Origin of the sequence: Hyphomonas sp. NPDC076881, from assembly GCF_050269995.1 — a bacterium.
In the GTDB taxonomy this organism is placed as follows: Bacteria; Pseudomonadota; Alphaproteobacteria; order Caulobacterales; family Hyphomonadaceae; genus Hyphomonas.
In genome coordinates this window covers 1-55,379 of record NZ_JBNNJJ010000002.1, presented here as the reverse complement: position 1 = coordinate 55,379, position 55,379 = coordinate 1, and the positions used below count along the sequence as shown (strand labels likewise).

The following is a 55,379-nucleotide window of genomic DNA, read 5'->3' as shown; positions in this document are numbered from 1 at the left end:
TGTTGGCCAGCCCCCTGGAAAGTTTGCGCGGACTTCCGCCCTCCAGACCGCTTGACGTCCCCAGCGGAAGGGCGCCAGCTTCACCTCAAAGTTCCGGAGGAAGCCAAGATGAAAGACCGCGTTTCGATTACCCTGCTGGATGACGGCGTTGCCGATGTGCGCCTGACCCGCACTGACAAGATGAATGCCCTCGACAGCGCGATGTTTGCCGGCATTGCCGAAGCCATCGACACGCTGAAGGCCACCAAGGGCCTGCGTGTGGTGGTGCTTTCCGGCGAGGGCCGTGCCTTCTGTGCTGGTCTCGACCTTTCGAACTTCGCCGCGAGCGAAGACAAGAAACCGGGGCAGGGGAATGTGACCTCCAATCTGGGCGATCGCAGCCATGGCATTGCCAACCTTGCCCAATACGTGGCCTGGGGCTGGCGCGAGCTGCCCGTGCCGGTGATTGCGGCGGCCCATGGCGTGGCCTTTGGCGGCGGCTTCCAGATTCTCTCCGGCGCAGATGTTCGCATCATTCATCCCGACACGCGCTGCGCGATCATGGAAATGAAATGGGGCCTCGTGCCGGACATGGCGGGCTTCCCGCTATGGCGCGGCAATGTGCGCGACGATGTGCTCCGTGAGCTGACTTACACCAACCGCGAGTTCAAGGGCACCGAGGCCCATGCGCTGGGCTTTGCCACCAAGGTTTCCGAGACGCCGCTGGAAGATGCACTGTGGCTCGCCAAGCTGATGGCGAGCAAGAACCCCGCCGCGATGCAGGCCGCCAAACGCCTGCTGAACGCGATGGCCGACAGCACCGATGCCGAGCTGCTGCAAATGGAAAGCGACGAGCAGAAGAAGGTGATCCGTACACCCAATCAGATGGAAGCGGTGATGGCGGAAATGCAGAAGCGCAAGCCGGTGTTTACGGAGTAACGTTTCAAGCCCCTTCTCCTTCGGAAGAAGGGGTTGGGGATGAGGGGGAGCGGAACTCTAAAGTTTGTGCAGAGGGGGTGGGGCGGGATGCCCTCACCCCAACCCCTCTCCCACGGGAGAGGGGCTTAGACCACCCGCACCGGCGCGCCCGCTTCGGCCAGGGCGGCGCGCGCCTCTGCCAAAGTCGCTTCGCCGAAATGGAAGATGGAGGCGGCCAGAACGGCGCTGGCGCCGCCTTCGATCACGGCGGGGGCGAAGTCCCTCACGCTGCCCGCCCCGCCACTGGCGATGACGGGGATGGTGACGGCGGAGGAGACCGCTTTCAGGAGCGGAATGTCATAGCCTGATTTCGTCCCGTCCCGGTCCATCGAGGTGAGCAGGATTTCGCCGGCGCCGCGCTTGGCCGCCTCGCGGGCAAACTCGACCGCGTTGATACCGGTGGGCTTGCGCCCGCCATGGGTGAAGATTTCCCAATGGCCGTCCACCGCGCGCGCATCGATGGCCACGACGACGCATTGGCGGCCGGCCTTGGCGGCGCAGGCGGAAATCAGCGCTGGATCTGCCACAGCGGCCGAATTGATGGCCACCTTGTCTGCGCCCGCGCGCAGGAGGGCGACCATATCCTCCACCGAGCGCACGCCGCCGCCCACGGTGAGCGGCATGAAGCAGGCCTCGGCCGTGCGGCTGACGGTTTCCAGCAGCGTGCCGCGGCCTTCATGGCTGGCGGTGATGTCGAGGAAGCAGAGCTCGTCGGCGCCGGCGGCGTCATAGGCGCGGGCGAGGGCGACGGGGTCGCCAGCGTCTTTCAGGTCCACGAAGTTGACGCCCTTCACGGTGCGCCCGTCTTTCACATCGAGGCAGGGGATGATGCGCGTTTTCAGCATGGGCGCTCCTTTGCCGCCAAAGCCGGGCGAATGCAAACAATCCTTAAGGTTGTGCGGGGTGGGAAGGGGCGGCGCGCTGGCCTATATTGACGCCACGGGAGGCTGATCTCGACCGAGCGAACTGACGAAGTAAGCACCAGGAGACAGACATGGACATGAAACAGACAGAGCGGAAAACCGCCGCGAGACTACAGAATGACGAGGCCGAAACGCTGGCGCGGCTGGCGGCGGGATTGTCCCGGCTGGATGTGGGCAGCGCGCCCGGCGGCGGGGAAAGCGATCTGGCCCATGCCTTGCGCACGCGGCGGCGGTTGCGGCGGCCGCTTTCATCGGCGCGCTGAAGGAAGACTTTCAGGCGCTCAGCCGATGGCGTCAACGATGGTGAGGGGCAGGCCGCCGGAGCCTTCTTCCAGAGAGTCCGGCGTGATCAGGATGGTGGTGCCCGGCAACAGCAGGGGCGCCAGAAGCTCTGCAAAGGCGGGCGGCAGCAGCGCCTGATCGGCAAGCTCATCGGGCGCGGCAGGGGGGAGCGACGCGACCGGCGCGCCGGGCGTGCCTTCGGGCAGTTCCAGCTGGATCCAGTGGAGTGCTCCGTCCACAGAGGGGCTGAGCATCAGCACGCGCGTGGCGGTTTCGCCTTCCGGCACATAGAGGCGGGCGCGGCCTATTTCGGCGGCCCCGCGCAGGGCCACCAGGGTTTGATCGCGGCGCGAGATGACGAGGGTGAGCGGGCCTTCGGGCGCGCCGTCCGGCATCCAGCGGTAAAGCTCATCCCCTGCCAGCGGGGCATGGTCCAGCGGCACGCCGCCGGGGCCTTCGGCGGCCAAGAGGCCGGGGGCGGGCGTGATCGCGGGCTCTCCCGCCACGCCGGAGACGATCACGGTGCCGCCCATCTCTGTGACGGCGAAGAGGCGTTTGGCAAATTCCAGCGGCAGGCGGATGCAGCCATGGCTCTGCGGATAGCCGGGCAGGGCGCCGGCATGCAGGGCGATGCCATCCCAGGTGAGGCGCTGCTGATAGGGCATGGGGGCGTTGTCATAGAGGTTTGACCGGTGATCGGCATCCTTCTGCAGGATGACGAAAACGCCCGTGGGCGTTTCATGGCCGGGCTTGCCGGAAGAGATGGTGGAGATGCCGATGCGCACGCCATTGCGATAGACGGTGGCGGTTTGCCGGGTCAGGTCCACAAACAGGGTGACGGGGCCCGCGGGGGAGAGTGCGGGCGCCCACACCCAGTCTCCGGGCTGGAGCGTCTCTGCCTGCGCGGTGAGCTCAGCCGCTGTGGCGACCAGCGCGCCCTGCGCCCCGGCGGGGACGGGCAGCGCCGCCAGCAGCGCAGCAGCAGCAAGAAGGGCGGGCAAGCGTTTCACGCCGGGCCTTTGGAGTTGCTGGCGGGGGATTCCGGCCAGGGTTGTGGGGCGGCCTCAAGGGCACCAGAAAAGGGCGCGCCTGGCAAGCCGGCGTGGGGGCGCGGGTCTATTCGGAAAGGCTGGTGGAGAGCGACACTCTGTTGGCATCGAAGTCAGCACGCATCAAAGCAGTTTCCACCCTTCTCGCCTCATGAGCGTTTGAAAGTCGATATGTTCTACGCCAATTTCGGCGCATACAAACGGAATATTCGGATTATAGAGACTGCCATTCGAGGGTCTCTCCGCTGATACGACACACCAACTTGTTCCCCAGACGTGCGCCCGTCCAACAACAAACGGATCTGCCCCGTTGATCCCTTTATTTTTCTTTTTTGGCGGGTTCTGGTACTTTAGAAGTAAGTCTTTGACGACCTTTTGAACCGCAGCATCGTCTTCTTCGTAAAAGTTTGGTTGGCTTCGACACCACCGCGCCAGATCCAGTGGTTCGTCCTTTGGGCCCTCTTTGATTTCATCTTTTACTGAACGAGAAGCCCGAAGACGTCCTTCCTGAACCAACTTTGCCATTCGTTCCGGAATCGATTGGAAGATATCAGGCCCATAAGAGTCGGCCCACCACTCAATTAAGGCGCTAGTGTCGATACAATATTTGGAAGCTAACGGGTTCAACCAGCTGCCCTCGTCAGCTTAACCTCGACTTCCTTTACTCTTTCCGGGCGAACGTCCAAAAGGTTGGAGGCGTCAAGCAAAGTCAACTGGCGCGAATGATAGCCTTGGAGGACCGACCTAATGAAGGAATGGTCTAGATTGTGGACGGCTCGGTCAGAATAGCTGCGGCGAAATTCTTTATCGGCGTTTTTCTCGCGCTGAGCAGCTTTAAGGCTCTTATATTCAGCCGTGTACTGAGCCTGCTTTTGCGCATAAAAATCCCTAGTAGTTAAGTTTAGCGTCAGTAGGCGGCGGACAAGCGCAAAGCGACTTACACCAAAATCGCGAGCGGCTTCCGAAATCTCTGTGTCTGACCAGTTTGATCGTTGTCTGTGGTTTCTAACAACTGAGTGGTTTAGAAAATCAGATTTTGGCATCAAAGCCGCTGCGGCGCTCGCATTGCAAAACACCTCTACAGCCATCTCTGTTGGGTTGCGGGGTTGGAAATCATCTATGTCGCACACTGAGCTTTCTTGCATCAGCACATGCACAAACTCGTGGAGTATCGTAAATGTTCTGCGGTTCTCTGTTTGTTTGACGCTTACTCCAACTACAGGCAGGGGTCGGTCGGAAAGTGAGAACCCCAAGACCTCATCTTCCGGAACAGTGTCGAATTGGAATACAAGAACGCCCGCGTTTCTGATGAGCGCGCGCCATGCTTTGTAAGCGCCAGCACCATCGCCCCAAGTAAGCTGATCCGAGATTGATACCTTTAATACCCTGCGTATTAATTCGCCCGCCGACTCTGGATCGGCTCCACTGTTAAGCTTTGCCGTCAAGGATGGAACGGTTTGATCCATGCTGTTGAAAAGATCGAGCGCAACATCCCGCCTGTCTCGCGCAGTTTTAAGTTCTCGAATTAGTTTGGGCGAATAGGTACCGGCCACCTCGCCTGGCAGCCTCCGAAAATCATGAGGGAGAGCTGATTCCTTCGGAGGCGTCGGGAGGAAGAAGTCCGATAACGCCCGTTTGTATAAATCGGCCAGGTCTCGTACTTGTCCTATAGTCAGACTGACCTCGCCGCGTTCGGAAGCGAATATAAACTCCTTATCTTTCTTCAGACGATGTGCGACCTGATCAACTGTGAAGCCAGCTGATTTGCGCAACCATCCGAGAATTAATGGATCTACAAGGGCTTCTGTTCCTGCAGACAACAAGTTCTCCAAAGCGCGGTGATGCCGAGTTAACTAAACCTGTAATATAATCCTATTGCGCCTAAAATGTGCAAGTCTAGTAAATGCAATTGAACTTAGAGTTGTCTGCCGTGAGGGTTTCAGCCTAACCAGCAGAGGCTGGAATTTGGGATCAACTGCGGCCATTGGCCAGCTCATACCCCTACATTGCGACCCGCCACCCCAATCGCCTCGCTCGCCACAATATCCCCGTCATAGAGCGCGCGGCCCAGGATTGTGCCGGCGATGGGGGCGCCGCTGGCCTTCAGGGCACGGATGTCGTCTACGCTTTTGACGCCGCCGGAGGCGATGATGGGGATGGAGACGGCGTTGGCCAGCTCTGCCGTGAACGGAACATTGACGCCGGTTTTGAGGCCGTCGCGGCCGATGTCTGTCGCCACGATGGCGGCGACGCCGCAGCCTTCGAAGGCCTTGGCGAGCTCTGTGGCGCGCATGTCGCTGGTTTCGGCCCAGCCTTCCACGGCGACCATGCCGTCCTTCGCGTCGATGCCGACGACGATGCGGCCGGGCAGGGCGCGGGCGGCGTCTTTCACCAGCTGAGGATCGCGCAGCGCAATGGTGCCGAGGATGACGCGGGAGATGCCGGCCTCCAGCCAGGCATCAATCTGCGCGCGCGTGCGGATGCCGCCGCCGAGCTGAACCGGGGCGGGGGTGGATTTGAGGATGCTTTCCACGGCGGCCTTATTCACCGGCGCGCCCGCGAAGGCGCCGTTCAGGTCCACCACATGCAGATGGGTGAAGCCCATCTCATGGAAAGCGCGGGCCTGGGCGCCGGGATCGGTGTTGAACACGGTGGCCGCGTCCATCTCCCCGCGCAGCAGGCGCACGCAGGCGCCGTCTTTCAGGTCAATGGCGGGGTAGAGGGTGAAGGTCATGGTGTCGTCTTTTGCTTGAACCCCTCTCCCTCGGGAGAGGGGCAGGGGTGAGGGGGTGGTACAGTCTGGCCGGGGGCGCGGGGAGGCGTTGCGCTCCCTCACCCCCAACCCCCTCTCCCAGGGGAGAGGGGGCTAGAAGGTCATGGGGTCCACTCCAGGAAGTTGGCGAGCAGGGTGAGGCCGAGGCGCTGGCTTTTTTCGGGGTGAAATTGCGTGCCGAAGAGGTTGTCGCGGGCGATGGCGGCGGCGAGCGGGGCGCCATAGTCGGTCCAGGCGGCGACCTCTCCCTGGTTTTCCGGGCGGAAGGCGTAGGAATGGGTGAAATAGGCGTGGGGCTTGTCGCCCAGGCCCGCCAGAACGGGATGGGGCGCGGGGATCATCAGCTCGTTCCAGCCGACATGGGGCACGGGCAGGCCGGGGGCGGGGACGAGCGCTTCGACGATGCCATGCACCCAGCCAAGGCCGGGGGTTTCGCCGTCCTCCAGGCCGATGTCTGCCATCAGCTGCATGCCCACGCAGATGCCGAGGAACGGCCGGCCCTTGCGCAGCACGGCCTCTTCCAGGGCCTCCACCATGCCGGGAATGGCGCGCAGGGCGCCGGCGCAGTCGGCAAAGTGGCCCACGCCCGGCAGCACGATGCGCCCGGCCGCGAGGATGTCTTCAGGGCGCGCGGTGACGTGGATGGCGGCGGCGTCCCCTGCCGCGGCGGCGAGGGCGCGCGCGCAGGAATGCAGGTTGCCGGAACCGTAATCGATGAGGGCCACGCGGGTCATGGCCGCGCTCTTAGCGGGGGCGCGCGGCCATGGCAATCAAGCGCGTTTGCGACACAGGCGCCGGGCGCCGTCAGCCAAGTGGCACCCAGTTGCCATGGAAGCCGGGCGGAATCCGGTGGGGCAGGGCGATGCTGGCCACCGGCGGGCCGGTGAAATCCTGCGCATTGAGGATCACGAGGCCGGTGGTGTCGGAGGCTGTGTCGATGACATAGCCGATCAGCCAGCCTTCATCCTCGGCGGCGGTTTCATGGGCCGCCACGAAGACGAACTCGCCGGGCATGCGGCCGGGGCCGAAATCGTGCACCTCGCGCGTGCCGGCGCCGAGGTCATGCTTGAAGAGGCGCGGGTCGCCCATGAAGCTCGGGTCTCCCTGCGCGGGCAGGGCGACGGTGTAGGCATAGCGGTAGGGCTGGCCGATGCGGCGTTCGTCCGGGCGCGGAAATTCCTGCGGGGCGTCGTCGATGATGCGCCGGGTTACGGCGCGGGCGGCGGGGTCTATCTCCAGGCTCTCAAAGGCGCAGATGCTGCCATTGGGGCCCGTGTTTCCGTCCACGAACATATCCTGATGCACGCAGGCATCCATGATCACCTTGCCGTCTTCGGTTTCATAGGCGTTGGCCGGGTGGAAGATGTAACAGGGCTCAACATCGCACCAGAGGATGTCGCTGCCCTTGCCCTCACGGGGGAGGAGGCCGATGCGGGCGGTGTGTTTCGGGTTCCAGCGATAGGGGAAGGACGCCCCGCCAATCAGCGCCGCCATGGAGAAGGTGACCGGCAGATCCATCACGATCACATAATTGCGGGTGATCATGCAGTCATGGATGGAGGGGCCGTTCTGCACGGCGATGGGCTCGTGGCGGCGCACGGCGCCCTCGGCGGTGATCACGGTGTGCCAGATGGTGGTCTGGTTCTGGCCGGTATAACAGATGGCATGGGTCTCGCCGGTCAGCGGATCAAGGTGGGGGTGCGCGGTGTAGCCCTGGCGCAGGAGGCCGCCGAAATCGCTGCGGGCGCGGGTTTCCAGCGTATCGGACACTTCCACCGGCAGGCCGCCCGCCTCAACCAGCGCCCAGATGCGCCCGGCCATGGCGACAACATTCGTGTTCGGACTTTCAGACCCGGCCGGTGTGCGCGGGCCGGGGGCGGGAGGCTCGCCAAGGGCCTGGCTGATCTGGGGCGAGCGGACCCAGCGGTTGCGATACCAGAGCGCCTTGCCGCCCTCCAGGCGCACGCCATGCAGCATCCCGTCGCCGACGAACCAGTGATGGGTGGCGGGGTTGGGCGGGCTGAAAGGGTTGGGGCCGTTGCGCAGGTAGAGACCATTCAGCGCAGGCGGGATGGTGCCGGTCACTTTGAGGTCCGTCAGGGTGTATTCAGCTTCCATCGGCTGATGGATGCCGGTGAGGTAAGGATTGGGCGCGCTGGACTTGCGGTGCGCGCGGTTGAAGCCCGCCACGCCCATGATGCCTTTGGTAACAACGCTGCGAATGGCAGTTTCGACGGGGCTGGGCATGGTGGGCTCCTTTGAAGCAGCCAGGTTGCGGACGCTGGGAACAATGTTTACGGTGACAACATGATCGAGAATGATAACACTGTCAACATAGGCGGGGAGAAAAACCGCTATCATCATGGCGACCTGCGCGCGGCGCTGATCGCGGAGGGGCTGAAGCTGATTGGTTCAGGCCCGGCGGAGACGCTGAGCCTGCGAGAGATTGCGCGTAATGCCGGGGTGTCGGCCACGGCGGTCTACCGCCACTTTCCGGACAAGGCGGCGCTGCTCAGCGCGCTGTGCACCGAAGGCCACGCCATGATGGCGGCTGCTTTCGAAAAGGCGATGGCGGGGAAGGGGGACCGCATGGCTGCCTTTATCTCCATGGGCCGGGCCTATGTTCAGTTTGCCCTCGCCCATCCGGCCCTGTTCCGGCTGATGATGGCGCAGCCGGGCGCAGGCCCTGCCCGCGCGCCGCAGCCTTGCGCCGAAGACAGGCCGGAGGATGGCATGACCCTGCTGGTGCGGGCGCTGGATGATCTTTATGGGCGGGACATGCCTGCCGGGCTGCGGGAGGCGCGGCGGCTGAAATCCTGGGCGCTGGTGCATGGCCTCGCCATGCTGATGCTGGACGGGCAGGTGCCCGCTGAGCCTGCGCTGATCGATGCGGTGATCGACGCCCACGCCATTTAGGCGCGGGCTTTGCGCCGGATCAGAGGCTGCCCTTGGTGCTGGCCGGTTTGCCGCCGAGGCGCGGGTCTACCGTGATGGCTGTGCGCAGGGCGCGGGCGGTGGCCTTGAAACAGCTTTCGGCGATGTGGTGGTTGTTCTCGCCATAGATGTTCTCGACATGCAGGCACATGCCGCCATTACCTGCGAGGGCATGGAAGAACTCCTTGAAGAGTTCGGTGTCCATCTCGCCGATCTTGTCGCGCCGGAACTCCACCTTCCAGATCAGATAGGGGCGCTTGCAGAGATCGATGGAGGCGCGGGTCAGCGTTTCGTCCATCGGGATATAGGCATGGCCAAAGCGCGTGATGCCGCCAAAATCGCCCAGCGCCTGAGCAATTGCCTGGCCGATCACGATGCCGGTGTCCTCCACCGAATGGTGGAAGTCGATATGGGTGTCGCCCTGGCAGTGCACTTTCAGGTCGATCAGCGAATGGCGGGCCAGGCTGTCCAGCATGTGATCGAAAAAGCCGATTCCCGTCTCGATCTCGGCTTTGCCGGTGCCATCAAGGTTAACGGAAACCGAAATATCGGTTTCCTTTGTCTTACGGGTGACGTCTGCAGTGCGGTTCTTTGTCATGAGAGGCCATATAAACTGCCGGAGGCGCAACAGCTAGCGCATCTGTGTTCACGGATTCCTAAACATCTATAGGGCAGTTTCTGCGGGAATTACTTAGTTGGGCACCCGTGGCGGGCAATGGATTGAAACAGGGAAGCCTCATCGGCCGTCTGACCGGCAGCCTCACCATTCCGGCATTTGCCGGGATCGCAGGCGGGCTTTTATCGATTTTCCTGTTTGCCCTGATCGTTGCCGCCGAGGTGATTTTCCGCACCAACAGCCAGAATGCGCCGATCGGGTTTTCCGTTCCCCTGCCGGTGATCGTGGGTATGTTGCTGTTCACGATCGTCACCTCCGCCACCGTCTGCTACTTGCTGGCGCGCCCGCTGCAGGACGTGTTCCTGCGGTTTACCACGTACATGATGTCGACCCGCGGGGACGTGGACGCGGACCTCTACTCCCTGCAGTTTCCAGAACTGCGGCGCCTGCGCGTGGCCACCACGCGCACCGTGCGAAAGCTGAAGCGGGAGAATGATCACCTCCGCAAGATCGCCTATCGCGACAGCCGCACCGGCCTGCCCAATGCCATCGCCGCCGAGAAGCGCATCTTCGAGATCCTTCCCAGCGCCAGTTTCGAGCGTCCCGCCGCCTTTATCCTGCTGGACATTGACCGGTTTGCGCATCTGGTTGAGCAGGTGGGGGCAGGGCATGGCGATATGATGATCCATGCTGCTGCCCAGCGGATTTCAAAAGCGCTGAGCGATGTGCCCGACCCCTCGGCTTCAGCCTTGCGCGGTTCCATGCTGGCAGCGTTGACGGCCGACCAGTTCACGCTGTTCATGCCGAACGCGGGAAGCCGCGAACATGTGATCGCGATTGCCCGGGCGATCCGTAACGCTTTCAACGAGCCGTTCACCATCCTCGGCCGCCCAGTGACGATATCGCTGTCGGGCGGCATCGTGATGGCGCCGGAAGACGCCGATTCGCCGCAGAAGCTGATGCAGAATGCCAAGCTGGCCCTGCGCCTTGTGCGCAACGAATCTCAATCCGGTTTCCGCTTCTTCACCCCGCGCCTGACGCGCATCGTGCAGGGGCGCTACCGGTTTGAGGCAGAGCTGCGCGACGCGGTGGAGAACCGCGAATTCAAGGCCGTGTTCCAGCCGAAGATCGATTTTGCCACGGGCCGTATCGTCGGCGCCGAGGCGCTGGCGCGTTGGCGCCGCTCGAATGGCAAGCTGATTTCACCGGCCGCTTTTATTCCGGTGGCGGAGGAAGCCGGCCTGATCGAGGAGATTGGCAAGCAGATCCTGGAAGCGGCCTGTGAAGCCGCGCGCACCTGGGAACTTGAAGGCCATGACGTAACCGTTGCCGTCAACGTCTCCCCCAGCCAGTTCCAGCGCAATGACCTGACCGAAACCGTGATGGGCGCGCTGCGCCGCTCAGGGCTCCACCCCCGGCGGCTGGAGCTGGAGATCACCGAAAGCATGGCGGTGTCGGATCCGGGCCGCGTGGCCGAGTTCATCTCGCCGCTGCGGGCGATGGGCACCAAGCTTGCCATCGACGATTTCGGCACGGGCCATTCAAACCTTGCGACCCTCACCCAGCTGCCCTTCGATGTGTTCAAGATTGACCGGCAATTTGTTTCTGCGCTGGAGACGGATCGTCAGGCGCCGGCCATTGTCGAGATGATCCTCGCCATGGCCGAAACCCTGGGCTTGAAGACGGTTGCCGAAGGCGTGGAGACGACCAAGCAGGCAGATTTCCTGCGCCGCCGCGGATGCACCATGGCGCAGGGTTTCCTCTATAGCCCCGGCTTGCCGGATCAGGCTTTCCTGGAACTTCTGCGCGCGTGGAAGCCTCTGGGCGCCAATGACGAGACGGGCAGCCCGGAAGCCTATCAGGCGCCGCGCCGGTAGGTGTAGACGGTCACGCCGCCCAGCAGTGTTTCGCCGGTATGACTGTAGCCGAGCTTTTCGGCGACGCGCCGTGATCCGGAATTGTCCGGCTCGATCACGCAGCAGCTGCTGGCGAACTCTGTTCCGTCCAACCAGTCATGGATCGCGCGCACGGCTTCGGTGCCATAGCCCTTGCCCCAGGCCTTTGGTCCGAAGGCCCAGCCCGCTTCCGGCCCCCAGATCAGATCCTTCGGCAAGCCGCGTTCAAAGTCGGCAAAGCCAGCTTCGCCAAGATAGGCGCCACTCGCCTTGTCGGTGACCACCCAATAGCCGAAGCCCTTCATTTCCCAGAGGCCGATCCCACGCAGAAGACCAAACCAGGCATCCTGGCGCGAGCGCGGTTTGCCGCCAATGAAACGGGTCACCTCTTCAGAGCCCCACATCGCCGCTGACGCATCAATGTCGCGGGGCTCGGCGGCCCGCAGAACCAGACGTTCAGTTTCAAGAACCGGCGCCTTCACGCACCCGCCTTCATCTTCGCCAGCATGGCGCCCATGGCGGCGTGGACTGTCTGGATGGCTTTCAGCGGGCGGACCATCACTTTGAAATCCGTGATCTGACCATCAGCGTTCCATTCCATCATGTCCACGCCGTTGACGAGGATGCCGTCCATCATCGTCTCGAATTCGAGGACGGCGCGGTCGCCGCAATCGAACACGCGGGTATAGCGGAAATCGTCATTGCCCAGCGTTTCACCGGCGGCCAGCAGATAGGCCATGGTGATCGCCTTGCCTTCCTGCGGCGTGTGGACGACCGGGCTTTTGAACACGACGTTTTCGGCGAGGAGAGTGGACAGGCCCTCGGCGGAGTGGTCACGGGTCATCCAGTCGAACCAGGCCTGCAGGTTCGGGCTGTGGCCGGTTTCGGGGATCAGGTGTTTTGCCATGGAGTATCCTTGAAAAGAGGAGGGCGATGGGCGCAGGCGGGGGAGGGGCTATTCCCCCACCACCGGCTCGGCAATCAGATAATCGGTTGCCTGATCGAAACAGGTGCCCTTCATCACAACGAAGCCGCCCGGAAAGTCCGGCTTGGTGAAGATGATGTCCATCCGGCCCCAGGTATAGGCTTTGCCGCCGCCCAGCGGGTCGCTCATTGCGGCGGGGCAGAGGCCGTCCGTGGCGGTGTCAGGATCAACCCAGACGCCGGCGTAGAAGCCGCGCCCCTCGCTCACCCCCGCAAGGCCCGGAAAGATACCGATCAGGCGCTGGCCGGTCTCGCCAGGAAAGGAGAGGATCGCCTCGCCGGTTTCCAGATCAGCCTCATAAACGATCTCGCCCACATTCGTGGTCCAGACTTCATCTGCCGCAGCGTGGCCGGAAAGGGCCAGAATGGTTCCGAATAGTCCTGCGATTGTCCTCAACATGGCTTGCTCCTGCCGGTTCCTCACCGGCGCAGGCTAGGCCTGTCTCAGGATTTTGGCGAGGGCCAATTCAACCAGCATAGGCGGCGGCAAGGTCGGGATCTTTCGACGCAACAAGGTCTGCCAGATCCGAAATCACCTTCGCCTGTTTCCAGGTGGCGTCGTCCTGCATCTTGCCATCGATCATGGCGACGCCGGAGCCATCGGGCATGGCGGCGAGGATCTTGCGAGCGAACTTCACCTCATCGGGATCGGGCGAGAAGACGCGCTTGGCAATCGCGATCTGATTGGGGTGCAGGCTCCAGGTGCCCGCGCAGCCCAGCAGGAAGGCGTTGCGGAACTGCTGCTCGCAGGCGTCAAGATCGGCAATGTCGCCGAAGGGGCCATAGAAGGCGTTGATGCCGGCCATGCGGCAGGCATCGACCAGGCGGGCGATGGTGTAGTGCCAGGGGTCCTGCTGGGCGCTGGCGCGCGCGCTGCCGTCGGCCTTGGGGTCTTCGATCACGCGGTAGAAGGGGTGGCCCCCGCCCACACGGGTGGTCTTCATCTTGCGGCTGGCGGCAAGGTCTGCCGGGCCAAGGCTGATACCCTGCATTCTCGGGGAGGCGAGGGCGATCTCCTCGACGCGGGCCACGCCTTCGGCGGTTTCGAGAATGGCGTGGAAGAGGATGGGGCGTTTGAGGCCGGCCTTGGCTTCCAGCTGGGCGACATATTGATCGGCAAAGTGAATGTCCCATGGCCCTTCGACCTTTGGCAGCATGATCACGTCGAGCTGGTGGCCGGCTTTCAGGACCAGCTCCGACACATCCTCCTGGAACCAGGGGGAGTTGAGGCAGTTCACGCGGCTCCAGAAGCCGGTGCCTTTGGCCTGCCAGTCATACATGTTAGCCATCTCGATGGCGCCGGCGCGGGCGGCGTCCTTGGCGTCTGCAGGAATGGCGTCTTCCAGGTTTGCCAGCATCACGTCCACCGTGGGGGCCATTTCGGGCACCTTGGCGCGCACTTTCTCCAGATGCGGCGGCACGAAATGGATCATGCGCTCCAGCTTCACCGGCAGTTCGCGATAGGGCTCAGGCGCGCCGATGGCGAGCGGCTTGAAGAAATTGCGCGGCGTTTTCTGGCTCATCTGGGGCTCCCTCTTGCCGGGCAAGGATTAAGGGCGGTGCTGCACCGCGTCAAACCGGCAGGGTGTGACGGAACGCCCGGCACTCTGATGCGTTTTCCTCTCACACGAGACGGAAAGGTACTCCCATGTCGTTATTGATGATCCTGCTGACGATTTTCCTGCCGCCGGTCGCGGTGCTGATCAAGGAAGGTCTCGGCCTGCAATTCCTGCTGAATGTGCTGCTGACGCTGATCGGCTGGCTGCCCGGCGTTGTTCACGCTTTCTGGGTCAATACCCGCGGCTCGGCGATCGCCTGAGGTTAGCGGCGGCTGTGGCCTGCCACCGCCAGGGGGTGGGCCGTTTCCAGCAGTTCGGCGAGTTCATCGGTCAGGACGTGGGTGTAGATCTGCGTCGTGGCGATGTCGGCGTGACCGAGAAGGGTCTGCACAACCCGGAGGTCTGCCCCGCCCTGAAGAAGGTGGGTCGCGTAGGCATGGCGAAGGGCGTGCGGGTAGACCCGTTCTGACCTTATCCCGGCTTTTGTGGCGAGGTCTTCCAGCATCTGCCCCAGCCGCCGGCGCGTGAGATGGCCTTCCTTGCCGCGCGAGGGGAAGACGAACCCTTCTGCCTTGCCGCGCAGCAGAGGATTATCCGGCAGGCTTTCCTCCCGCACATCCAGCCATTGCGCCAGCGCGATCAGGGCCGCCCGGCCGAGGGGGCAGAGGCGGTCCTTGCCGCCCTTGCCGCGAATGATGATGTCGGCGCTCATCCATTGCCCGGCCTTGCGGCGGGGCAGGTTGCCCACACGCAGGGTTACCAGCTCGGAGGCGCGCAGGCCCGCGCCATAGAGCAGCTCCACCAGGCATTTCAGGCGTTTGTCCGGTTCGCAGGCGGCGATCAGCCGGGCCACTTCCTCACGGGACAGCACATCGGGCACTTCCCGTTCGGGCGAGGGGCCATCCAGGCGGGCGGTGGGGTCGTCTTTCCGGTCACCTTCCTGGAAGAGGAAGCGGAAGAAGCGGCGCACAGCCGACAGTTTCCGGGCCTGGGTGGAGGGCGCCATGCCGCGCGCGGCCAGGTCTGCCAGCCAGTTTGACAGGTCTGCCGAAGAGGCGGTCACCAGGCGCAGGCCGCAGAATTCGGAGGCGTCCAGCAGGTCACGCCCATAGGCGTCGAGCGTATTGGGGCTTGCGCCCCGCTCGGCCGACATCATTTCAAGAAAAGCGCCAATACGCGAACGGTCATCCATCCGCCAACGCTAGGGAAACGCGGTTAAGGGGGCGTTTCAGCCTATTCGAGGGCGCCTTCAACAGGTATGCGGATTTCGCCTTCTGGCGGCGCGTTCTTGACGGCACGCTGGCCCAACCACCACATACCCCCGGCAATGGCGACCGCGAGAATAACGAACAGGATGAGATATTTGCGCATGAAACCGGCCCAGAAAACGAGTGTGGCAGGGCGAATCTGCCTGCCGATTGCGCCGTCTATGTGGCACCACTAGGACATATGCGCAACGCCGGGTAATACGAACAGATGCCTTCCGACTCAGACCCTTCAAGTACGCAGCTGCCCTTCCACGGGCGCACGATTGCGCTTGTCGGTCTTATGGGCGCGGGGAAATCGACGGTGGGGCGGCGGCTGGCCGACAAGCTGGGCCGGGATTTCTACGACAGCGACCACGAAATCGAGAAGGCCGCCGGCCTGTCTATTTCCGACATTTTCGCCAAACATGGCGAGGCCGATTTCCGCCGCGGCGAGAAACAGGTGATCCGCCGCCTGCTGGATATGCCCCCGCATGTGCTGGCGACCGGGGGAGGGGCCTATCTCGACCCCGATACCCGAGCCATCCTGCGCGAGCGGGCGATCACGGTCTGGCTGAATGCCGATCTCGAAACGCTCTGGCGCCGGGTGCAGAAGCGCGACACCCGCCCGCTGCTGCAGCGGGCCGATGCGCGGGAACACCTCGCCCATCTCGTGCTGGAACGCCAGCCCTTCTATTCGCAGGCCGATCTGGTGGTCCATTCCAAGGACGGCCCTCACACGCATACCGTCAATGCGATCCTGAAAGCTCTTCAGACCTGGAAACCGAAATGAAAACTACTTCTTCGCTGGAAACGGTGCGTGTCGATCTGGGCGCGCGGGCGTATGATATTCTGGTGGGGCATGGCGCGCTGGCGGAGCTCGGTCCGCGCCTGTCGGTCATGCTCAAGCGGCCTCGCGCCTTTGTGCTGACAGATGAAACGGTGATGCGCCATCACAAGACCTCGCTGGAGGCAGCGGTGAAGACCGCCGGCGTCCAGCTTGACTGGTACAGCCTGCCACCGGGCGAGAGAACCAAGAGTTTCTCCAACCTCGAAGGCGTGCTCGACTGGCTGCTGGCGGCCGGGGCAGACCGGGGCGACACGCTGATTGCATTCGGCGGCGGCGTGATCGGAGACATGGGCGGGCTGGCGGCCAGCCTGATGAAGCGCGGCATGGGTTTCGTGCAGGTGCCCACCACGCTGCTGGCGCAAGTGGACTCGTCTGTAGGCGGAAAGACGGCGGTGAACACCCCGCGCGGAAAAAACCTGATCGGCGCTTTCTATCAGCCGCGCCTCGTGATCGCGGATACGGCGCTGCTGGCCACCCTGCCGGAGCGGGAGTTGAAAGCCGGTTATGCCGAGATCGTGAAATACGGCCTCATCAATGACGCGCCTTTCTTCAACTGGCTGGCCGAGCATGGCCAGAAGGTTCTGGCGCTGGAACCGGAAGCGGCCCGCTATGCGGTTGCGCGCTCCTGCGCGGCAAAGGCGGCCATTGTGGTTGAGGACGAAACCGAAACAGGGGTGCGCCAGCTGCTCAATCTTGGCCACACATTCGGGCACGCCTTCGAGGCGGCAAATGAGTACCGCGAGGACTTGCTGCACGGCGAAGCCGTTGCGCTCGGCATGGCGCTGGCCTTCCGCTATGGCGCCGCAAGCGGCATCACGCCAGCGGCAGACGCTGCGCGCGTGAAGGATGTGCTTAGCGCTTCGGGGCTTCCCGTTTCGCTGGAAGGCTTTGACCGGGGCCGCTTCACCGCAAACCGCCTTGCAACGCTGATGCAGCAGGACAAGAAGGCGCGCGCCGGGCGCGTGCCGCTGATCCTCGCGCGCGGTATCGGGGCGGCCTATGTCCATCCGGATGCTGATCTTGCCTCGGTTGAACGCTTCCTCGCCACCGAACTTGCCGAATCCACCTGACAGGAACTGGGCCTTACAATGATTGCCGGATATGCCATTGCCATCGTCATTCTACTGATGATGTCTGCATTCTTCTCTGGATCGGAAACATCCCTGACGGCGGCCTCGCGGGCCCGGATGCATGCGCTGGAGAAAGACGGCGACAAGCGGGCCCGGACGGTGAACAAGCTGCTCGCGAACCGCGAGAATTTCATCGGCGCTATCCTGCTTGGCAACAATGTCGTCAATATTCTGGCATCAGTCCTGGCGACCTCGATGTTCACGGCTCTCTTCGGGCAGGGCGGCTTTGCGCTTGCTATGGCGACAGCGGTGATGACGGTGCTTGTGCTGATCTTCTCCGAGGTCATGCCGAAAACCTATGCCATTACGCGGCCGGATTCCGTGGCGCTGGTGGTGGCGGGGCCGATCTCCCTGGTGGTGAAATCCGCCTCCTGGATCATCAGGCTCATCCAGATGATCGTGAACGGCGTGCTTAGCCTTGTGGGCGTCGGCGCGCCCGCCAGCCCGCTCTCGGCTGAAGAGGAAATCCGCGGCGCAATTGATCTGCATGCGGCAGAAGGCGGCGTGGGCAAGGACGATCATCTCCGCCTCGTCGGAGCGCTGGACCTGAAAGATCTCACCGTCGAAGACGTGATGATCCACCGCAAGAACATCTATATGCTGGACGCTGATCTCGAGCCCCGCCAGCTGATCATGAAGGCGTTGTCGAGCCCGCATACCCGCCTGCCGCTCTATCGCGGTGAGAAGGAAGAGATCATCGGCATTCTGCACGCCAAGGACCTGCTGCGGGCCGCCCTGCCGCTGGGCGGGGACGTCTCCAAGCTCGATCTGGATTCGATTCTGCGCAAACCCTGGTTCGTTCCGGAGACAACGCCGGTTCAGGAGCAACTCAATCAGTTCCTCTCGCGGGGCCAGCATTTTGCCCTCGTCATTGACGAGTATGGCGAGTTGCAGGGCCTGATCACGCTGGAAGATATTCTCGAGGAGATCGTTGGCGCGATCCATGACGAGCATGATGTGCAGGTGCAGGGCGTACGCCCGCAGCCCGATGGCTCGGTCAATGTCGATGGCTGGGTGCCGATTCGCGATCTCAACCGCGCTACCGGCTGGGACCTCCCGGATGAGGAAGCTGTCACGGTTGCGGGCCTGGTGATCCATGAGTCCCAGACCATTCCCGAACCCGGCCAGAGCTTCGTGTTCCATGGCTACCGGTTCAATGTGCTGCGCCGTCAGCGCAATCAGGTTACCGGGGTGAACGTGTCGCGGGCTGTGGCCGAAATAGAAGCGGACTGAACGCCCGGACTAACTCGCCCCGGGCGCCCGCGCCTTCAGGGCGAGGGCATGCAGGCCGGTGTCGAATTCCTGTTGCAGCACCATCATCACGGCGCGCTGAACCTGTACGCGGGAGAGCCCGGCAAAAACCTCGGCAACAATTTCAACAGAATAATGCGTCTCGCCGCCCGGCGCAGCGCCGGCATGGCCCGCATGCTTGTGGCTGTCGTCGATCACGCTGAGCGAGACGGGCTCAAATGCCGCCGCAAGGGCTGCTTCAATCCGCGTCTGTCTGTCGTTTGGTTGTGGCATGTTTAACCGGCACTCCCTATTATGTGGCCCCATGTCAGACGGCGAACCGTTCAGATACCGAGTCAAGTTCACGGATATACGCGTGAAGCCCCCCGCCGACGAGACGTCGCGCGCACGGGCAAAGCGTACGCGCGTGTGCGAGGAGCCCGGCTGCGATCTGGAAGGGTCTCATCCGGCACCGCGCCCGGGCGGCAAGGGACGCCACTGGTTCTGCGAGGCACATGCGGCCGCATACAATCGCAGTTTCAATTTCTTTGAAGGCATGACCGACGCCGAAGCGGCCGCTTTCCTGCGCGCCGAGCAGTATGGCCACAAGCGCACCTGGCGCATGGGGGCAGGGCCGCTTGGCGGGCGCAAGGCGACCGATCCGCATGATCCGCGCCGCTGGGCGGGCCGCAGCTTCTTCGATATGGACGACACGCCCGCAGCCGAGGAGCGGATGCACAGCCATCGCTCAAGCCTGCAGATTCGCGCGCTCAGGGAACTTGACCTGGAGACGGACGCGACGCCGGCCCAGATCCGCGCGCGCTATGCCGAATATGTGCGCCGGTTCCATCCCGATTCCAACAAGGGCGACCGCTCCAGCGAGCATAAGCTCGACCGGGTTCTGCGCGCGGGCAAGCTGCTGAAGGCCTCAGGCCTGATGAAAGGCTGAAGGCTAACCTTCGACCCCTCTAGCGAGAATCATACACCGCGCCGCGGCGGGGGCTGGCGGGCGCGCAGGTATATGCTGGGGTGCCGCTCGCCCTGCGGGAAAATCTCACAAAGATAGAATGTGAACTGTGCCGCCTGCATCCCGTTTCGGCCGATCATCTGCCAACGGAAAATATCTGAAAGAGCCTCGGGTCTGGCCGGTGCCGCTTTAAAATAAAAACTGATCATCCGGCAAATGCGTGGCCAATGCGGGGCAACAAACCGGATGACCGTTTTTAAAATTGCCCGGACAGTAATCCGTACAAAAACATATAGCACGTAAACCAATCAGAGACTCTTCTGAAAGCTTCGGGCAACGAAGTTGCGCTAGGGTGGAATCCAAGAAAAAGAAAAACAGCAATCACAAGACCGGATAGGTGGAATAATGATCAGGAAACTCATGGCAGCAGCGGCGCTGACTGCCTCTTCTCAAGCGGCCCATGCGGCCACGGCGAACGGAACCCTCGATGTTCAGGCAACCGTGGTGAACACCTGCGTTGTGCAGACAACGCCGGTGGTCTTTGCTTCCGTCGGTCTCGACGAGGCTACGGCCAATGGCTCCATCACCGTCAATTGCACGAACTCAAGCGCGTTCACGGTGGCCCTGGATGGCGGTGAGGCAGGCGATATCAGCGCACGGACGCTGAGCCATGCCAGCCTGCCGGCGAGTTTCACTTATCAGCTCTATACCAATCCGGGACTTACGACTGTCTGGGGGGATGGTGTCACCGGTTCTGTAGCCAACGGGGCAGGGCCTTCCCAGACCCTCACCGTCTATGGCCGCACAACCAGCACACCCGACACGGCCGGCGCCTATTCTGATGAAGTTCAGGTGACGGTCACCTACTGAGGTAAGTAGAGATGAGACCCCTGGCCCTGCTCCTTCTGGGAGCTGTATGGTTCCTGTTGCCCGCACATACGCAAGGGCTGGCGATCGCGCCGATCATGATCGAGGCGCCGGCGCAGGGCGGGGCGGTCTCGCTCACCATCAGTTCCGGTCTCAAGCAGGATGTCACCGTTCAGGTGCGTATCTATGACTGGACGCAGCAGGACGGCGAGGATGTTCTGCAGCCGGCTAGGAGGCTGCGCTTTGCGCCGGAAATTTTCACGCTTCCTCCCGGCACCTCGCAGATTGTCCGCATGTCGGTGCCCGATACGGGCGGAGCAGGCGCCTGGCGGGTGATTGTCGATGAACTGCCAACCCCGGGGCAGGCACCGGAAAAGCAGGCCTCGCAGCTTGCCATCCGTCTGCGCTATGTGCTGGCGATGTTTGCTGGCGCTCCGGCGGGGCCGGACGGGTTGCAAGCAAGCCTCCGCCAGGACGCGCTTGCCCTGCGCAATCCGGGGCCGGGCTGGCTGCGCCTGCATGATCTTTCGCTTCAGACCGATGCCGGCGATGCCGTGTCTGCCGGACCGGGGGTTATCTATCTGCTTCCTGGCGCCGAGATTCTCTTGCCGCCGCCGGTAGACGCGCGCATCCGGGCCCTGAATTATTCCGTCAACGGCCAGTCTTTCTCTGCCCAGCTCGCATCAGGCAGGTGAGAGGCTGGCTGAGATACGGTCTCGCGGCGCTTGCCTTCGTGCATGGCGGCGCGATGACGGCCCAGGCCGCACCCGTGACGGGCGCGGCCCCTCCCGCCCAAGCGCCCGAAGTGCTCTCTCTGCTCGTGGAGGTCCGGATCAACGGAACGCTGGTGGACGGGCTGGCCCAGCTTGATGTGCTCGCTGAAGACTGCACGCGGATGGAGACAGCGCCGCTTGCCGCAGCGGGCCTTTATGCTGGCAGCGCAGAGGCAGTCTGCCTCCAGTCGGTTGCCGGCCTGCAATACCGGCTGGATCAGAGCGCGGCCCAGCTTGACCTTTTTGCCGCCACACCGCTGCGGCGCCCGGCGGCGCGCGCGCAACAGAGTTTTGCAAAGCCGCTTTCCGGCCTGATCGGCGGATATGGCCTCTCGGCCCAGCGTGTCCATGATGGCGCAGATGAGCTGATCAATGCCTTTGGCGATCTTTCCCTCACGCTGCATACGTCCTATGGCCGCCTGCAGAACGATATGGTCGCCGCTTATACCGCGAACGAAGGACAGGCCCGCCGCCTGCTGACGGTCTATGAGCAGGATTTTCCGGATACATTCACACGTCTGAGCATCGGTGACAGTTTTACCGCCGCGCCGCGCTGGGGGCGGATATCTCCCTTCGCCGGCATCCAGTATGGCACGGATTTCTCCATGGACCCGCGCGATAGCTGGCGCCCTTACAGCGCCTTCCAGGCTCTGCTGCGCGAGCGGTCGGAAGTTGATGTGAGGGTGAACGGGGTTGTCCGGCAGAAGCAGAGCGTAGATCCCGGTTTCAGCCATTTCGAGATTACGCCGGAAACCGGTCTCAATGAGGTCGAGGTCATCATCCGCGACGCCAGCGGCCTCACCCGGATCGAAGACTACAGCTTCTTTGCTTCCGAGGAATCCCTGGCCGAAGGCGTGACGGATTATTCGGTAAGCCTTGGTCTGCCGCGCCATTTCAGCGGAATTGCATCTGAATATGACGATACGCTGATCGCCAATGGCCTGGTTCGGCGCGGGCTCACCAATGCGCTGACGGCGGAGGCCTATTCGGAGTTTGGCAAGGGCGGCGGCGTGATGGGCGGTGGCGGTCAGATCACGGCCGGGCAACTCGGTATCTTGAGCCTTTCGGGCGGGGTGAGCCGGGCAGAGGATGGCCATACCGGCCACATCCTTTCCGCCGGTTTCGAGCGCAATACCCGGCGCGGATCGCTGCAGCTGCAGGCGCGCTTTGCAGCTCCGCGCTATTCCGACACCGTTTCCACACTGGGCCTGGAGTTTCCAGACCGGTCCATCCGCGCCAGCGGCGGCATATTCACGCCCGCCGGCTCCTTCCGCGCAGCCTATATCGAGGAAGAGGACAAGGTGCTCCGCGACCGGCGCTTCCTGTCGCTCGGCTGGGAAAAGCCCCTGCGGGGTGACCGGGTGTCGTTCTCGGCCAGCGCCTATCAGGATTTCGCCCGCGACGAGACCGGATTTGCCATTGGCCTGCGCGCGAGTTTTGGTCCTTACAATGCGGGGGGCAGCTATCAATCAGCAGGCGGGCGGGAGGCGTCCAGCGTCCAGGTCAGCCGGTCGCGAATGCCGGGCGAGCGGGCGCAATGGTCCCTCGGCGCTGCAGAGGGCGGGGCAGGAGCGGTTTATCAGGGCGATCTGACGGCCGATCTGGGCGCTGCTGATCTCTTCCTCAATGGCGGCGTCTATGGAGAGACCACCCAGATGATGGCCGGCTTGCGCGGGGGCTTTGCTGTGATGCCGGGGGCCGCCGTGCTTCAGCGGCAAACCACCGGGGCAACCGCCATCGTGCGAATGCCCGATCTCACGGGGGTGCCGGTCTACAAGGACAATCGCATCATTGCGGTGACCGGTGAAAACGGTCTCGCCGTCATTCCGGATGTGCGCCCTTATGAGGTCAACACGCTGAGCCTTCGCCCCGAAGACGTGCCGCTCGACTATGAAGTGGCCGATTTTACCACCCGGTTCATCCCCCGGCGGGGGCTGTCGGAGGTCCGCTTCGATGTCCGCCGCGAAACCGCGCTCGCCTTCACGGCGGTGTTTCCCGCTGGACAGCACTTGCCGCCGGGAAGCCGGGTAGAGTTGCTCGGGTCCGGGCTGGTCTGCCCTGTTGGGCTGGAAGGCCGCGTTTACTGTTCGGTCGCCGAAGACGGCGATACTGTCGCCGTGACCACTCCGGCGGGCCGCTTTGTGGAAATCGTTTCTTCGGTCCGCTCCCGGGGAGAGATGCAACTTCGGCCCGAAGGCCGGGTCAAGATGGCGGGGATTGACTGAATGTGGCGTCTGATTGTCCTTGCCTTGTCACTGTGTGTCCCGATTTGTCCGGCTTTGGCGCAGTCCTGTTCGGTCGTCTCCACGCCGCTCAGTTTTCCGGCCTACCACGCCTTCTCCGGCAATACGGCGACGGCCACTGCGGATGTCACCGTCACCTGCACCGGCCTGTTATTCATCGGTGCGTCGTATGATGTGCGGCTGGGCGGGGGCCAATCCGGCAGCATCCCCTCGCGGAAAATGCGCCAGGCCAGCAGCGGCAGCGAGCTTGGCTATCAGGTTTATACCCAATCAGGTCAGGTCTGGGGCAATGGGGTCCAGGGCTCAGTGCTGCAGGGGTCCTTTCTGCTCGGCCTGTTGACGCGCAGCCGGGTGCACCCCATCAGCGCCACCATTCCGGCAAACCAGCAGGTGAACGCGGGCGCCTATAGCGACGCTGTCACCATGACGGTCATCTGGTAGGCGCTGGCCCGCCAGAAACGCTGCGAGCGTCAAGGCCGCATGGACATCGGCGCCGCAAAATGGTGAAAGGCGCGAGAAACAGCTGAATCGGGGCGGCGTCGGCGCCCAAACAGGAAGACAGGACAATGAGCAAAGGCTTGGTGACTCTGGTTGGCGGCTCAGGCTTCATCGGGCGCTATGCCGCACGCGCGCTGGTGGAGAAGGGCTGGCGTGTCCGCGTTGCCTGCCGCCGGGTGCATACCGCGATTGATGTGCGCCTTGCCGGCCCTCCGGGCTGGGTTGATGTCGTCCAGGCGAATATCCGCGACCGCGCGTCGCTGGAGCGGGCGCTTGAGGGCACCGATGTGGTGGTGAACCTTGTCGGCATCCTCTTCGAACATGCCCGCCAGACCTTCCAGGGCGAGCAGGCCGATGGTGCCCGGCTGCTGGCGGAAGTCGCCAAGGAAAAGGGTATCACGCGCTTCGTTCAGATCTCGGCCATCGGCGCGGATGTCAATTCGCGTTCGCCTTATGGCCGCAGCAAGGCGGCCGCCGAAGAGGCGGTGCGCGAATCTGTCCCAACGGCTGTGATCCTGCGGCCTTCCATCGTGTTCGGTCCGGAAGACAAATTCTTCAACCGCTTCGCCAATATGGCCCGGTTTGCGCCGCTGATGCCTGCGATTGGCGGCGGCAAGACGAAGTTCCAGCCGGTCTATGCCGGGGACGTGGCCGCGGCGATTGCAGAAGCGGTGGAGCGCGAAGACGCTGCCGGAAAGACCTTCGAACTGGGCGGCCCGCGCAGCTATAGCTTCAACGAGCTTTATGACTTCATTCTGAAGACGGTGGACCGCCCCCGCTTCAAGATCCCGCTGCCTTTCTTCATTGTCCGTCCTGTCGCCTACATCACAGGCGCCGTGTGGCGGTTCGTGCCGCCGTTTTCCTGGAACTTCTTTGGTGATCCGCCGCTGACCGGCTCGCAGGTCGAGATGCTGACGAAAGACAATGTCGTGGCCGAAGGCGCCCTTGGCATGGGGGATCTGGGCATCACGCAGCTGGAATCGGTTGAAGCGATTGTGCCATCCTATCTCTGGCGCTTCCGTCCCTATGGCGAGTTCCACAAGGCGCGCGAAACCTGAGGCTTAGCCGACTGCTCCAGCCACGATAGGGGAGGTCGCCAGCAGCGCGATCCCCAGGGCAAAGCGATAGAGCACGAAGGGCAGGAAGCTCATCTTGCGGACCAGCGTCATCAGCAGGCCAATCGACGCATAGCCCGAGACAAAGGCGATGGCCGCAACAATCAGGCCATCCGTAATGGTTGCGCCTTCGCCGCCCACCGGCGCGCTGGCGAGGCCCATGAGCCCATAGAGGCTGACGGCAGCAAGGATGGGCGCGCCGATCAGCATGGCAAAGCGCGCTGCCTCGACACGCTCATAGCCCAGCGCGCGGGCCGTGGTCATGGTGATGCCTGAGCGGCTGGTGCCGGGAATGATGACGGCGACGAGCTGGCTGGCGCCGATCAGGAATGCGTCCCGAAGGGTCATATCACCCTCCGAGCGCGACTGGGCGCCGCGCGCATCGGCCCACCAGAGCAGGGCGCCGAACAGGATGGTGGAGGCGGCAACGGCGTAAACGCTGCGCAGGGCTGTCCAGAGCGTCTCAGGCGCGATGCTTTCATAGATCACAGCGCCGATCAGGGCGAACGGAGTGGCAACGAGGATACATAGGGCAAGGCGCGCGCCCGCCGACAGGGGCCGTTTCGTGACTGGAGTGACGGCCAACTCGAAACCGCCCAGGATGGCAGCGCCAACATCCTTCCGGAAATAGAGCAGCATGGCGATCAGGGTGCCGGTGTTTGAGGCGGCATTGATCAGCACTTCATCCCGGCCCACCAGGCCCATGAAGTCTGATGCCAAGAGGACGTGCGCCGAGGAAGAGATCGGCAGCCATTCGGTGAGGCCTTGGACAACTGCGATCAGAAAAAGCTGAAGAAACGACATGCCGTCCGGTACCATTCAAACCCTTGAGACATTGCTACCGCCGTTTCACACGAAAGCAGAGGATAAAAAATAAATATCAAAAAGATATATTACTGCGCGGAACGATTCTCAAATAGGGTTTCGAAATAAAAAATCGCAGATCGTAAATATCATAATGATATATATGAATCGAAGTGCCACTTGCTCCTGCAAAATCGCTGCTTATAGAGATCGCTCGAGTAATTTTGGGGCAAGCCTATGGCCGAGCGTATGCTGCAATTCACCAAGGTTTCGCGGGCCATGCCCGAGAAGCGGAGCGCCAAGGAGCGCGCTGCGGACTTTCGTGAGATTTATGGCGAGTTTTCGCCCGATGCTGCCAAGGCGCAGGCCAGCCGCTGCTCGCAATGCGGCGTGCCTTTCTGCCAGCAGGGCTGCCCGTTGCAGAACAACATTCCTGACTGGCTGAAGCTGGCCGCCGAAGGCCGGCTGGAAGAAGCCTGGCGCGTTTCCTCGGCCACCAACAACATGCCCGAAATCTGTGGGCGCATCTGTCCGCAGGACCGCCTCTGTGAAGGCATCTGCACGATTGAACAGTCCGGCCACGGCACGGTGACGATCGGCTCAGTCGAGAAATACATCACAGACACCGCCTGGGCCGAAGGCTGGATCCAGCCGATCAAGCCGCCGCGCGAGCGCAGCCAGTCGGCTGGCATTATCGGCGCAGGCCCCGGCGGTCTTGCCGCCGCCGAACAACTGCGCCGCAAAGGATACCAGGTCACCGTCTATGACGCATATGATCGCGGCGGCGGCCTGCTGATCTACGGTATTCCGGGCTTCAAGCTGGAAAAGGATGTGGTGGAGCGCCGCATCCGGCATCTGGAAGCTTCGGGGGTTACCTTCCGTTTCAATACGCGCGTTGGCAGCGATGTGTCTCTGGCCGACCTGCGCAGCGAACATGATACTGTGCTGATCGCCACCGGCGTCTATGCCGCCAAGGATCTCAAATGCCCCGGCAGCGGGTCTGAAGGCGTTCTGCCGGCCCTCGACTATCTCACGGCGTCCAATCGCATCAGCCTTGGCGACAAGGTTGAGGCGTTCGAGAGCGGCGCCCTGAATGCGGAAGGCAAGCGCGTGGTCGTCATTGGTGGCGGGGATACGGCAATGGACTGTGTGCGCACGGCCATCCGCCAGGGTGCAAAATCCGTCACCTGCCTTTATCGCCGCGACCGCGCCAATATGCCGGGCTCTCAGCGCGAAGTTCAGAATGCGGAAGAGGAGGGGGTCGTCTTCGAATGGCTCGCCAATCCCGAAGCGATCATCGACACCAAGGGTGGCAAGGTCAAAGCCGTCCGGGCCAGCCGCATGAAGCTGGGTGAGCCGGACGCTTCGGGGCGTCAGTCTCCGGTGAAGACCGGTGAGACCTTTGATGTGAAGGCAGACATGGTGATCAAGGCGCTCGGCTTTGATCCGGAAGACCTGCCGGCGCTGTTCAATGAGCCATCGCTGACCGTGAACCGCTGGGGCGCGGTGCGGGTAGATTACGCGACCATGGAAACCAGCCTGCCGGGCGTTTATGCGGCCGGCGATATCGTGCGCGGGGCCTCGCTGGTTGTGTGGGCAATCAAGGATGGCCGCGACGCGGCAGAAGCAATGCACAAGGCAATGAAAGCGGCCGAGCAGGCCGCGAAAGTGGCGGCGGAGTAAATCAGATGTCGGATTATGTGACAAAGTATGAGCAGAACCGCCAGCGTCTCATTGATGCGGGGGCTTATAATCCCGAGGACGAACGCGATGCCTGCGGCGTCGGTCTCGTTGTGGCGCTCGACGGCAAGCCGCGCCGCGAAATCGTTGAAATGGGTATCAGCGCGCTGAAGAATGTGTGGCACCGCGGGGCCGTCGATGCGGACGGCAAGACCGGCGACGGAGCCGGCATCCGCCTTGATGTGCCGCAGGACTTTTTCCGCGAACATGTGAGCCGCACCGGCCACAGCCCCACCGATGACCGGATCTGCGTTGGCCAGATCTTCATGCCGCGCACGGATTTTGGCGCGCAGGAAGCGGCGCGGACCCTGGTTGAGCGGGAAGTGCTGCATTTCGGCTTCTATATCTATGGTTGGCGCCAGCCGCCGGTTGATGTGTCCGTGATCGGACAAAAGGCAAAGGATACGCGCCCCGCCATTGAGCAGATCATGTTCCGCGATGCGCGTGGCCGCTCGCCGGAGGAGCTTGAGCGCGCCCTGTATATCTGCCGCCGGCGGATTGAGCGGCGGGCGCGGGAGGCGGCGATCCCGTCCTTCTATATCTGCTCGCTCAGCCATAAATCGCTGATCTACAAAGGCATGTTCCTCGCGCAGGACATCGATAATTTCTATCTGGATCTGCGCGACGAACGTTTCGTGTCGGCCTTCGCCATCTACCACCAGCGTTATTCGACCAACACATTCCCGCAATGGGCGCTGGCTCAACCTTTCCGCACGATTGCGCACAATGGCGAGATCAACACGCTGCGCGGCAACCGCAACTGGATGAAAAGCCATGAGATCCGCATGGTTTCCGAAACCTTCGGCGACCATACACAGGATGTGAAGCCGGTGATCCCGGATGGCACATCGGACTCCGGCGCGCTGGACGCTGTGTGGGAACTGCTCTGCAAATCGGGGCGTCCCGCGCCGATGGCCAAAGCGATGCTGATCCCGGAAGCCTGGTCGAAGCGGGATTCGGTGATGCCGGTGGCCCACCGCGCGCTCTATGACTATTGCAACTCCGTTATGGAGCCATGGGACGGGCCTGCTGCCATTGCCGCCTATGATGGCCGCTGGGCCGTGGCCGGCCTGGACCGGAACGGACTGCGCCCTCTGCGTTACGCTCTGACAACGGACGGTATTCTGGCGGTAGGCTCCGAAACGGGTATGTGCCCGCTAGGCAATCACGAGATCACCCGGAGGGGGTCCATCCCGGCAGGGGGCATGATTGCCGCTGATCTCGGCACCGGCAAATTCTATGATCACCGCGAGATTGTCGATTTCCTCGCCGCCCAGGCGCCTTATGAGGAATGGCTGCAGGCTGTGACAGAGCTGGAGCCGGAGATCGGTCCTGGTCTGGAGCCTGTGCTGTTCAACAAGGAAGAGCTGCTGCGGCGGGAAACGGCGGCCGGTTATACGCTCGAAACGCTGGAACTGATCCTCGCGCCGATGGCCGAAGGCGGCAAGGAAGCCATCGGTTCGATGGGTGACGACACCGCGCCTGCCGTTCTGACGATGGCCTACCGGCCGATGAGCCATTTCTTCCGCCAGAATTTCAGTCAGGTTACCAACCCGCCGATCGACCCGCTGCGCGAAGGCCGGGTGATGAGCCTACGCACACGGTTCAAGAACCTGGGCAACGTGCTGGACACGGACAAATCCCAGCAGGAAGTGTTCGTGCTGGAAAGCCCTGTGCTCACCACGGGCATGTATGAGCGTCTGATCGAGCGTCTTGGTCTCGGCACGGAGATCATCGACTGCACCTTCGATGCCGCCGATGTGACATCCGAAGGGGCGGCGCTCAAGGAAGCGCTTGAGCGTATCCGCCGCGAAGCCGAAGAAGCGGTGCGCGCGGGCCGCGAGCACATCATCCTTACCGATGAGCATCAGTCGGCTAGCCGCATTGCCGTGCCGATGGTTCTGGCAACCGGCGCGGTTCATTCGCATCTCGTGGCTCAGGGCCTGCGCACTTTCTGTTCGATCACCGTGCGTTCGGCTGAATGTCTCGATACGCATTATTTTGCTGTTCTGGTCGGTGTCGGTGCTACCTGCGTCAACGCTTATCTGGCGCAGGACGCTATCGCAGACCGGCATGCGCGCGGCCTGCTGGGTGAAATTTCCCTCGGCAAGGCGGTGCAGAACTTCAAGGAAGCCATCGAAGCGGGCCTTCTGAAGATCATCTCCAAGATGGGCATCTCGGTTATCTCCTCCTATCGGGGCGGTTACAATTTCGAGGCGCTGGGTCTCTCTCGCGCGCTCGTGGCGGACTATTTCCCCGGTATGTCGAGCCGGATCTCGGGGCTTGGTCTTGCTGGTCTTGAGGAGAATGCCCTCGTCCGCCATCAGAAGGCCTTTGATGAGGATGTCATCTCGCTTCCGGTGGGCGGATTCTATCGCCTGCGCGCATCGGATGAGCCCCACGCCCTTGACGGCAATCTGATCCATACGCTGCAGGCGGCGTGTGACCGCGGCGACTATTCGATCTACCGGAAATATGTCGATGCGGTGCACGCGCGCGACCCTCTGCAACTGCGTGACCTGCTCGACTTCAAGGCTGCGGGACCGAAGGTTCCGCTCAATCAGGTCCAGTCAATCAACGAGATCCGCAAGCGGTTCGTCACGCCCGGCATGTCGCTCGGCGCGCTGTCGCCGGAAGCGCACGGCACGCTGAACGTGGCAATGAACCGGATCGGGGCAAAGTCCGTATCCGGGGAGGGCGGCGAGGACCGTGCCCGTTACCGGCCTCTGCCGAACGGCGACAATATGAACTCGGCCGTCAAGCAGATCGCGTCAGGCCGGTTCGGTGTGACAGCGGAATATCTCAACGAATGCCGCGAGATCGAGATCAAGGTGGCCCAGGGCGCCAAGCCCGGGGAAGGCGGCCAGCTGCCCGGTTTCAAGGTGACCGAGCTGATCGCGCGCCTGCGCCATGCCACGCCCGGCGTGACGCTCATCTCGCCGCCGCCCCACCATGACATCTATTCGATCGAGGATCTGGCGCAGCTGATCTACGATCTGAAACAGATCAACCCCGATGCCCGGGTTTGTGTGAAACTTGTGGCGCAATCAGGCGTCGGCACGGTGGCCGCCGGTGTGGCCAAGGCCAAGGCGGACATCATCCTGATTGCTGGCGGCGTGGGCGGCACAGGCGCCTCCCCGCAAACCTCGATCAAATATGCGGGTCTCCCCTGGGAGATCGGTCTTGCCGAGGCACATCAGGTGCTCTCGCTGAATAACCTCCGTGAAAAGATCACCCTACGGACGGATGGCGGCCTGCGCACGGGCCGGGACATCGTGATTGCGGCCATGCTCGGCGCTGAAGAGTATGGCATCGGTACGGCTTCGCTCGTCGCCATGGGGTGCATCATGGTGCGCCAGTGTCATTCCAACACCTGTCCGGTCGGCGTCTGTACGCAGGACGAAGCCCTGCGCGCGCACTTCACCGGCAACCCGGACAAGGTCGTCAACCTGATGAGTTTCATTGCCGAAGATGTGCGCGAGATCCTCGCCTCGCTCGGCCTGAAATCTCTGGACGAAGCCATCGGCCGCACCGACCTGCTCAAACAGGTCAGCCGCGGGGCGACGCATCTTGATGACCTCGATCTCAACCCGCTTCTGGTGCAGGTCGATACCGACAGCCCCATCGTCTACAAACCAAACCGCCGTGAGGCTGTGCCCGATACGCTCGATGCGCAGATCCTGCGCGACGCCGAGCCCTTCTTCGAGCGTGGCGAAAAGATGCAGCTGGAATACGGTGTGCAGAACACGATGCGGGCCATCGGCGCGCGGGCCAGCTCCCGCATCACCCGTAAGTTCGGGATGCATGCTCTTCCTGAAGGCCGTCTGCATATCCGCCTGGAAGGATCGGCCGGTCAGTCGCTCGGCGCCTTCAGTGTGCAGGGGCTTCTTCTGGAAGTCCTCGGCGATGCGAACGACTATGTCGGCAAAGGGCTTTCGGGCGCGAGTATCGTCGTGACGCCGCGCCCAAGGGACCGCCGCGCGGCGGTGGGCGACGCCATCATCGGCAACACCTGCCTTTATGGGGCGACCTCCGGAAAGCTGTTTGCCGCCGGCACGGCCGGTGTGCGTTTCGCCGTGCGTAATTCGGGCGCCAAAGCGGTGGTCGAAGGATGCGGGGCCAATGGCTGCGAATACATGACCGGCGGGCGCGCTGTCATCCTCGGGCCGGTTGGCGACAATTTCGGCGCAGGGATGACCGGAGGGGCCGCCTTTATCTGGGACCCCCAACAGCGGTTCGAGCGCGTGGCCAATCCGGACTCGATCGACTGGTATCCGCTGGCCGATATGCCGGAGGAATATGTCGGCGAGACGAAAGCTCTGCTTGAGGAGCATGTGCGCCGGACGGGCTCTGTGCGGGGCAAGGAACTGCTTGACGCTTGGGAGACGACCCTCAGCCAGATGCTGATGATCGTCCCCAAGGAAGTCGCCGGCATTCTCCTCGCCCGCAAGGGCGATAGCGCCAAGCGCAAGCAGCCGGAAAGAGCCTGAAGCATTGCCTGATCCGGAGACGGATCAGGCAACCGGTTTCTTCTTGCGGATGCGCGGCCAGATGAGCCGCAACCAGATCCAGAGCAGTGCGCCCAGCAGGAGCAGCCAGGGCAGGCCGACGGCGAAGGCTGTGACCACGGCGGCAACAGCGCTGGCGAAGTTGTAGAAGAAGCTGCCGAAAGCTTCGCCCAGCGGCTGAAGCGCGCCTTGGGAGACAGGATTGATCTTGGTCTCATAGCTGACGGAAAGCTGGCTCATGTCTACCCGCTGGCGTAGGGCGGCGAGTGTGGATTTGAGCGAGTCGATCTCGCCATTGACCCGGGCGAGTTCCCGTTCGGTTTCCAGCAGATCCCCCAATTCACCCGGCCGGTCAGCCAGAAGTTTCTGGAGCCGCTCCTGAAGGGTCTGCTGAGCCTTAAGACGCGCGCCGGTATCTATGATCGAGACGGTCAGGTCGTCGGCGGTTGTCTGGCGATTGGTAATCTCGCCTTTGGCGGCGGTCGCCTCGGCCTCCACGCCGGAAAGGAATGTGCCGATCCAGGCGGGCGTCGCCCGAAGGTTCAGCGAAGCCGAAGCTGAATCTTCCGAATAGGCGTTGAGCCAGGAATTGGTCACGATACAGACGGAAGGCCCGGCCGCGTTGCAGGCGGCAATGTGGCCTTGCATGGTCGGTTCAATGGCTTTCACCGGCAGGCGCATCCCGACGGTGTGAGCATACGCGATATACTGTTCGGCAACCGGCGCAGGCTCTCCGGCTGCGCTGCCGGCGGACGTGTCGAAGCCGGGCTCTGCCGCCTTCATCATCATCATTTCGGAAGTTGGCGGCGCGGCGGTGGGGGAGGGATAGCTTTCCATCCCACCGCGTCCACATGCGGCGACAATCAGAAGCGGCAAAGCCGCAGCGGCAGATTTCCAAAGCATGAGTGATGTCCCTCCCCGATCATCGGGCGTCAGGAGGCATCATCTCCCCGAAAATGGCAAGAGCATGCCCGAAGCAGGGTGGAATCGGGAAGGGCGGCAGGTTCAGGGGCGGAAACCGGTCCGGGTCTCGCCGGCTTCCAGGACGCGCTGGGCATGCTGCATGAAGTCAACCAGCAGGGGGCGGGTCTCGCGCGGATCGATGATTTCCTCCGCAAAGAAACTTTCCGCTGTCCGGAAGGGTGACCGGATGGCGTCGAACTTCCTGTATAGCTGGGCCTTCAGGGCTTCGGGATCCTCAGCTTCTGACAGTTCCTTACGGAAGGCAGCTTCAATGCCGCCCGCCATAGGCAGGGAGCCCCAATCGCCGCTTGGCCAGCAATAACGCCATTTGGTTTTGGACTGGTTCATCATGGCAGACCCGGCCAGGCCGTAGGCTTTGCGGATGACGACGGAGCAGACCGGCACGCTGGCCTGGTAAACGGCTGTCATCGCGCGTACGCCGGCGCGGGTGACGCCGGCGGTCTCCGCCTTCACGCCGACGGCAAAGCCGGGGCAGTCCACAAAGTGAATGACAGGGAGGTGGAAGGTGGAGCAGAGGTCCATGTGACGGGTGACCTTGTCACACACATCTGCCGTCCAGGCGCCGTCAAGGAAGAAGGGATCGCCCGCCATGATGCCAACGGCGTGTCCGTCAATCCGGGCAAGGCCGGTCACGATGCCCCGGCCCCAATAGGAGCCGATCTCGAAAAAGCTGCCCTTATCGACCACCGCCTCGATGATGCGGCGCGGCTTATAGGGTGTGCGGCCATCTTCCGGGACGATGGAAAGAAGGCTTTCCTCTTTTCGCCTGGGGTCGTCTGCCGGCTGAATACGTTCAGGCAGGTGATGCACCGAAGGCGGGAGATAGGACAGGAATTTCCGGGCCGCGAGGAAAGCATCGGCTTCGGTATCGACGACATTATCGACCGTGCCGTTCTGCCCTTGTATCTTCCAGCCCCCGAGTTCCTCCTTGGTGACATTTTCTCCCAGCGCGATCGCCACGGGCGGGCCGGCCACGAAAACCTGGCTGAGTTCCTTTACCATGACGCTGAAATGGCTGGCGGCCACCCGGCCTGCGCCCATGCCCGCGCACGGGCCGAGGGCCAGAGAAACGAAAGGCACCTGGGTCAGACCGTGGACGATCTCGTTCCAGCCCGGCGTTTCGGGAATGTAGGTGCGGGGATCTTTCTCCAGCATCTTGACCGAACCGCCCCCGCCGGTGCCATCGATCATCTGGACAAGCGGCATCCGGTATTCGGCGGCCATCTTGATCGCCTGAACCATTTTCTGCCAGATGGAGGCGTCCGCCGCGCCGCCCCGCACGGTGAAGTCATCGGCCAGAATAACCGCTGAACGGCCATCCAGCCGCGCCCGCCCCATGACCGAATTGGACGGCATGAAGCCCGCCAGTTCTTCATCCGCGCCGTAACTCGCCTTGCCGGCGATCTTGCCGATTTCATGGAAACTGCCCGGATCAGCCAGGAAGGCGACCCGTTCCCGAACCGTGAGTTTGCCGCGTCCGCGCTGGCGCGAAACCGGCTCCTCTCCCCCCATCTCCTCGGCCAGGCGTTCCCGGCGGCGGAGCTCTTCAATCGCTTTTTGCCAACTCATGGACGTCAGTTGATCGATGTGCCGCAAGGCGCGTCAAGGGATTCTTCTTGCCGCGTCCCGCCCGGTTTGCTTTATCCGCTACAGGTATCAATCCAAGGAGGACGCCTGATGGATCTCGCCCAACTTACTGAGCGCGCAGCAGCAGCCGTTGCTGGCGGCAGCGATTTCAAGAAAAAAGTTAAATTCGACTTCGGCAGCGCCGGCAAGCTGTTCATCGACGGCGCCGCAGGCGTGGCAGACAATTCCGACAGCGCAGCCGACGCTACCATCTCGGTCAACTGGGATGACTTCACCAAGCTCGCCGCCGGCGCGCTGGACCCGACCATGGCCTTCATGCAGGGTAAACTGAAAGTTGCCGGTGACATGTCCGTCGCCATGCAGCTCCAGTCCCTGATGAAAAAGCTCGCTGGCTGAGCCATCTGATCGAGATCGCTTGACGCATTGGGCCGCCCCGGGGAGACCTGCGGGCGGCTCATTTTATATGGCTCCTGGAGACCCCTCGCATGGTGACATCCTCAAGCGATAGAAGCCGCCGGTTTGTCGAAGTACCGGGGAACCCGGCGCCCCAGGGCGCGGAGATCGTCTGGTTTGAAGGGTCAGAAGGCAGGCGGCTGAGGGCGTGCATTGCCCCGGCACTTGCGCCGACCAGGGCGCGCGGCACGGTTATCGTCTGTCCGGGGCGGACCGAGTTCATCGAGAAATATTTCGAGGTGGGCCGAGAGCTGCAGCAGATGGGATTTGCGCTCGTCATTCTGGACTGGCCAGGGCAGGGCCTGTCTGACCGCCTGCTGCCGGACAGCAAGAAGGGTCATATTGACCGTTTCGAAACTTTCATGACCGCGCTGGCAAAGGGCCTTGAGGCGCTCGAAAGCCGGCTTCCCCGGCCTTACGTGTCGCTCGCCCATTCGATGGGCGGGGCGATTGCGCTGGCCGCGATTGCCAAGGGCCTGGTGAAGGTGGAGGCCGCTGCCTTCTGCGCGCCCATGTGGGGATTGAAGTCGCCTTTCCTTGGGATGCGCTATCTTGTCTGGGCCATGCGGGCGACCGGCCGGTCTGGCGACTATGCCATGCAGCCCGGCCCGCCCGAGCGGTTTGAGACGAACATCGTGACCCATGACAAGCGCCGCTGGGATCTGCAACGGGCGTTGATTGATGCCCATCCAGACCTCGAGCTTGGCCCGATTACCTGGGGATGGCTTGGCGCGTCGCTCGACATTTTCTCGACCTTCTCCAAGCCCAAGACGCTGGCGACGGTGACGGTGCCTGTGTTCGTTGCCTCGGCGGGGGACGAAAAGCTGATCGATAATGCCGCTCATGCGCGCATCGCGGCGCGGCTCAAGGACTGCGAACACATTACCGTGGAGGGCGCCATGCATGAGATCCTGATGGAAACGGATGATCGCAGGGCGGAGTTCTGGGCCGGATTTCAGAGACTATTGAAGCGCGCGGGCATCTGAGCTGGCGCCTGTAAGAAAAAGATAATGGGAGGAAACATTCATGGCGATCATTTCACTGTCGCGCATCCTTGCACACTGGGCCGCCCAGCAGCCGGACAGGATAATTCTCAGCCATGAGGGCAGAGAGGTCAGCTGGTCCGAATTTGAGGCGCGCACCAACCGTCTCGCCCGCGCCTATCAGAAGCTTGGCGTAAAGCAGAATGATTTCATCACGATTTCCCTGCCGAACGGGATCGAGTTCTTCGAGGCCTGTTTTGCCACATGGAAAGCGGGCGCGACACCTCAGCCGATTTCCGCCCGCCTTCCGAAACTGGAGCGCGATCAGATCGTCGAGATTGGCGCGCCAAGCCTTGTGGTTGGTGTTCCTGATGGGGAATATCCGCAGGCGGCGTGTGTTCCGCAGGGCTATCAGCCCGATGCAGACTTGTCAGACGCGCCGCTGCCGGAAATGACCGCAGCCAGCTTCAAGGCGATGACATCCGGCGGCTCGACCGGGCGCCCCAAGCTGATCGTTTCCAAGCAGCCCGCCGCATCTGATCCAGACGTACCCCTGCTGGAGATCCCCCAGCAGGGCAGCATGCTGATCCCCGGCCCGCTCTATCATAACGGCCCGTTTCTCTGGGCCATGACGGCCCTGTTCAAGGGGTGCACGATTGTCGTCACCACGCGGTTTGATGCCGAAGAAACCCTGAGGCTGATCGAGACGCACAAGATCGATGTGGTTTACACCGTGCCGACCATGATGCGCCGCATCTGGGCCCTGCCCGAGGATGTGCGGTCGGGCTATGATCTTTCCAGTCTGAAAGCCCTCTGGCATCTGGCGGCCCCGTGCCCGGCCTGGCTGAAGGAGTGCTTCATCGAATGGCTCGGCGCGGAGGTGATCTGGGAACTCTATGGCGGCACGGAAGGGCAGGGGTCGACAACCATTCAGGGTACGGAATGGCTGAAGCATAAGGGCTCTGTCGGCAAGCCTGTGGAAACCTGTGAGATGAAGATCGTCGGCGAGGACGGCCAGACCTTGCCGCCGCGCGAGGTGGGCGAAGTATTCATTCGCCCGCTTGCGGGGGCCGGCACCACCTATCGCTATATCGGGGCAGACGCCAAAGCGATTGATGGCGGCTGGGAAAGCCTTGGGGATCTCGGCTGGATGGATGAGGACGGCTACCTTTACCTCTCCGACCGGCTGTCTGATATGGTGATCGTTGGCGGCGCCAATATCTATCCGGCAGAGGTGGAAGCCGCGATCGAGGCTTATCCCGGAGTCAGATCGTCCGCCGTCATCGGACTGCCGGATGAGGATATGGGCGCGCGGCTCCATGCCGTGATCGACCGGCCGGATGGGCCCGTGGATGAGGCCGCGATGCTTGCGCATCTCGCCGAGCGCCTGGTCCGTTACAAGATCCCGAAAAGCTTTGAATACACCGCCGAAGCGGTGCGGGATGATGCCGGCAAGGTCCGCCGCAAGGCTTTACGCGAGGCAAGGCTCGCCGCTTCCTCTTGACTTCCCCAAGGGCGCTATAGGTCCCGTCCTGTCACATCCAGGGAGGACAAGACATGAAAGTAGCAGCCGTAAAGAAGCCCGGCGGGCTCCAGAATCTCGTGATCGAGACGCGGGACGACCCGAAGCCGAAGGCCGGAGAAGTTCTGGTCCGTGTACGCGCAAGCTCACTTAACTATCACGACTTTGCCGTCGTGCTGGGCGGCATCCCGACGCCGGATGGCCGCATTCCGATGTCGGATGGTGCCTGTGAAGTCGTCGCGGTCGGTGAGGGCGTCACCAAATGGAAGGTGGGTGACAAGGTCATTTCGCTTTTCTTCCCCGGCTGGCAGTCAGGCCAGATCGAAGCGGCGGGATTTGCCAGCGTTCCTGGCGACGGCGCTGACGGCTTTGGCGCCGAACTCGTCGCCGCACCTGAGACCGCGTTCACGCGCATGCCGGCTGGCTGGAGCTTTGAAGAGGCAGCAACGCTTCCCTGCGCGGCGCTGACCGCCTGGCGCGGCATGTTCGTGGAGACCAGGACAAAGCCAGGTGACTGGGTGCTGGTTCAGGGTACGGGCGGGGTTTCCATCTTCGCGCTGCAATTTGCCAAGATGGCCGGTGCCCGCGTAATTGCGACGTCCTCGTCCAACGAGAAGATGGAGCGCCTGAAAACGCTCGGCGCTGATCATGTGATCAATTACAAGGAAACCCCGGAATGGGGCCGCAAGGCCTTTGAACTCACCGGCGGGCGCGGCGTTGACGAAGTGGTGGAGATTGGCGGGCCGGGCACTATGGCCCAGTCCATCAATGCGTGCCGCCCTGGCGGGCATATCTCGCTGATCGGTGTGCTCACCGGCGTGTCCGGTGAAGTGCCAACCGCTGCTCTGTTCTCGCGCAACATCACGGTGTCGGGCATCACGGTCGGTTCACGCCGCCATCAGGAAGACATGTTGGATGCCATCGAAGCCTCGAGCATGCGTCCGGTTATCGACAGCAAGTTCCCGCTGGATCAGATCGCCGCCGCCTTTGCCCATCAGGCAAGCCAGAAGCATTTCGGCAAGATCGTCCTGGCGATCTGACCCTCAGCGAAAACGTGACGCGCAGAACGCCCGCCTATTCGGCGGGCGTTTCTTTTATGCGCTGGTCCTCGATGAGGCTGTCACCGTCTGCGGTATCGGGATCCCCATTTGCCTTGTGGATACCATACACCACACCCGACAGCAGCAGGATGGCAAGCAGGTTGGGCAGGGCCATGGAGGCGTTGGCAATATCGCCAAACAACCAGACGATGTTCACCTCGGCCATCGCGCCGATGAAGATGATGATCACCCAGATATAGCGGAAAGGCTTCGTTGCCCATTCGCCGACAAGGAAGGTCACCGCCTGTTCGGCATAGTAGGACCATCCGATAATCGTGGTGAAAGCAAAGAGGGCAAGACACAGGGTCACGAGCCAGCCGCCGACCGGTCCGGGAACCGCGTCAGTGAAGGCCTGATTGGTCAGCGTCGCCGGGTTGTGGCCCTCTGCCATCCACATATGGGTCGTGGTCTCGCCCGCCCATTCCTTGAACTGGGCCGCCGTGGCCCAGCTGCCCTCGGCCGTCAGGATGACGAGCGCGGTCATGGTGCAGAGGACCATCGTATCAATGAAAACGCCGATCATGGCGATCTCGCCCTGCTTGGCGGGGTTTTTCATCTGCGAGGCGGCGTGCGCGATGGGGGCAGAGCCCTGGCCGGCTTCGTTCGAGAACAGGCCGCGGGCCACACCGAAGCGAACCGCGGAGAGAACGGCGTAGCCTGCGAGGCCGCCGGCAGCCTGGTTCAGGCCAAAGGCGGAAGAGAAGATCATCCCGAAGGCACCGGGAATGTATTGCAGGTTTAGGAGCAGGATGACGATACAGGCGACAATGTACAGGACAGCCATCGCCGGCACGAGGCTGCCCGCCACACGGCCGATGGATTTGATGCCGCCAACGATCACGGCGAAGACCAGGCCCGCTAGAATGAGGCCCAGCACCCAGAGCGGAATGCCGATACCTCCATCCGAAAATGCCGAATGAATGTTCGCCGTCAGGCTGTTGGCCTGGATCATGCCGCCGGTGGCCGTGGCGGAGAATAATGTCCCGACGCAGAAAATCGCGGCCAGCCAGGTCCAGTTCTTTCCCAGGCCTTTCTTGATGTAATACATCGGGCCGCCATTGATGCGGCCGTATTCATCAATCTCGCGGTATTTGATCGCCAGCGAGCTTTCGGCGAAGGCGAGCGCCATGCCGAAGATCGCCGTCACCCACATCCAGAAGATTGCCCCGGGGCCGCCCAGTGTCAGGGCGGTGGCCACGCCAACGATGTTACCCGTACCCACCTGGCCGGAAAGGGCGGTGGACAATGCCTGAAAGGGCGTGATGGCTGCAGGATCGCCATTGCCCTTGCGGCCTTTCCAGACCTCCACGAGGGCCGGAATAAACCGGAGCAGGGGCCGGCCACCAAGGCGAAGCATAAAGTACAGGCCAGTCCCGAGCAGAATCACGGCGATAGGGCCGACAGGCAGAACCTGTACCCCGCCCCATTCTCCGCCCCAGATAAAGCCGCTGACATTGTGTACGCCAGTCTCTAGGCTGGCATAGAAATTTTCGAACATGAACAGAGGGCCTCCCCGGCGCCAAAGGTGTCAATTTGGGGGCACACTAGCCCGCTTCTCCCACCTGTGAAGCCTAAAGCTGCTGTAGGGCTCCCTGCGTGGAGGAAGGTTCTTTCAGCTTGCCCGCTTTTGAGGCATAAGCCGCCAGATGACCGGCACCCCCGAAGAGAAGAGCCTGAAGGGCCTGTTTATCAGGACCTATGGCTGCCAGATGAATGTGTATGATTCCGAGCGCATCCGGGATGTGCTGCGGCCCCTGGGCTATGCGCCTGTGGAAGCCCCGGAAGCGGCCGATCTCGTGGTCGTGAACACCTGCCATATCCGCGAGAAGGCGACCGAAAAGGTCTATTCCGAACTTGGCCAGCTCAAGCGCATGAAGGAAGCCTCCGGTGGGCGCATGACGATTGCCGTGGCCGGATGCGTAGCCCAGGCCGAAGGCGAGGAACTTATCCGCCGACAGCCGGCCGTGGACCTGGTGCTTGGCCCGCAGGCCTATCACAAGCTGCCGGAAATGATCGCCCGCGCCAGCCGCGCCATAGGCGACCGCCTGGAAACCGAATTCGACACCATCGAGAAGTTCGATGCCCTGCCCAAGACCCGTGAGGCCGATGGGCCAACGGCGTTCGTCTCGGTGCAGGAAGGATGTGACAAGTTCTGCACCTTCTGTGTGGTGCCCTATACGCGCGGCGCTGAAATCTCCCGCCGCGTGGACGATATCGTCTTCGAAACCCGCAGCCTTGCCTCGCAGGGGGTGCGCGAGATCACCCTGCTTGGCCAGAACGTGAATGCGTTCCATGGCCCGGCGCCGGTGATCGAGGGCGGGGATGACTGGACGCTTGGCCAGCTTTGCCGGCATCTGTCCAAAATTGGTGGCATTGAGCGCATCCGCTACACCACCAGCCATCCCCGTGACATGGATGATGATCTGATCGCTGCTCATGGCGATACACCGGCGCTGATGCCCTTCCTGCATCTGCCGGTTCAGTCAGGCTCTGACCGTATCCTGAAGGCCATGAACCGTGGTCACACAGCCGATCATTACCGGGACATCATCGCCCGCGTGCGCAAGGCGCGGCCTGATATCGCCATCGCGTCTGACTTCATTGTTGGCTTTCCGGGGGAAAGCGACGCGGATTTCGAGGCGACGATGCAACTCGTCCGGGATATCGGCTATGCCATTGCCTATTCCTTCAAATACTCCTCTCGCCCCGGCACGCCGGCGGCCGAGATGCATGGGCATCTCTCCGAAGCGGTAAAGGACGAGCGGCTTCAGGCCCTGCAGGCCCTGCTGCGGGAGCAGCAGACCGACTTCAACACGTCGCAGATCGGCAAATCGCTGCCGGTTCTGGTAACCGGTAAAGGCCGCAACCCGGGGCAGATGCATGGCCGCTCGCCTTATCTGCAAGCGGTGCATTTTGAGGGGCCGGAAAGCCTTAATGGGAAGATTGTGGATGTGAAAATCGTCGGCGCCAGCCTCAATTCGCTCACCGGTGAACTGATGCGTGTGCCAGAGGCGGCCCTGTGACCGGGAAACGCCGATCCTCTTCCGACCCCGAAGCGAAAGCCGTCAGCCGCCTGTATGAGGTGCGCGAGACCGAACGTCTGCGCGATCTCTGTGGGCCGCATCACCGGCATCTGACTCTTCTGGAAACCCGGCTGAAGGCGTATGGGCTGCAGGCGGAAAGCCAGGGCGGCGGCATCCGGCTGAGCGGCACGGATGAAGGCGTTTCCATCGCTGAAGCCGCGCTCGCGGATTTTGAGCGCCGCTTGCGCGGCGGCGGCGAGCCGAGCGAAATGGAGCTGGACGGCGCCCTGCAGGCGGCCCAGTCACCCACGCAATCCTTCTCTGCCCTGCGCGGCCTGAAGAAGTCTGTTACCGCGATGACCCGCGGCCAGGCGAAGTATCTGGATGTGCTCGCCAATCCGGATAATGCGCTGGTTTTCGGTGTCGGCCCTGCCGGTACGGGCAAGACATACCTTGCCGTGGCCACCGGCGTTGCCGAACTCAATGCTGGCCTCCGCCAGCGCCTGATTGTCACGCGGCCGGCCGTTGAAGCAGGCGAAAAGCTCGGCTTTCTGCCCGGCACGCTGGAAGAAAAGGTCGACCCCTACATGCTGCCCATCTGGGACAGCCTGCGCGAACTGATGGGGCAGGAGCAGATGGACCGCCGGATGGCGCGCGGGGAAATCGAAGTGGCTCCGATTGCCTTCATGCGCGGCCGCACCCTGAAAAATGCATTCGTGATCGTCGATGAAGCGCAGAATACGACCGCTGCCCAGATGAAGATGGTGCTGACCCGTCTGGGCCGTGACAGCCGCATGGTCATTACCGGTGATCCCGATCAGGTGGACCTTCCGGGAAATCAGGAATCCGGCCTCAAACAGGCTTTGCGGATTCTGGAGCGGGTTGAGGGCATCTCGGTTCAACGGCTGACGGCTGCCGATGTGGTCCGCCACGGGCTGGTCAGCAGGATCATCGATGCCTATGCCGCCGCAGGGCAGGGCTGAGGCCGCGATGATCAGTTTCGACCTTATTGTCGAGGATGACAGTTGGAGCGCGCTGGGAGATCTCGACGCGCTTTGCCGTAAAGCTTTTGACGCTGCCCGCGCGGTTGCCCCTGTGGACGAGGGCAATCTGGCGCTTCTGCTTACCGGGGATGACACCCTTCATCAGCTCAACCGCGAGTTTCGGGGGAAGGACAAGCCCACCGATGTGCTTTCCTTCCCTTCGCTGCCAATGGACCGGCCTTTCCTCGGTGACATCGCTGTCGCCCTGGGCGTTTCGGCAAATGACGCCGAAATTCAGGGGAAGAAGCTGGCAGACCACCTTGTTCATCTGCTGATCCATGGATACCTGCACCTCCTCGGATTCGATCACGAGACGGATGAAGAAGCCTCAGAAATGGAAGCGTTGGAAATAAAGGCGCTTGCAACCCTCGGCATAGCTAATCCATACCAGACTGACTGACCGGAAATGAGTGATTCAGACCCCTCCGACGCGGCCCCTTCTGGCCGATTGCGTAGCTTCTTCGGATTCCGGAAGAAGGCGGCAGAACCTGTGAATGCCGGCAGGGAGGCTGAGCCCGCCGATGCGCCACAGGTCATGCGGTTACGGCTTGCCGAGTTTGAAGAGTTGCGCGTGGACGACGTGATGGTGCCCCGCGCCGATATCAAGGCCGTGGAGGCGGGCATCGATTTTCAGGAACTTCTGGAGGTCTTCGCAGACGTTACGCATTCACGCCTCCCGGTCTTCCGGGAAACGCTGGATGATCCGATCGGCTTTGTTCACATCAAGGATCTTGTGACCGAGCTGGCCAAAGGCGGAACGCCGCCCCGCCGCCCGCTGGAGCGAATGCATCGGGAAGTGCTCTACGTTCCCCCCTCGATGAAGCTGACCGATCTTCTGGTGAAGATGCAGGCGACCCGCATTCATCTGGCGTTGGTTGTGGACGAGTATGGCGGCACCGACGGTTTGCTGACACTGGAAGACCTCGTTGAAGTCATCGTGGGTGACATCGAAGACGAACACGATGATGAAGAGGCGATGTTCGTATGCCGCAGCCCTCGTTTGTGGGAGGCTGATGCACGTATGGAGATCGAGGATTTCCAGGAAGAGTCCGGGGTGGACCTCAGCCTGGATGATCTGGATGCGGACATCGATACGCTGGGCGGGGTTGCCTTTGCCCTTGCCGGGAAGGTTCCGGCCCGGGGCGAAGTTCTGCGTCATCCGGGCGGAACCGAGATTGAAATCGTTGATGCCGACTCGCGGCGCGTTCGCCGCCTGCGTCTGCGTCTGCCAGAGCCCCCGCCGCAGCCTGCTGCCGAGGAGTAGAGTTAAATGAGCAAAGCTGTGCGCAGCCATGGATTCACTGCGCTTGGGCCTTTGCATGAGGCCTTCGCGCGCCTTTCCGGCCTGCCGGCTCTGGCTGCTGCGTTTGCGCTTGGCGCGCTGTCTGCGGTCGCCTTCGCGCCCTTTCATTTCAGCGCCGTGCTGGTCATTTCCTTCACGGGCATCGTCTGGATGATTGACGGGGCGCGCGCCCAGGCCCGTTGGGGCAGGGCGGTGTTCCTGCGCGGATGGGCCTTCGGAACGGGCTTCTTCCTGATCAGCCTTCACTGGACGGCCATGCCCTTTCTGGTCGATCCGGCGCGGACGATCTGGTTTATCTGGATGCCGCTCATTCTGCTGCCGGCGGGTATGGCCATCATCTGGGGCGTCTTCACCGCCATGGCGGGCGCATTCTGGTCGGCCTCGCCCTCGCGCGTTTTCATCTTCTCCCTCTTCTTCGCCCTTGCGGAGTTCACCAGGGGTCATCTCTTCGGCGGCTTCCCCTGGAATCTTCCGGGTACGACCTGGATTCCGGGCGGCGCTCTTTCCCAGGCAGCTTCCCTGGGCGGCGTTTACTGGCTGACATTGATGACGGTGTTCATCATGGCTTCGCCGGCCGCGCTGGTCGATACGCGCGACGCGCGCGGCATTCCGGTTCGGGTTGCGCCCGCGCTGGTCTCTGTCGTGGCGCTCGCGCTCGGCTGGGCCTGGGGGGCAAACCGCACCGAAGAGACCTCTCCGCTCACCGATCAGGCGGTTGTGGTCATGGACGCGGGCGTTCCGCAGGACAAATGGGACACGCTGGGGCCTGATCCGGTTCTTTATGAATACCTGCGTATGCTGACCTATCCTGACAGCCGTCCGGGAGACATTGTGGTCTGGCCCGAAGCGGCGGTGCCGGCCTATCTGCTGCAGGACGCCAACGCGCTGGACGCGATCGCGGCCTATATCGGCCAGCGCAAGCTGATCGCGGGCACGACGCGCTATGAGCTGACGACCACTGATAGCCGGACATATTATAACAGCCTCGCGGTGATGGATGAGACCGTCAACCAGACCGGCCCATTGGCGCTTTATGACAAGCACCGCCTTGTCCCGTTCGGTGAACTCGCTGCCATCAATTTCATTCCCTATGGGCCCCAGCTCAGTGACATGCTGCCGCCAACCGTCCAACGGCTTGCCGCAGATGGCTTCCGGCCGGGGGCAGGGGCCACCGCGATCGATACGGGCGGCCTGCCGGCCTTCGTCGCGCTGATCTGTTATGAAGGGTTGTTCCCGGAAATCTCGCGCGGCGTGAACCTGACCGACCGGGCGCAGTGGATGGTCCTGATCTCCAATGATGCCTGGTTCGGACGCGGGATGGGGCCAGCGCAGCACTACGCCCAGAACCGCTACCGCTCGATCGAAACGGGCCTGCCGCTGGTTCGGGCGGCCAATCGGGGCACGTCTGGCATTGTTGATGGCTATGGCCGCGAGATCATGCGCACCATTCCGGCTGAAACGGCACCGGAGGGTTGGTCTACCTCCTACGGCCGGGCGCGGCTGCCCGTGGCCGCCGAAGTGACCCTGTTCCAGAGCCGGATTGGCGCGGCACTGTTCTGGATTTCGCTCTGCTTATTCGCACTACTGGCCTTCGCGACCTGGAGACGGTAAGGGCATCTCTTTGCGGAAATGCGCGGCGCGCCCAGGGTCAGGTCATGTCAGAAAGCAAATTGCCGAGTGATATTGACCGCATCGTCGGAGAAAACATCTACCGCCAGCGCCGCAGGTTGAAGCTCACGCAGGAACGGCTTGGCGAATTGCTGGGTCTGACCTTTCAGCAGGTGCAGAAGTACGAAAAGGGTGTGAACCGGGTTTCGGCCGGCCGCCTGTATGAGATTGCGAGCGTGCTGGAAGTTCCCGTCGGCTTCTTCTTTGAGGGTGCCGGCGCCTCCTCCTTCAGGGAAGCGCCGGGGTTGGCCGAGGACGCCGAGGAGCCCCGCATCGCGGTTTTGTCTGATGAGGTGCTTCAACTGATCGACGCTTTCCAGAAGATCGACGACGCCTCCTTGCGCCGCTCCCTGCTGGCCACCATTCAGGCGGCCGCCTCGGCCTTTGAAACCCGCGCAATGCAGCAGGAGCAATATGAGTAGCCGCGCAGACGACAGCCAGTTCCGGGACCGGCCGCTGCGCAGCTTTGGCCGCACGGGAGGGCGCCCGCTTTCACCCCGTCAGAAGGCGCTGATGGCTGAGGCGTTGGATGCCTGGCGTATCCCCGAGGGCGAAGACCCCATTGAACTCGCTGAGCTTTTTCCCGGGATGAAGGCCATTTGGCTGGAAATCGGCTTTGGCGGCGCCGAGCATATGATTGCTCAGGCGGGCCGCAATCCGGACACCGGGATCGCCGGCTGCGAGCCCTTCCTCGAAGGGGTGGCCAAGGCCCTTGCCGGGATTGAGGATACGGGCGCTGGCAATATCCGCCTCTGGCCCGACGACGCCCGGCCGCTGATCGCGCGCCTGCCGGATCAGAGCCTTGACCGGACCTTCATCCTTTTTCCGGACCCATGGCCCAAGCGCCGCCAGCATAAACGCAGGCTTGTGCAGCCCGCATTCCTCGACGCGCTCTACCCGAAACTGAAGCCCGGCGGCCATCTCCGCTTTGCCACGGATGTGAAAAGCTATGCCGATGAAGCGCTGCTCACCTTCCTTGCCGATGGCCGGTTTGAATGGCTGGCGCAGGCCGCCGATGACTGGCGCGTTTCCCCGGCCGACCATGTGACGACCCGCTACGAATCCAAGCAGCTGGGGGATTGCCGGCCGGTCTGGTTCAACTTCCGGATTCGCTGATCTGACGGTGGTTCTTGACGAAAACCCCCGTACATGCGCAAATCTAGGCTATCGAAACCGGTCGGTCTGAATATCAAGACCCCGTCAGACCGACGGCAATGACTTTCCCTCCTCCGAGTTTCGACAGGCACCGCAAGGCGTAATTCCGCGTCTGCGCGGCCGACGGAACGGCAAAGGAAAGCCATTATGGCAACCGGCAAAGTAAAATGGTTCAACGATCAGAAGGGCTTCGGCTTTATTAAGCCGGATGATGGCGGCTCGGACGTTTTCGTCCACATTTCGGCTGTCGAGCGCTCGGGCCTCAAAACCCTCGCTGAGAACCAGTCGATCTCCTACGAACTTTACAAAGACGAGCGCCGCGGCAAGACCTCGGCTGTGGACCTGAAAGTCCTCTAAGTCTTTATATTTCCGGCTCTCCAGGACCAGATCGCGGCGGCTTCCGGAAGGGGGCCGCCGATTTCGTTTGCGCTCTATTCTTGCCCAAGCACGCCCCCCCTCGACATCCCGATCAATTGAGACTATCTAGCGCCCAAGTCGAAATATATCGGCGGCGGGTCCGGAAACGGGTCCGCCGCTTTTCGTTAGCCCGGAGCCTGCCCCCTACTCATGATCGTTCTGACCGAACAGGAACGCCGTCTTCTTTCGCTGGTCCAGCCTGTGGCTGAGGGCATCGGGATGGAAATCGTGCGCCTGCGCGTCCAGGGAGGGCGCCGCCCGCACCTGCAGATCATGGCCGAACGGGCAGGGGGCGCGCCCACCGATGTAGAAGATTGCGCGCGCCTTTCGCGGGCGCTTTCGCCCACGCTGGACGCCGCAGACCCGATTTCCGAGGCCTATACGCTGGAAGTATCAACACCGGGCATCGACCGGCCACTGACCCGCCCCGGCGATTTTGCCCGCTGGATCGGCCATGCCGTGAAGATTGAACTGGCGCGCCCGATTGATGGCCGCCGCCGCTTCACCGGCGTCATCACCGGGGAAGATCAGGACGGCGCCCATATCGAGCTTGACGATGAGACCGAACTCGTTGCGGGCATTCACGAAATGAGCCGGGCGAGCCTCGTGCTCACGGACGAACTGATTGAAGCCGCGCGCGCTGCCGGGAACCTGCCGCCGCAGCCGGAAGACGATGAAGAATCCCTCGCCGATTTCGAGATCGACGAGTCCGAAGACGAAGATGAAGAGACAGGAGATGTCCAATGAGCGCCATCGGCGTTTCAGCCAACCGGCTTGAAATCCTGCAGATCGCCAAGGCGGTTGCCGAGGAGAAGTCGATTGACCAGCGTATCGTCATCGAGGCGATGCAGGAGGCAATCGAAAAGGCCGCCAAGGCCAAGTACGGCCAGGAGCATGACATCCGGGCCCGGATCGATGCGGCGACCGGCGAACAGACGCTGTGGCGCGTGCAGACGGTTGTGGCCGATGAAGAGTTCGAAGACGAAGCCAAGCAGCTGCGCCTTTCTGAAGCCAAGCGCATCGACCCCTCCCTGGAAGCGGGCAGCGAACTGAAGGAAGAGCTGCCGCCGTTCGATTTCGGCCGCGTGGCGGCCCAGACTGCCAAGCAGGTGATCACGCAGAAAGTGCGCGATGCCGAGCGTGAGCGTCAGTATAATGAATACAAGGACCGTGTCGGCGAGATCGTCTCCGGCATCGTCAAGCGCGTCGAGTATGGCCATGTGATCGTCGATCTCGGCCGCGCCGAAGGCATCATCCGCCGCAATGACGGTATCCCGCGCGAAAACTTCCAGCCGAACGACCGCGTCCGGGCTTACCTCTACAAGGTGAGCCGCGAAGTGAAGGGTCCGCAGATCTTCCTGTCGCGCGCAGCGCCGGACTTCATGCGCAAGCTGTTCGCCCAGGAAGTGCCGGAAGTCTATGAGGGCGTGATCCAGATCAAGGCCTGTGCCCGCGATCCGGGCAGCCGCGCCAAGATCGGGGTGATCTCCAATGACAGCTCGATCGATCCGGTTGGCGCCTGCGTCGGTATGCGCGGCGCGCGGGTCCAGGCCGTTGTCGGCGAGCTTTCGGGCGAGAAGATCGACATTATCCCGTGGAGCTTCGACGCGGCCACGTTCATCGTGAACGCGCTGCAGCCGGCAGAAGTCTCGAAGGTTGTGCTTGATGAAGACGAGCGCCGGGTTGAGGTTGTCGTGGCCGACGACCAGTTCCCGCTCGCCATCGGCCGCCGCGGCCAGAACGTGCGTCTGGCCTCCCAGCTCACCGGCTGGCAGATCGACCTGATCACCGAGTCGGCAGATTCCGAGCGCTTCCAGAAAGAATTCCAGGAGCGTACCGAACTCTTCATGAAAGCTCTGGATGCGGACGAAACCCTCGCCCAGCTGCTCGCTTCGGAAGGCTTCGAATCGGTCGAAGAGATCGCCTATGTCGCCCCGGATGATTTCATCACGATCGAGGGCTTCGATACCGATGTGGCCGAAGAGCTGCAGGAGCGTGCGCGCGAATACCTTGAGCGCGTCGCCGCCGAAAACGATGCCAAGCGCCGGGAACTCGGCGTGACGGACGACGTGATGGCGCTGGAAGGCATGACGCCCTCCTTTGCCGTGAAGCTCGGCAAGGAAGGCGTCAAGACGGTTGAGGATGTGGCCGGGCTTGTTCCCGATGACATCACCGGCTATCGCGAGCCGGGTCCGGACGGGAAACCCGTCTGGGTCGAAGGCATCCTCAAGAAGGGCGAAATGCGCAAGGACGACGCCAATCTGTTCGTCATGAAGGCGCGCGTTGCGGCTGGCTGGATCGAGCCGGAAGCCATCGAGGAGATGCTGGCGCAGCAACAATCGACCGAAGCGGCCCCTGAGCTGACCGAAGAGGAGCGTGCGCTCCTCGCGCTCGGTGAGCTGGGCAATTCGAGCGATGATGATGAAGAGGAAGAGGCCCTTGCCGAGGAACTCGGCATTGATCTCTCCGAGCTTGAATCGGAGGGCGGCGATGACGAAGCCGCATCCCGAGAGTGATCCGCGCCTGATCGCAGACAATTCGGAAGATGGTCCGGGCGAGGAGGATGCCTCCTCGCCCGAGCGCCAGTGCGCGGTTACTCGCGAGCGGCTGCCGAAGGCGGCCATGCTGCGCTTTGTGCTCTCGCCTGATGGTGTTGTGACGCCGGACATTCAGGAGCGCCTGCCGGGCAGGGGCGTCTGGGTGAAGGCTGACCGGGGCACGGTTGAACTTGCCGCCAAGAAGGGAGCTTTCGCGCGCGGATTCAAATCTCAGGTCACTGTGCCTGAGGGGCTCGCTGATCTGGTCGGGCGCCTGCTGCTCAAACGCTGTGTCGATACGCTGGGCCTTGCGCGCAAGGCGGGGCAGGCCATATGCGGATATGATCAGGTGCGCGATGCGTTGCGGGATGGATACCCGGCCTTCCTGCTTGAAGCGGCCGATGGTGCGGAAGATGGCCGCTCGAAGGTATATTTTCTTGCAAAAGCCCTATATAGCGACGTGAAAGTCGCCGGAGCGCTCAGCGCGGCGGAATTGGGCATGGCATTTGGACGCGACCGTGTGATACACGGGCTCGTCCGTAGGGGGCCCATCGCGGAGTCCTGGGAGATCGCCTATCGGCGCCTCACCGGATTTCGTGAGGCACCAGAGCTGACCTGGTTCCAGGAAACGGGCCGATAACGGAAACTGCCGGAACACAGAGGTGTTTCGGTGTAATGTGTGATATGTAGGACGAATGAGCGATACGAACGATCAAGGCAATTCCGGTGGGCGCAAGCCGTTGACTGTGGTGCGGAAGACCTCCGGCACGGTCAAGCAGAGCTTCAGCCATGGGCGCTCCAAACAGGTGGTCGTCGAGACCAAGAAGCGCCGCCCGGTGTCTGCCGGGGGCGGGCAGGGTGGCGGCGACGCTGGCCCGGCCACGCCGTCTGCTGCCGACGCAATGGAAGCAAAGCTGGTCGCGCTCGCTGCCAAGCTCGGCATCACGGTTGCCGAACTCAAAGCCCGGCAGAAGGTGCTCGAGCAGCGCAAGGCCGAAGAGGCCGCGCGCGCAAAGGATAATGAGCGCGAGAAGGCCGCCCAGGATCGCCTGCGCAACGAACAGGAACGCAAGCAGCAAGAAGCGCGGGAACGCGAAGAGGCCGAGGCGCGCCGCCGGGCTGAGGAAGAGGCTGCCAAGATCGCTGCCGAGACGGCGGCCCGTGAGCAGCGCGTGGAACGCCCGACAAAGGCAGCCCGTCCTGCGCCGGCCGTTCAGGCGCCTCCGGCCGCCGGAGCAGAAGAAGCCGATGCCGGCCGTCCCAAGCGGGGCGGCGGAAGCCCCAGCAAGCCGGCGCGTGATGATCGCGCCGAGCGTGCCCGGGAAGTGGCCACCAAGGCATCGCGCGATGCCGGTGAACGCCGCCGTGGCAAGCTGACCATCGCTTCGGCCCTGGGGGACGACGCAGACCGTCAACGGTCTCTCGCTTCGGTCCGCCGGGCCCGCGAGCGTGAGCGTGAGCGCCGTATTGGCGGCGCCGATCACCGCGACAAGGTTTCGATCGAAGTCACGCTGCCGGAAACGATCACCCTTCAGGATCTCGCCCAGCGTATGAACGAGCGCGTCGCTGACGTCGTGAAATTCATGTTCAAGCAAGGCGAAATGCTGCGCGGTAACGACATCATCGACGCTGATATGGCAGAGCTGATCGCTGGCGAATTCGGCCACACCGTGAAGCGCGTCTCTGAGGCCGACGTTGAAATCGGCCTTGAGGGCGCGGACGACCGTGAGGACGATCTGCAGCCGCGCGCGCCGATCGTCACCATCATGGGTCACGTCGATCACGGCAAGACCTCGCTGCTGGACGCGCTCCGCAAGACGGACGTGGCCGGCGGAGAGGCTGGCGGCATCACTCAGCATATCGGTGCCTATCAGGTTCAGCTGAAATCCGGCGAGCGGATCACATTCCTGGATACCCCTGGCCACGCTGCCTTCACGGCGATGCGTGCCCGCGGCGCCAACGCCACCGATATCGCCGTTCTGGTGGTTGCGGCGGACGATTCCATCAAGCCGCAGACGATTGAATCCATCAGCCATGCCAAGGCAGCCGGTGTGCCCATCGTTGTGGCGATCACCAAGTCTGACCTGCATGACGCCAATCCGGACAAGGTCATCACCGACCTTCTGCAGCATGACATCCAGGTTGAGGCCATGGGCGGTACGACCCAGGCAGTCAAAGTGTCAGCCAAGACCGGCTTTGGTCTTGATGAACTGACCGATGCGATTTCACTGCAGGCCGAAGTACTCGAACTGAAAGCCAACCCGAACCGTCCGGCGGATGGTGTCGTCATCGAGAGTAAGCTCGACAAGGGCCGCGGCCCGGTCGCGACGGTTCTGGTGAAACGCGGTACGCTCAAGCGCGGCGACATCGTTGTGGCGGGCGGCAATTGGGGCAAGGTGCGCGCGCTCGTCGATGAACGCGGCCAGCAGCTTGCCGATGCCGGTCCGTCGCTTCCGGTGGAAGTGCTCGGTCTGGACGGGGCCCCGGATCCGGGGGACGCTTTCGTTGTGGTCGAGAACGAGTCCCGTGCCCGTGAGATCACGGAATACCGTGTGCGGACGAAGCGCCAGATTGCCGGCAACGCCTCTGTTGCGGCCCGTGCATCGCTTGATCAGCTGATGAACCGCCTCAAGGATGGTGCCGTTGAGACCAGCGAACTGCCGATCGTTCTCAAGGGCGATGTGCAGGGGTCTGTCGAGGCGATCACCATGTCGCTCGACAAGATCTCGACCGAAGAAGTCCGCGCCAAGGTCATCCATGGCGCTGTCGGCGGTATCTCCGAATCCGATGTTCTGCTCGCCCGTTCGTCGGGCGCGCCGATCTTCGCGTTCAACGTCCGCGCCAACAAACAGGCGCGTGACCTGGCCGAGCGTGAAGGCGTCGAGATCCGCTACTATTCGGTGATCTACGATCTGCTCGACGATGTGAAATCTACCCTGTCGGGCATGCTCGCTCCGGAGAAGCGGGAGACCTTCCTCGGCTATGCCGATATTCTGGAAGTCTTCAACATCACCAAGGTGGGCAAGGTTGCCGGCTGCCGGATTTCCGAAGGCAAGGTCATGCGGGGCTGCGGCGTGCGCCTGCTGCGCGACAACGTCGTTATCCACGAAGGCAAGCTCAAGACGCTCAAGCGCTTCAAGGACGAAGTGTCCGAGGTCAATGCCGGTATGGAATGCGGTATGGCGTTCGAGCGCTATGATGACATCCGCGTCGGCGACAAGATCGAGTGCTTCCAGGTCGAGGAAATCGCAAGGACGCTTGCGTAACACCCCGATATGGCCCGCCGCCCGACACCTCCCGGTCTTCCTTCCCAGCGCCAGTTGCGCGCTGGGGAGATCATCCGTCACGCCCTCGCCGAGATCATCTCGCGCGAGGACTTCCGCGATCCCGATCTGGCCAATGTGATTGTCACGGTCGGCGAGGTCCGCTGTTCGCCCGATCTCAAGCACGCCAATATCTTCGTCACGCCGCTGGGCGACGAGTCCGAGGAGGGGCGCAAGCGTCTTACCGATGCGTTGACGCGCGCGAAGGGGTTCCTGCGTGCGCGGCTGGGGCGCGAGATCGATATGAAGTTCACGCCCGAGCTGCATTTCATTGCGGACGCCTCATATGATGAGGCAACGGCCATCGACAGGCTGCTGGCTGATCCTCGTGTGCGCCGTGACGTGGACAGCCAGGACTGAAGGCAGGCGGCTGCCGTCTTTCTGCCTTTTTGCTTTGTCATTTGACAATAAGGGGGTGGCCCTGCCAGCCCTTCATATTGGGTAATCGGGGCTCAGAATGGACCGACAGACACTCGACATGGAAGGCGCTCGCCAGGGCGAGGTGTCTGCCGCGTCGCTTCAGATGGGCGACGATACCATCGCGATCCGCCGGATTGCCACCATGTCGGTCGAGCGTCACGAGTTTGCCCCCTGGGATACCCCGCGCAATCGCAAGACGCAGAGCGTCTATGCCACCTTGTGTGTGTCTCTCCTTTTCTTCGGCTTGTTGGGTCTGGGTTGGTGGGCGCTGCGCCCGGCGCAGGGCGATGGGGTGATCGGCCTCTTTGCCGGCATCGGCATGCTGTTTCTCGGCGTCCTGCTGGGTATCCGGGCGGCCATGATTGCTGTGATGCTGAAGAAGCGCGAGCCCTACTATCGCCTGCTGATCGGCACCTCGGACGCGCGCCAGATCCCGCTGGTGGATAATAACCGGGATGTTCTGGTGAAGATCCGCGATGTGGTGCGCCACAAGATGGATACGGGCGATACGGCCCTCACCGGCGATTTTGACCTCAACCTTGATGTCGTGAACCTTCGTCTGCCCAAGGGCGCTGCGCTGGGTGCCGCCGCGCCGGCCAAGCCGGAGCCTGCCCAGGAAGACGATGTTTTCGAAGGCCCGCGCCTCACTTTCTGAGCCTTTTTGCCGTGAGCCGCAGCCAGCCCCGTTGACGCGGCGGTGCCAGCGCGCATAAGCCCGCCCGCAACATGAGCCCTTTGCCGGCTGCGCGTTCGAACCGCCAGACTGGCCAGCCCGGAGAATACCAGTGTCCCGCCAACGTAAGCGCAAAGGCGAGCCCATCACGGGCTGGATCAATCTTTTCAAGCCTGTGGACATGACCTCCACCCAGGCGGTGGCCATCATCAAGCGGCTCTACAATGCCGACAAGGTGGGCCATGGCGGCACGCTTGATCCGCTAGCGGACGGTATTCTTCCCATTGCGCTCGGCCAGGCGACGAAGACTGTCCAATGGGCGATGGACGCGCACAAGGAGTATGTCTTCACCATCCGCTGGGGCATCTCTACCGCCAGCCAGGACGCCGAAGCCGATGTGGTGGCCACCTCTGATGTCCGCCCGGACCGGGCCGCCATCGAGGCGGCGCTGAAGCGCTATATCGGGACCATCCAGCAGGTGCCGCCGAAATATTCTGCCATCAAGGTGGCGGGCGAACGCGCCTATGACCTGGCACGGGAAGGGGAGGCGTTCGAGCTGGAAGCGCGCGAGGTGGATGTGCACGCCGCCAGTGTGATCGGTATGCCGGATACGGATCATACCGTGATCCATGTTGTCTCGGGCAAGGGTTTCTATGTCCGCGCGCTGGCGCGGGATCTCGCCAACGATCTCGGCGCCGAGGGCCATATCACCCAGCTGCGGCGCAACCGGGTGGGCACCTTTGGGGCGCAATCGGCCGTCTCCATTGCGGACCTTGAGGCCCTGAAGGAGGACAAGCCCGCTCTGATGGCGAAGCTGCAGCCGCTGCATGCGGTGCTTTCCGGCATGCCGCAGGTGCAGATCAGCCCGCATGACGCCGCCAACATCCGCCAGGGGCGCTCGATTGTCCTCCTGCCGCATGTGGTGGAAGGCTGGCGCGCCGGCCGCAGCGACGAGGACGACCGGGTTGCCCTTGCCCTTGTGGGGGAGGAGGCGATTGCGCTGGGCGAGGTTCGTGCCGGCCAGTTCGAACCGGTGCGCGTGTTCGCCGGATAGTCCGTTATCGGATGTCTCAAACTGTCAGGGGCGGTCCATACGTCTGTATCCGGACTGGCGGCGCCATCCGGGTTTGGGGTGGTTCGGGTGGCTCATAGGTGGAGCCTGCGCGGCGGGCGCCGCGGCGCCCGGATAGAAAAGATGTTTGCGGTGTGGGCACCTCGCCCGCCGCGCACTGCCAACCGGAGTTTCG

56 protein-coding genes (1 of these 56 running past the window's edge) are annotated in these 55,379 nt (G+C 62.7%); 36 read left to right on the top strand and 20 right to left on the bottom strand.

All coding sequences use genetic code 11. The features are described from left to right. Positions 1-55, top strand: partial view of an AraC family transcriptional regulator gene (locus ACQKI2_RS02150; protein WP_427378091.1) — the final stretch only. Its footprint begins 857 nt before the window's first position; only the last 55 of its 912 coding nucleotides appear in the window; its start codon lies beyond the left edge, outside the window; the stop codon is at positions 53-55. A 53-nt stretch (positions 56-108) separates the two neighbouring features. Next, entirely contained in the window at positions 109-918 is an 810-nt protein-coding gene (locus ACQKI2_RS02145) for a crotonase/enoyl-CoA hydratase family protein (RefSeq protein ID WP_427378090.1), read from the top strand. Between the two features lie 125 nt (positions 919-1,043). Here the strand turns inward: ACQKI2_RS02145 and hisF are convergent, their stop codons facing one another. Then, entirely contained in the window at positions 1,044-1,802 is a 759-nt protein-coding gene (gene hisF / locus ACQKI2_RS02140; protein ID WP_427378089.1) for an imidazole glycerol phosphate synthase subunit HisF, read from the bottom strand. A gap of 149 nt (positions 1,803-1,951) precedes the next feature. Here hisF and ACQKI2_RS02135 point away from each other — a divergent pair, with 149 nt between their 5' ends. Then, positions 1,952-2,143: a hypothetical protein gene (locus ACQKI2_RS02135; protein WP_427378088.1), complete on the top strand. Its 192-nt coding sequence runs from the start codon at positions 1,952-1,954 to the stop codon at positions 2,141-2,143. Positions 2,144-2,161: 18 nt separating this feature from the next. Here ACQKI2_RS02135 and ACQKI2_RS02130 read toward each other — a convergent pair whose 3' ends face one another. The 6 genes from ACQKI2_RS02130 to ACQKI2_RS02105 all read right to left on the bottom strand — a co-directional run bounded on the left by ACQKI2_RS02130 (position 2,162) and on the right by ACQKI2_RS02105 (position 8,231). After that, positions 2,162-3,172 (bottom strand): L,D-transpeptidase family protein, encoded by a 1,011-nt coding sequence (locus tag ACQKI2_RS02130; protein ID WP_427378087.1) that lies wholly within the window; start codon positions 3,170-3,172, stop codon positions 2,162-2,164. Positions 3,173-3,334: 162 nt separating this feature from the next. Beyond that, complete coding sequence (locus tag ACQKI2_RS02125) at positions 3,335-3,838, bottom strand: DUF4411 family protein (RefSeq protein WP_427378086.1); 504 nt, start codon at positions 3,836-3,838, stop codon at positions 3,335-3,337. Further along, entirely contained in the window at positions 3,835-5,031 is a 1,197-nt protein-coding gene (locus tag ACQKI2_RS02120; protein WP_427378085.1) for an ImmA/IrrE family metallo-endopeptidase, read from the bottom strand. Before ACQKI2_RS02120 ends, ACQKI2_RS02125 begins: the two co-directional genes overlap by 4 nt. 173 nt (positions 5,032-5,204) lie before the next feature. Further along, complete coding sequence (hisA, locus tag ACQKI2_RS02115) at positions 5,205-5,945, bottom strand: 1-(5-phosphoribosyl)-5-[(5-phosphoribosylamino)methylideneamino]imidazole-4-carboxamide isomerase (RefSeq protein ID WP_427378084.1); 741 nt, start codon at positions 5,943-5,945, stop codon at positions 5,205-5,207. A 140-nt stretch (positions 5,946-6,085) separates the two neighbouring features. Further along, on the bottom strand, positions 6,086-6,718 hold the full coding sequence (gene hisH / locus ACQKI2_RS02110; protein WP_427378083.1) for an imidazole glycerol phosphate synthase subunit HisH: 633 nt from the start codon (positions 6,716-6,718) through the stop codon (positions 6,086-6,088). A 70-nt stretch (positions 6,719-6,788) separates the two neighbouring features. Next, on the bottom strand, positions 6,789-8,231 hold the full coding sequence (locus ACQKI2_RS02105; protein ID WP_427378082.1) for a carotenoid oxygenase family protein: 1,443 nt from the start codon (positions 8,229-8,231) through the stop codon (positions 6,789-6,791). A gap of 60 nt (positions 8,232-8,291) precedes the next feature. On the opposite strand from ACQKI2_RS02105, the gene ACQKI2_RS02100 reads away from it, so the two are divergent. Further along, positions 8,292-8,900, top strand: coding sequence for a TetR/AcrR family transcriptional regulator (locus tag ACQKI2_RS02100; RefSeq protein ID WP_427378081.1), 609 nt, complete (start codon positions 8,292-8,294; stop codon positions 8,898-8,900). Positions 8,901-8,919: 19 nt separating this feature from the next. Here ACQKI2_RS02100 and hisB read toward each other — a convergent pair whose 3' ends face one another. Then, positions 8,920-9,516, bottom strand: coding sequence for an imidazoleglycerol-phosphate dehydratase HisB (gene hisB / locus ACQKI2_RS02095; RefSeq protein WP_427378080.1), 597 nt, complete (start codon positions 9,514-9,516; stop codon positions 8,920-8,922). Between the two features lie 122 nt (positions 9,517-9,638). Between hisB and ACQKI2_RS02090 the strand changes: the two genes are divergently transcribed. Then, positions 9,639-11,411 (top strand): putative bifunctional diguanylate cyclase/phosphodiesterase, encoded by a 1,773-nt coding sequence (locus ACQKI2_RS02090; RefSeq protein ID WP_427378079.1) that lies wholly within the window; start codon positions 9,639-9,641, stop codon positions 11,409-11,411. Here the strand turns inward: ACQKI2_RS02090 and ACQKI2_RS02085 are convergent. The 4 genes from ACQKI2_RS02085 to ACQKI2_RS02070 form a co-directional block, all read right to left on the bottom strand. Continuing rightward, on the bottom strand, positions 11,393-11,911 hold the full coding sequence (locus ACQKI2_RS02085; RefSeq protein WP_427378078.1) for a GNAT family N-acetyltransferase: 519 nt from the start codon (positions 11,909-11,911) through the stop codon (positions 11,393-11,395). The two genes, ACQKI2_RS02090 and ACQKI2_RS02085, sit on opposite strands and share 19 nt — an antisense overlap. Beyond that, positions 11,908-12,336: a nuclear transport factor 2 family protein gene (locus ACQKI2_RS02080; RefSeq protein WP_427378077.1), complete on the bottom strand. Its 429-nt coding sequence runs from the start codon at positions 12,334-12,336 to the stop codon at positions 11,908-11,910. The genes ACQKI2_RS02085 and ACQKI2_RS02080 overlap by 4 nt, the downstream gene beginning before the upstream one ends. A 48-nt stretch (positions 12,337-12,384) precedes the next feature. Next, entirely contained in the window at positions 12,385-12,813 is a 429-nt protein-coding gene (locus ACQKI2_RS02075) for a hypothetical protein (RefSeq protein WP_427378076.1), read from the bottom strand. 67 nt (positions 12,814-12,880) lie between these two features. Further along, positions 12,881-13,936 (bottom strand): HpcH/HpaI aldolase/citrate lyase family protein, encoded by a 1,056-nt coding sequence (locus ACQKI2_RS02070; protein WP_427378075.1) that lies wholly within the window; start codon positions 13,934-13,936, stop codon positions 12,881-12,883. A gap of 125 nt (positions 13,937-14,061) precedes the next feature. Here ACQKI2_RS02070 and ACQKI2_RS02065 point away from each other — a divergent pair, with 125 nt between their 5' ends. Continuing rightward, positions 14,062-14,232 carry a YqaE/Pmp3 family membrane protein gene (locus tag ACQKI2_RS02065; protein ID WP_427378074.1) on the top strand — a complete coding sequence of 57 codons (171 nt, stop codon included), beginning with the start codon at positions 14,062-14,064 and terminating at the stop codon, positions 14,230-14,232. Positions 14,233-14,234: 2 nt separating this feature from the next. Here the strand turns inward: ACQKI2_RS02065 and ACQKI2_RS02060 are convergent, their stop codons facing one another. Beyond that, positions 14,235-15,164: a tyrosine recombinase gene (locus tag ACQKI2_RS02060; RefSeq protein WP_427378073.1), complete on the bottom strand. Its 930-nt coding sequence runs from the start codon at positions 15,162-15,164 to the stop codon at positions 14,235-14,237. Between the two features lie 41 nt (positions 15,165-15,205). Further along, complete coding sequence (locus tag ACQKI2_RS02055; RefSeq protein WP_157532757.1) at positions 15,206-15,343, bottom strand: hypothetical protein; 138 nt, start codon at positions 15,341-15,343, stop codon at positions 15,206-15,208. Positions 15,344-15,448: 105 nt separating this feature from the next. On the opposite strand from ACQKI2_RS02055, the gene ACQKI2_RS02050 reads away from it, so the two are divergent. The 3 genes from ACQKI2_RS02050 to ACQKI2_RS02040 are packed head-to-tail and all read left to right on the top strand — an operon-like array spanning position 15,449 to position 18,429. Further along, positions 15,449-16,009, top strand: coding sequence for a shikimate kinase (locus ACQKI2_RS02050; protein ID WP_427378072.1), 561 nt, complete (start codon positions 15,449-15,451; stop codon positions 16,007-16,009). Next, positions 16,006-17,136: a 3-dehydroquinate synthase gene (gene aroB / locus ACQKI2_RS02045; protein ID WP_427378071.1), complete on the top strand. Its 1,131-nt coding sequence runs from the start codon at positions 16,006-16,008 to the stop codon at positions 17,134-17,136. Before ACQKI2_RS02050 ends, aroB begins: the two co-directional genes overlap by 4 nt. Before the next feature lie 18 nt (positions 17,137-17,154). Next, positions 17,155-18,429 carry an HlyC/CorC family transporter gene (locus tag ACQKI2_RS02040; protein ID WP_427378070.1) on the top strand — a complete coding sequence of 425 codons (1,275 nt, stop codon included), beginning with the start codon at positions 17,155-17,157 and terminating at the stop codon, positions 18,427-18,429. Between the two features lie 9 nt (positions 18,430-18,438). Here the strand turns inward: ACQKI2_RS02040 and ACQKI2_RS02035 are convergent, their stop codons facing one another. Next, on the bottom strand, positions 18,439-18,720 hold the full coding sequence (locus tag ACQKI2_RS02035; RefSeq protein ID WP_427378069.1) for a BolA family protein: 282 nt from the start codon (positions 18,718-18,720) through the stop codon (positions 18,439-18,441). 82 nt (positions 18,721-18,802) lie between these two features. Here ACQKI2_RS02035 and ACQKI2_RS02030 point away from each other — a divergent pair, with 82 nt between their 5' ends. Further along, a complete protein-coding gene (locus ACQKI2_RS02030; RefSeq protein ID WP_233349202.1) occupies positions 18,803-19,375 on the top strand; it encodes a J domain-containing protein in 573 nt (190 codons plus the stop codon). A gap of 29 nt (positions 19,376-19,404) precedes the next feature. Here ACQKI2_RS02030 and ACQKI2_RS02025 read toward each other — a convergent pair whose 3' ends face one another. Then, positions 19,405-19,701: a hypothetical protein gene (locus ACQKI2_RS02025; RefSeq protein ID WP_427378068.1), complete on the bottom strand. Its 297-nt coding sequence runs from the start codon at positions 19,699-19,701 to the stop codon at positions 19,405-19,407. Positions 19,702-19,798: 97 nt separating this feature from the next. Here ACQKI2_RS02025 and ACQKI2_RS02020 point away from each other — a divergent pair, with 97 nt between their 5' ends. The 5 genes from ACQKI2_RS02020 to ACQKI2_RS02000 all read left to right on the top strand — a co-directional run bounded on the left by ACQKI2_RS02020 (position 19,799) and on the right by ACQKI2_RS02000 (position 24,832). Beyond that, a complete protein-coding gene (locus ACQKI2_RS02020; protein WP_427378067.1) occupies positions 19,799-20,263 on the top strand; it encodes a Csu type fimbrial protein in 465 nt (154 codons plus the stop codon). An 11-nt stretch (positions 20,264-20,274) separates the two neighbouring features. Continuing rightward, entirely contained in the window at positions 20,275-20,955 is a 681-nt protein-coding gene (locus ACQKI2_RS02015; protein WP_427378066.1) for a fimbrial biogenesis chaperone, read from the top strand. Further along, a complete protein-coding gene (locus ACQKI2_RS02010; RefSeq protein ID WP_427378065.1) occupies positions 20,952-23,258 on the top strand; it encodes a fimbria/pilus outer membrane usher protein in 2,307 nt (768 codons plus the stop codon). Before ACQKI2_RS02015 ends, ACQKI2_RS02010 begins: the two co-directional genes overlap by 4 nt. Further along, on the top strand, positions 23,259-23,717 hold the full coding sequence (locus ACQKI2_RS02005) for a Csu type fimbrial protein (protein WP_427378064.1): 459 nt from the start codon (positions 23,259-23,261) through the stop codon (positions 23,715-23,717). Positions 23,718-23,842: 125 nt separating this feature from the next. Further along, positions 23,843-24,832: a complex I NDUFA9 subunit family protein gene (locus ACQKI2_RS02000; protein WP_427378063.1), complete on the top strand. Its 990-nt coding sequence runs from the start codon at positions 23,843-23,845 to the stop codon at positions 24,830-24,832. Positions 24,833-24,835: 3 nt separating this feature from the next. Here ACQKI2_RS02000 and ACQKI2_RS01995 read toward each other — a convergent pair whose 3' ends face one another. After that, on the bottom strand, positions 24,836-25,693 hold the full coding sequence (locus tag ACQKI2_RS01995) for an undecaprenyl-diphosphate phosphatase (RefSeq protein WP_427378062.1): 858 nt from the start codon (positions 25,691-25,693) through the stop codon (positions 24,836-24,838). 237 nt (positions 25,694-25,930) lie between these two features. Here ACQKI2_RS01995 and ACQKI2_RS01990 point away from each other — a divergent pair, with 237 nt between their 5' ends. Together ACQKI2_RS01990 and gltB are read left to right on the top strand one after the other, a co-directional pair. Next, positions 25,931-27,376 carry an NAD(P)-dependent oxidoreductase gene (locus tag ACQKI2_RS01990; RefSeq protein ID WP_427378061.1) on the top strand — a complete coding sequence of 482 codons (1,446 nt, stop codon included), beginning with the start codon at positions 25,931-25,933 and terminating at the stop codon, positions 27,374-27,376. A 5-nt stretch (positions 27,377-27,381) separates the two neighbouring features. After that, positions 27,382-31,923: a glutamate synthase large subunit gene (gene gltB, locus ACQKI2_RS01985; protein ID WP_427378060.1), complete on the top strand. Its 4,542-nt coding sequence runs from the start codon at positions 27,382-27,384 to the stop codon at positions 31,921-31,923. A 24-nt stretch (positions 31,924-31,947) separates the two neighbouring features. Here gltB and ACQKI2_RS01980 read toward each other — a convergent pair whose 3' ends face one another. Together ACQKI2_RS01980 and ACQKI2_RS01975 are read right to left on the bottom strand one after the other, a co-directional pair. After that, on the bottom strand, positions 31,948-32,844 hold the full coding sequence (locus ACQKI2_RS01980) for a DUF4349 domain-containing protein (protein ID WP_427378059.1): 897 nt from the start codon (positions 32,842-32,844) through the stop codon (positions 31,948-31,950). A gap of 102 nt (positions 32,845-32,946) precedes the next feature. Beyond that, positions 32,947-34,494, bottom strand: coding sequence for an acyl-CoA carboxylase subunit beta (locus ACQKI2_RS01975; protein ID WP_427378058.1), 1,548 nt, complete (start codon positions 34,492-34,494; stop codon positions 32,947-32,949). A 108-nt stretch (positions 34,495-34,602) separates the two neighbouring features. Here ACQKI2_RS01975 and ACQKI2_RS01970 point away from each other — a divergent pair, with 108 nt between their 5' ends. From ACQKI2_RS01970 to ACQKI2_RS01955, 4 genes are all read left to right on the top strand, one after another. Next, positions 34,603-34,908 (top strand): SCP2 sterol-binding domain-containing protein, encoded by a 306-nt coding sequence (locus tag ACQKI2_RS01970; RefSeq protein ID WP_427378057.1) that lies wholly within the window; start codon positions 34,603-34,605, stop codon positions 34,906-34,908. A gap of 89 nt (positions 34,909-34,997) precedes the next feature. Further along, positions 34,998-35,951, top strand: a complete 954-nt coding sequence (locus ACQKI2_RS01965; RefSeq protein ID WP_427378056.1) for an alpha/beta fold hydrolase — start codon at positions 34,998-35,000, stop codon at positions 35,949-35,951. 40 nt (positions 35,952-35,991) lie between these two features. Continuing rightward, positions 35,992-37,452, top strand: a complete 1,461-nt coding sequence (locus tag ACQKI2_RS01960) for an AMP-binding protein (protein WP_427378055.1) — start codon at positions 35,992-35,994, stop codon at positions 37,450-37,452. A gap of 53 nt (positions 37,453-37,505) precedes the next feature. Then, positions 37,506-38,510, top strand: coding sequence for a zinc-dependent alcohol dehydrogenase family protein (locus ACQKI2_RS01955; protein WP_427378054.1), 1,005 nt, complete (start codon positions 37,506-37,508; stop codon positions 38,508-38,510). A 34-nt stretch (positions 38,511-38,544) separates the two neighbouring features. Here the strand turns inward: ACQKI2_RS01955 and ACQKI2_RS01950 are convergent, their stop codons facing one another. After that, complete coding sequence (locus ACQKI2_RS01950; protein ID WP_427378053.1) at positions 38,545-40,068, bottom strand: alanine/glycine:cation symporter family protein; 1,524 nt, start codon at positions 40,066-40,068, stop codon at positions 38,545-38,547. 148 nt (positions 40,069-40,216) lie between these two features. On the opposite strand from ACQKI2_RS01950, the gene miaB reads away from it, so the two are divergent. The 15 genes from miaB to truB all read left to right on the top strand — a co-directional run bounded on the left by miaB (position 40,217) and on the right by truB (position 55,186). Then, the gene (gene miaB / locus ACQKI2_RS01945) at positions 40,217-41,593 is read left to right on the top strand and encodes a tRNA (N6-isopentenyl adenosine(37)-C2)-methylthiotransferase MiaB (protein WP_427378052.1); all 1,377 of its coding nucleotides are present in this window, start codon (positions 40,217-40,219) and stop codon (positions 41,591-41,593) included. Next, positions 41,590-42,576 carry a PhoH family protein gene (locus ACQKI2_RS01940; protein ID WP_427378051.1) on the top strand — a complete coding sequence of 329 codons (987 nt, stop codon included), beginning with the start codon at positions 41,590-41,592 and terminating at the stop codon, positions 42,574-42,576. The genes miaB and ACQKI2_RS01940 overlap by 4 nt, the downstream gene beginning before the upstream one ends. 7 nt (positions 42,577-42,583) lie before the next feature. After that, on the top strand, positions 42,584-43,036 hold the full coding sequence (gene ybeY, locus ACQKI2_RS01935; RefSeq protein WP_114106748.1) for an rRNA maturation RNase YbeY: 453 nt from the start codon (positions 42,584-42,586) through the stop codon (positions 43,034-43,036). Between the two features lie 6 nt (positions 43,037-43,042). Continuing rightward, the gene (locus ACQKI2_RS01930) at positions 43,043-43,900 is read left to right on the top strand and encodes a CBS domain-containing protein (protein WP_427378050.1); all 858 of its coding nucleotides are present in this window, start codon (positions 43,043-43,045) and stop codon (positions 43,898-43,900) included. A gap of 6 nt (positions 43,901-43,906) precedes the next feature. After that, complete coding sequence (lnt, locus tag ACQKI2_RS01925; RefSeq protein ID WP_427378049.1) at positions 43,907-45,550, top strand: apolipoprotein N-acyltransferase; 1,644 nt, start codon at positions 43,907-43,909, stop codon at positions 45,548-45,550. 44 nt (positions 45,551-45,594) lie between these two features. Continuing rightward, a complete protein-coding gene (locus ACQKI2_RS01920) occupies positions 45,595-46,029 on the top strand; it encodes a helix-turn-helix domain-containing protein (protein WP_427378048.1) in 435 nt (144 codons plus the stop codon). Next, a complete protein-coding gene (trmB, locus tag ACQKI2_RS01915) occupies positions 46,022-46,723 on the top strand; it encodes a tRNA (guanosine(46)-N7)-methyltransferase TrmB (RefSeq protein ID WP_427378047.1) in 702 nt (233 codons plus the stop codon). Before ACQKI2_RS01920 ends, trmB begins: the two co-directional genes overlap by 8 nt. A gap of 186 nt (positions 46,724-46,909) precedes the next feature. Then, positions 46,910-47,119, top strand: a complete 210-nt coding sequence (locus ACQKI2_RS01910) for a cold-shock protein (protein WP_035597751.1) — start codon at positions 46,910-46,912, stop codon at positions 47,117-47,119. 210 nt (positions 47,120-47,329) lie between these two features. Then, positions 47,330-47,926: a ribosome maturation factor RimP gene (gene rimP, locus ACQKI2_RS01905; RefSeq protein WP_035597754.1), complete on the top strand. Its 597-nt coding sequence runs from the start codon at positions 47,330-47,332 to the stop codon at positions 47,924-47,926. After that, complete coding sequence (nusA, locus tag ACQKI2_RS01900; RefSeq protein WP_427378046.1) at positions 47,923-49,695, top strand: transcription termination factor NusA; 1,773 nt, start codon at positions 47,923-47,925, stop codon at positions 49,693-49,695. Before rimP ends, nusA begins: the two co-directional genes overlap by 4 nt. Beyond that, positions 49,670-50,356, top strand: coding sequence for an RNA-binding protein (locus ACQKI2_RS01895; protein ID WP_427378045.1), 687 nt, complete (start codon positions 49,670-49,672; stop codon positions 50,354-50,356). The genes nusA and ACQKI2_RS01895 overlap by 26 nt, the downstream gene beginning before the upstream one ends. A gap of 55 nt (positions 50,357-50,411) precedes the next feature. Further along, a complete protein-coding gene (gene infB, locus ACQKI2_RS01890; RefSeq protein ID WP_427378044.1) occupies positions 50,412-52,982 on the top strand; it encodes a translation initiation factor IF-2 in 2,571 nt (856 codons plus the stop codon). Positions 52,983-52,991: 9 nt separating this feature from the next. After that, on the top strand, positions 52,992-53,399 hold the full coding sequence (rbfA, locus tag ACQKI2_RS01885; RefSeq protein ID WP_427378043.1) for a 30S ribosome-binding factor RbfA: 408 nt from the start codon (positions 52,992-52,994) through the stop codon (positions 53,397-53,399). Between the two features lie 97 nt (positions 53,400-53,496). Next, positions 53,497-54,114, top strand: a complete 618-nt coding sequence (locus ACQKI2_RS01880) for a hypothetical protein (RefSeq protein ID WP_427378042.1) — start codon at positions 53,497-53,499, stop codon at positions 54,112-54,114. A gap of 130 nt (positions 54,115-54,244) precedes the next feature. Further along, the gene (truB, locus tag ACQKI2_RS01875; protein ID WP_427378041.1) at positions 54,245-55,186 is read left to right on the top strand and encodes a tRNA pseudouridine(55) synthase TruB; all 942 of its coding nucleotides are present in this window, start codon (positions 54,245-54,247) and stop codon (positions 55,184-55,186) included. The last annotated feature ends 193 nt before the right edge of the window (positions 55,187-55,379 follow it).

Coding starts and splice junctions, on each gene's coding strand:
- ACQKI2_RS01995 (WP_427378062.1), bottom strand. CDS start 25,693: ATGTCGTTTCTTCAGCTTTTTCTGATCGCAGTTGTCCAAGGCCTCACC.
- ybeY (WP_114106748.1), top strand. CDS start 42,584: ATGATCAGTTTCGACCTTATTGTCGAGGATGACAGTTGGAGCGCGCTG.
- ACQKI2_RS02145 (WP_427378090.1), top strand. CDS start 109: ATGAAAGACCGCGTTTCGATTACCCTGCTGGATGACGGCGTTGCCGAT.
- ACQKI2_RS01960 (WP_427378055.1), top strand. CDS start 35,992: ATGGCGATCATTTCACTGTCGCGCATCCTTGCACACTGGGCCGCCCAG.
- miaB (WP_427378052.1), top strand. CDS start 40,217: ATGACCGGCACCCCCGAAGAGAAGAGCCTGAAGGGCCTGTTTATCAGG.
- ACQKI2_RS02020 (WP_427378067.1), top strand. CDS start 19,799: ATGATCAGGAAACTCATGGCAGCAGCGGCGCTGACTGCCTCTTCTCAA.
- ACQKI2_RS01980 (WP_427378059.1), bottom strand. CDS start 32,844: ATGCTTTGGAAATCTGCCGCTGCGGCTTTGCCGCTTCTGATTGTCGCC.
- ACQKI2_RS01955 (WP_427378054.1), top strand. CDS start 37,506: ATGAAAGTAGCAGCCGTAAAGAAGCCCGGCGGGCTCCAGAATCTCGTG.
- hisH (WP_427378083.1), bottom strand. CDS start 6,718: ATGACCCGCGTGGCCCTCATCGATTACGGTTCCGGCAACCTGCATTCC.
- ACQKI2_RS02050 (WP_427378072.1), top strand. CDS start 15,449: ATGCCTTCCGACTCAGACCCTTCAAGTACGCAGCTGCCCTTCCACGGG.
- ACQKI2_RS02070 (WP_427378075.1), bottom strand. CDS start 13,936: ATGAGCCAGAAAACGCCGCGCAATTTCTTCAAGCCGCTCGCCATCGGC.
- ACQKI2_RS02015 (WP_427378066.1), top strand. CDS start 20,275: ATGAGACCCCTGGCCCTGCTCCTTCTGGGAGCTGTATGGTTCCTGTTG.
- ACQKI2_RS01880 (WP_427378042.1), top strand. CDS start 53,497: ATGGACCGACAGACACTCGACATGGAAGGCGCTCGCCAGGGCGAGGTG.
- hisA (WP_427378084.1), bottom strand. CDS start 5,945: ATGACCTTCACCCTCTACCCCGCCATTGACCTGAAAGACGGCGCCTGC.
- ACQKI2_RS01970 (WP_427378057.1), top strand. CDS start 34,603: ATGGATCTCGCCCAACTTACTGAGCGCGCAGCAGCAGCCGTTGCTGGC.
- ACQKI2_RS01920 (WP_427378048.1), top strand. CDS start 45,595: ATGTCAGAAAGCAAATTGCCGAGTGATATTGACCGCATCGTCGGAGAA.
- ACQKI2_RS01930 (WP_427378050.1), top strand. CDS start 43,043: ATGAGTGATTCAGACCCCTCCGACGCGGCCCCTTCTGGCCGATTGCGT.
- ACQKI2_RS01990 (WP_427378061.1), top strand. CDS start 25,931: ATGGCCGAGCGTATGCTGCAATTCACCAAGGTTTCGCGGGCCATGCCC.
- ACQKI2_RS02005 (WP_427378064.1), top strand. CDS start 23,259: ATGTGGCGTCTGATTGTCCTTGCCTTGTCACTGTGTGTCCCGATTTGT.
- hisB (WP_427378080.1), bottom strand. CDS start 9,516: ATGACAAAGAACCGCACTGCAGACGTCACCCGTAAGACAAAGGAAACC.
- aroB (WP_427378071.1), top strand. CDS start 16,006: ATGAAAACTACTTCTTCGCTGGAAACGGTGCGTGTCGATCTGGGCGCG.
- ACQKI2_RS01950 (WP_427378053.1), bottom strand. CDS start 40,068: ATGTTCGAAAATTTCTATGCCAGCCTAGAGACTGGCGTACACAATGTC.
- nusA (WP_427378046.1), top strand. CDS start 47,923: ATGAGCGCCATCGGCGTTTCAGCCAACCGGCTTGAAATCCTGCAGATC.
- gltB (WP_427378060.1), top strand. CDS start 27,382: ATGTCGGATTATGTGACAAAGTATGAGCAGAACCGCCAGCGTCTCATT.
- trmB (WP_427378047.1), top strand. CDS start 46,022: ATGAGTAGCCGCGCAGACGACAGCCAGTTCCGGGACCGGCCGCTGCGC.
- ACQKI2_RS01975 (WP_427378058.1), bottom strand. CDS start 34,494: ATGAGTTGGCAAAAAGCGATTGAAGAGCTCCGCCGCCGGGAACGCCTG.
- ACQKI2_RS01910 (WP_035597751.1), top strand. CDS start 46,910: ATGGCAACCGGCAAAGTAAAATGGTTCAACGATCAGAAGGGCTTCGGC.
- ACQKI2_RS02035 (WP_427378069.1), bottom strand. CDS start 18,720: ATGCCACAACCAAACGACAGACAGACGCGGATTGAAGCAGCCCTTGCG.
- infB (WP_427378044.1), top strand. CDS start 50,412: ATGAGCGATACGAACGATCAAGGCAATTCCGGTGGGCGCAAGCCGTTG.
- ACQKI2_RS02105 (WP_427378082.1), bottom strand. CDS start 8,231: ATGCCCAGCCCCGTCGAAACTGCCATTCGCAGCGTTGTTACCAAAGGC.
- ACQKI2_RS02135 (WP_427378088.1), top strand. CDS start 1,952: ATGGACATGAAACAGACAGAGCGGAAAACCGCCGCGAGACTACAGAAT.
- ACQKI2_RS02040 (WP_427378070.1), top strand. CDS start 17,155: ATGATTGCCGGATATGCCATTGCCATCGTCATTCTACTGATGATGTCT.
- ACQKI2_RS02065 (WP_427378074.1), top strand. CDS start 14,062: ATGTCGTTATTGATGATCCTGCTGACGATTTTCCTGCCGCCGGTCGCG.
- ACQKI2_RS02060 (WP_427378073.1), bottom strand. CDS start 15,164: ATGGATGACCGTTCGCGTATTGGCGCTTTTCTTGAAATGATGTCGGCC.
- ACQKI2_RS02080 (WP_427378077.1), bottom strand. CDS start 12,336: ATGGCAAAACACCTGATCCCCGAAACCGGCCACAGCCCGAACCTGCAG.
- ACQKI2_RS02055 (WP_157532757.1), bottom strand. CDS start 15,343: ATGCGCAAATATCTCATCCTGTTCGTTATTCTCGCGGTCGCCATTGCC.
- lnt (WP_427378049.1), top strand. CDS start 43,907: ATGAGCAAAGCTGTGCGCAGCCATGGATTCACTGCGCTTGGGCCTTTG.
- ACQKI2_RS02075 (WP_427378076.1), bottom strand. CDS start 12,813: ATGTTGAGGACAATCGCAGGACTATTCGGAACCATTCTGGCCCTTTCC.
- hisF (WP_427378089.1), bottom strand. CDS start 1,802: ATGCTGAAAACGCGCATCATCCCCTGCCTCGATGTGAAAGACGGGCGC.
- ACQKI2_RS01895 (WP_427378045.1), top strand. CDS start 49,670: ATGACGAAGCCGCATCCCGAGAGTGATCCGCGCCTGATCGCAGACAAT.
- rbfA (WP_427378043.1), top strand. CDS start 52,992: ATGGCCCGCCGCCCGACACCTCCCGGTCTTCCTTCCCAGCGCCAGTTG.
- ACQKI2_RS02000 (WP_427378063.1), top strand. CDS start 23,843: ATGAGCAAAGGCTTGGTGACTCTGGTTGGCGGCTCAGGCTTCATCGGG.
- ACQKI2_RS02100 (WP_427378081.1), top strand. CDS start 8,292: ATGATCGAGAATGATAACACTGTCAACATAGGCGGGGAGAAAAACCGC.
- ACQKI2_RS01965 (WP_427378056.1), top strand. CDS start 34,998: ATGGTGACATCCTCAAGCGATAGAAGCCGCCGGTTTGTCGAAGTACCG.
- rimP (WP_035597754.1), top strand. CDS start 47,330: ATGATCGTTCTGACCGAACAGGAACGCCGTCTTCTTTCGCTGGTCCAG.